Annotated in this window: 49 protein-coding genes and 2 tRNA genes (1 of these 51 only partly in view); 46 read left to right on the plus strand and 5 right to left on the minus strand. The window is 65.3% G+C overall.

The window, feature by feature from the left end; genetic code table 11:
• Window positions 1–545: 545 nt before the first annotated feature.
• Both ACE3P2_RS07305 and ACE3P2_RS07310 read right to left on the minus strand, forming a co-directional pair.
• Window positions 546–1,148, minus strand: coding sequence for a response regulator transcription factor (locus tag ACE3P2_RS07305; RefSeq protein WP_374262784.1), 603 nt, complete (start codon window positions 1,146–1,148; stop codon window positions 546–548).
• A complete protein-coding gene (locus tag ACE3P2_RS07310; protein WP_374262786.1) occupies window positions 1,145–3,121 on the minus strand; it encodes a sensor histidine kinase in 1,977 nt (658 codons plus the stop codon). Before ACE3P2_RS07310 ends, ACE3P2_RS07305 begins: the two co-directional genes overlap by 4 nt.
• A gap of 178 nt (window positions 3,122–3,299) precedes the next feature.
• Here ACE3P2_RS07310 and ACE3P2_RS07315 point away from each other — a divergent pair, with 178 nt between their 5' ends.
• The 21 genes from ACE3P2_RS07315 to ACE3P2_RS07415 all read left to right on the plus strand — a co-directional run bounded on the left by ACE3P2_RS07315 (window position 3,300) and on the right by ACE3P2_RS07415 (window position 25,053).
• Window positions 3,300–4,313 (plus strand): TRAP transporter substrate-binding protein, encoded by a 1,014-nt coding sequence (locus ACE3P2_RS07315; RefSeq protein ID WP_374262789.1) that lies wholly within the window; start codon window positions 3,300–3,302, stop codon window positions 4,311–4,313.
• A gap of 88 nt (window positions 4,314–4,401) precedes the next feature.
• Complete coding sequence (locus ACE3P2_RS07320; RefSeq protein WP_374262792.1) at window positions 4,402–5,088, plus strand: TRAP transporter small permease; 687 nt, start codon at window positions 4,402–4,404, stop codon at window positions 5,086–5,088.
• Window positions 5,085–6,368 carry a TRAP transporter large permease gene (locus tag ACE3P2_RS07325; RefSeq protein WP_374262795.1) on the plus strand — a complete coding sequence of 428 codons (1,284 nt, stop codon included), beginning with the start codon at window positions 5,085–5,087 and terminating at the stop codon, window positions 6,366–6,368. The genes ACE3P2_RS07320 and ACE3P2_RS07325 overlap by 4 nt, the downstream gene beginning before the upstream one ends.
• Before the next feature lie 160 nt (window positions 6,369–6,528).
• Window positions 6,529–9,009, plus strand: a complete 2,481-nt coding sequence (locus ACE3P2_RS07330; protein ID WP_374262797.1) for a heavy metal translocating P-type ATPase — start codon at window positions 6,529–6,531, stop codon at window positions 9,007–9,009.
• A gap of 9 nt (window positions 9,010–9,018) precedes the next feature.
• The gene (gene ccoS, locus ACE3P2_RS07335; protein ID WP_374262800.1) at window positions 9,019–9,204 is read left to right on the plus strand and encodes a cbb3-type cytochrome oxidase assembly protein CcoS; all 186 of its coding nucleotides are present in this window, start codon (window positions 9,019–9,021) and stop codon (window positions 9,202–9,204) included.
• Between the two features lie 412 nt (window positions 9,205–9,616).
• Entirely contained in the window at window positions 9,617–10,042 is a 426-nt protein-coding gene (gene ndk, locus ACE3P2_RS07340; protein ID WP_153160961.1) for a nucleoside-diphosphate kinase, read from the plus strand.
• A gap of 45 nt (window positions 10,043–10,087) precedes the next feature.
• Window positions 10,088–11,182, plus strand: coding sequence for a 23S rRNA (adenine(2503)-C(2))-methyltransferase RlmN (gene rlmN / locus ACE3P2_RS07345; RefSeq protein ID WP_374262803.1), 1,095 nt, complete (start codon window positions 10,088–10,090; stop codon window positions 11,180–11,182).
• A 2-nt stretch (window positions 11,183–11,184) separates the two neighbouring features.
• Complete coding sequence (gene pilW / locus ACE3P2_RS07350) at window positions 11,185–11,985, plus strand: type IV pilus biogenesis/stability protein PilW (RefSeq protein WP_374262806.1); 801 nt, start codon at window positions 11,185–11,187, stop codon at window positions 11,983–11,985.
• Between the two features lie 23 nt (window positions 11,986–12,008).
• A complete protein-coding gene (locus ACE3P2_RS07355; protein WP_374262809.1) occupies window positions 12,009–12,905 on the plus strand; it encodes a helix-turn-helix domain-containing protein in 897 nt (298 codons plus the stop codon).
• 11 nt (window positions 12,906–12,916) lie between these two features.
• Window positions 12,917–14,167 carry a flavodoxin-dependent (E)-4-hydroxy-3-methylbut-2-enyl-diphosphate synthase gene (gene ispG / locus ACE3P2_RS07360; RefSeq protein WP_374262811.1) on the plus strand — a complete coding sequence of 417 codons (1,251 nt, stop codon included), beginning with the start codon at window positions 12,917–12,919 and terminating at the stop codon, window positions 14,165–14,167.
• Window positions 14,168–14,200: 33 nt separating this feature from the next.
• Complete coding sequence (gene hisS / locus ACE3P2_RS07365) at window positions 14,201–15,496, plus strand: histidine--tRNA ligase (RefSeq protein ID WP_374262814.1); 1,296 nt, start codon at window positions 14,201–14,203, stop codon at window positions 15,494–15,496.
• The gene (locus ACE3P2_RS07370) at window positions 15,483–16,136 is read left to right on the plus strand and encodes a YfgM family protein (protein WP_374262817.1); all 654 of its coding nucleotides are present in this window, start codon (window positions 15,483–15,485) and stop codon (window positions 16,134–16,136) included. Before hisS ends, ACE3P2_RS07370 begins: the two co-directional genes overlap by 14 nt.
• A complete protein-coding gene (bamB, locus tag ACE3P2_RS07375) occupies window positions 16,133–17,263 on the plus strand; it encodes an outer membrane protein assembly factor BamB (RefSeq protein ID WP_374262819.1) in 1,131 nt (376 codons plus the stop codon). Before ACE3P2_RS07370 ends, bamB begins: the two co-directional genes overlap by 4 nt.
• Before the next feature lie 15 nt (window positions 17,264–17,278).
• Entirely contained in the window at window positions 17,279–18,607 is a 1,329-nt protein-coding gene (gene der / locus ACE3P2_RS07380) for a ribosome biogenesis GTPase Der (protein WP_374262822.1), read from the plus strand.
• A 103-nt stretch (window positions 18,608–18,710) separates the two neighbouring features.
• Entirely contained in the window at window positions 18,711–18,953 is a 243-nt protein-coding gene (gene hfq / locus ACE3P2_RS07385; RefSeq protein ID WP_079434940.1) for an RNA chaperone Hfq, read from the plus strand.
• Between the two features lie 51 nt (window positions 18,954–19,004).
• Window positions 19,005–20,138: a GTPase HflX gene (gene hflX, locus ACE3P2_RS07390; RefSeq protein WP_374262825.1), complete on the plus strand. Its 1,134-nt coding sequence runs from the start codon at window positions 19,005–19,007 to the stop codon at window positions 20,136–20,138.
• A 57-nt stretch (window positions 20,139–20,195) separates the two neighbouring features.
• Complete coding sequence (gene hflK, locus ACE3P2_RS07395) at window positions 20,196–21,464, plus strand: FtsH protease activity modulator HflK (protein ID WP_374262828.1); 1,269 nt, start codon at window positions 20,196–20,198, stop codon at window positions 21,462–21,464.
• Entirely contained in the window at window positions 21,464–22,384 is a 921-nt protein-coding gene (hflC, locus tag ACE3P2_RS07400; protein WP_374262830.1) for a protease modulator HflC, read from the plus strand. The genes hflK and hflC overlap by 1 nt, the downstream gene beginning before the upstream one ends.
• On the plus strand, window positions 22,384–22,569 hold the full coding sequence (locus tag ACE3P2_RS07405; RefSeq protein ID WP_374262832.1) for a DUF2065 domain-containing protein: 186 nt from the start codon (window positions 22,384–22,386) through the stop codon (window positions 22,567–22,569). The genes hflC and ACE3P2_RS07405 overlap by 1 nt, the downstream gene beginning before the upstream one ends.
• A gap of 12 nt (window positions 22,570–22,581) precedes the next feature.
• Window positions 22,582–23,739: an ATP phosphoribosyltransferase regulatory subunit gene (locus ACE3P2_RS07410; protein WP_374262835.1), complete on the plus strand. Its 1,158-nt coding sequence runs from the start codon at window positions 22,582–22,584 to the stop codon at window positions 23,737–23,739.
• A 3-nt stretch (window positions 23,740–23,742) separates the two neighbouring features.
• Window positions 23,743–25,053 (plus strand): adenylosuccinate synthase, encoded by a 1,311-nt coding sequence (locus ACE3P2_RS07415; protein WP_374262837.1) that lies wholly within the window; start codon window positions 23,743–23,745, stop codon window positions 25,051–25,053.
• A gap of 153 nt (window positions 25,054–25,206) precedes the next feature.
• Here the strand turns inward: ACE3P2_RS07415 and ACE3P2_RS07420 are convergent.
• Together ACE3P2_RS07420 and ACE3P2_RS07425 are read right to left on the minus strand one after the other, a co-directional pair.
• Window positions 25,207–25,291: transfer RNA gene (locus ACE3P2_RS07420), tRNA-Leu, on the minus strand.
• 205 nt (window positions 25,292–25,496) lie between these two features.
• Window positions 25,497–25,581 (minus strand) — tRNA-Leu (locus ACE3P2_RS07425).
• A gap of 150 nt (window positions 25,582–25,731) precedes the next feature.
• Here ACE3P2_RS07425 and rnr point away from each other — a divergent pair.
• The 3 genes from rnr to ACE3P2_RS07440 are packed head-to-tail and all read left to right on the plus strand — an operon-like array spanning window position 25,732 to window position 29,523.
• A complete protein-coding gene (rnr, locus tag ACE3P2_RS07430; RefSeq protein ID WP_374262840.1) occupies window positions 25,732–28,107 on the plus strand; it encodes a ribonuclease R in 2,376 nt (791 codons plus the stop codon).
• Window positions 28,100–28,846, plus strand: a complete 747-nt coding sequence (gene rlmB, locus ACE3P2_RS07435; protein ID WP_374262842.1) for a 23S rRNA (guanosine(2251)-2'-O)-methyltransferase RlmB — start codon at window positions 28,100–28,102, stop codon at window positions 28,844–28,846. The genes rnr and rlmB overlap by 8 nt, the downstream gene beginning before the upstream one ends.
• Complete coding sequence (locus tag ACE3P2_RS07440) at window positions 28,843–29,523, plus strand: HugZ family protein (RefSeq protein WP_374262844.1); 681 nt, start codon at window positions 28,843–28,845, stop codon at window positions 29,521–29,523. Before rlmB ends, ACE3P2_RS07440 begins: the two co-directional genes overlap by 4 nt.
• 2 nt (window positions 29,524–29,525) lie before the next feature.
• Here the strand turns inward: ACE3P2_RS07440 and ACE3P2_RS07445 are convergent, their stop codons facing one another.
• A complete protein-coding gene (locus ACE3P2_RS07445; protein ID WP_374262847.1) occupies window positions 29,526–30,311 on the minus strand; it encodes an outer membrane lipoprotein-sorting protein in 786 nt (261 codons plus the stop codon).
• Window positions 30,312–30,353: 42 nt separating this feature from the next.
• Between ACE3P2_RS07445 and ACE3P2_RS07450 the strand changes: the two genes are divergently transcribed.
• The 22 genes from ACE3P2_RS07450 to ACE3P2_RS07555 all read left to right on the plus strand — a co-directional run.
• Entirely contained in the window at window positions 30,354–31,130 is a 777-nt protein-coding gene (locus tag ACE3P2_RS07450) for an ABC transporter ATP-binding protein (protein WP_374262850.1), read from the plus strand.
• Between the two features lie 60 nt (window positions 31,131–31,190).
• Window positions 31,191–32,498, plus strand: a complete 1,308-nt coding sequence (locus ACE3P2_RS07455; RefSeq protein ID WP_374262853.1) for a DUF1302 family protein — start codon at window positions 31,191–31,193, stop codon at window positions 32,496–32,498.
• 194 nt (window positions 32,499–32,692) lie between these two features.
• On the plus strand, window positions 32,693–33,301 hold the full coding sequence (locus tag ACE3P2_RS07460; protein ID WP_374262856.1) for an XrtA/PEP-CTERM system exopolysaccharide export protein: 609 nt from the start codon (window positions 32,693–32,695) through the stop codon (window positions 33,299–33,301).
• A gap of 57 nt (window positions 33,302–33,358) precedes the next feature.
• Entirely contained in the window at window positions 33,359–34,939 is a 1,581-nt protein-coding gene (locus ACE3P2_RS07465) for an XrtA system polysaccharide chain length determinant (protein ID WP_374262858.1), read from the plus strand.
• Window positions 34,940–34,948: 9 nt separating this feature from the next.
• Window positions 34,949–35,962, plus strand: coding sequence for an XrtA-associated tyrosine autokinase (locus tag ACE3P2_RS07470; RefSeq protein WP_374262861.1), 1,014 nt, complete (start codon window positions 34,949–34,951; stop codon window positions 35,960–35,962).
• Entirely contained in the window at window positions 35,959–37,509 is a 1,551-nt protein-coding gene (locus ACE3P2_RS07475) for a TIGR03016 family PEP-CTERM system-associated outer membrane protein (RefSeq protein ID WP_374262863.1), read from the plus strand. Before ACE3P2_RS07470 ends, ACE3P2_RS07475 begins: the two co-directional genes overlap by 4 nt.
• Before the next feature lie 7 nt (window positions 37,510–37,516).
• Entirely contained in the window at window positions 37,517–38,608 is a 1,092-nt protein-coding gene (locus ACE3P2_RS07480) for an XrtA/PEP-CTERM system-associated ATPase (RefSeq protein ID WP_374262866.1), read from the plus strand.
• Window positions 38,605–39,477: an XrtA system polysaccharide deacetylase gene (locus ACE3P2_RS07485; protein WP_374262869.1), complete on the plus strand. Its 873-nt coding sequence runs from the start codon at window positions 38,605–38,607 to the stop codon at window positions 39,475–39,477. The genes ACE3P2_RS07480 and ACE3P2_RS07485 overlap by 4 nt, the downstream gene beginning before the upstream one ends.
• A 10-nt stretch (window positions 39,478–39,487) precedes the next feature.
• A complete protein-coding gene (locus ACE3P2_RS07490) occupies window positions 39,488–40,525 on the plus strand; it encodes a FemAB family XrtA/PEP-CTERM system-associated protein (protein WP_374262872.1) in 1,038 nt (345 codons plus the stop codon).
• Window positions 40,526–40,528: 3 nt separating this feature from the next.
• On the plus strand, window positions 40,529–41,743 hold the full coding sequence (locus ACE3P2_RS07495; protein ID WP_374262875.1) for a TIGR03087 family PEP-CTERM/XrtA system glycosyltransferase: 1,215 nt from the start codon (window positions 40,529–40,531) through the stop codon (window positions 41,741–41,743).
• A gap of 37 nt (window positions 41,744–41,780) precedes the next feature.
• Window positions 41,781–42,971 carry a TIGR03088 family PEP-CTERM/XrtA system glycosyltransferase gene (locus tag ACE3P2_RS07500; protein WP_374262878.1) on the plus strand — a complete coding sequence of 397 codons (1,191 nt, stop codon included), beginning with the start codon at window positions 41,781–41,783 and terminating at the stop codon, window positions 42,969–42,971.
• 15 nt (window positions 42,972–42,986) lie between these two features.
• Window positions 42,987–44,915, plus strand: a complete 1,929-nt coding sequence (locus ACE3P2_RS07505) for an XrtA/PEP-CTERM system amidotransferase (protein WP_374262880.1) — start codon at window positions 42,987–42,989, stop codon at window positions 44,913–44,915.
• Window positions 44,916–46,121, plus strand: a complete 1,206-nt coding sequence (locus ACE3P2_RS07510) for a TIGR04063 family PEP-CTERM/XrtA system glycosyltransferase (RefSeq protein WP_374262883.1) — start codon at window positions 44,916–44,918, stop codon at window positions 46,119–46,121.
• Window positions 46,118–47,218, plus strand: a complete 1,101-nt coding sequence (locus ACE3P2_RS07515) for a glycosyltransferase family 4 protein (RefSeq protein WP_374262885.1) — start codon at window positions 46,118–46,120, stop codon at window positions 47,216–47,218. The genes ACE3P2_RS07510 and ACE3P2_RS07515 overlap by 4 nt, the downstream gene beginning before the upstream one ends.
• Before the next feature lie 12 nt (window positions 47,219–47,230).
• Entirely contained in the window at window positions 47,231–48,583 is a 1,353-nt protein-coding gene (locus tag ACE3P2_RS07520; protein WP_374262887.1) for a phenylacetate--CoA ligase family protein, read from the plus strand.
• A 48-nt stretch (window positions 48,584–48,631) separates the two neighbouring features.
• Window positions 48,632–49,984, plus strand: a complete 1,353-nt coding sequence (locus ACE3P2_RS07525; RefSeq protein WP_374262890.1) for a putative O-glycosylation ligase, exosortase A system-associated — start codon at window positions 48,632–48,634, stop codon at window positions 49,982–49,984.
• Window positions 49,985–50,038: 54 nt separating this feature from the next.
• The gene (xrtA, locus tag ACE3P2_RS07530; protein ID WP_374262892.1) at window positions 50,039–51,568 is read left to right on the plus strand and encodes an exosortase A; all 1,530 of its coding nucleotides are present in this window, start codon (window positions 50,039–50,041) and stop codon (window positions 51,566–51,568) included.
• A 42-nt stretch (window positions 51,569–51,610) separates the two neighbouring features.
• Window positions 51,611–52,828, plus strand: coding sequence for a glycosyltransferase family 4 protein (locus ACE3P2_RS07535; RefSeq protein WP_374262895.1), 1,218 nt, complete (start codon window positions 51,611–51,613; stop codon window positions 52,826–52,828).
• Window positions 52,821–54,239 (plus strand): glycosyltransferase, encoded by a 1,419-nt coding sequence (locus tag ACE3P2_RS07540; protein WP_374262897.1) that lies wholly within the window; start codon window positions 52,821–52,823, stop codon window positions 54,237–54,239. Before ACE3P2_RS07535 ends, ACE3P2_RS07540 begins: the two co-directional genes overlap by 8 nt.
• Window positions 54,236–55,090 (plus strand): AAC(3) family N-acetyltransferase, encoded by an 855-nt coding sequence (locus ACE3P2_RS07545; protein ID WP_374262899.1) that lies wholly within the window; start codon window positions 54,236–54,238, stop codon window positions 55,088–55,090. Before ACE3P2_RS07540 ends, ACE3P2_RS07545 begins: the two co-directional genes overlap by 4 nt.
• Window positions 55,091–55,108: 18 nt before the next feature.
• Window positions 55,109–56,290: a hypothetical protein gene (locus ACE3P2_RS07550; protein ID WP_374262902.1), complete on the plus strand. Its 1,182-nt coding sequence runs from the start codon at window positions 55,109–55,111 to the stop codon at window positions 56,288–56,290.
• A 257-nt stretch (window positions 56,291–56,547) separates the two neighbouring features.
• Window positions 56,548–57,393, plus strand: partial view of a lipopolysaccharide biosynthesis protein gene (locus ACE3P2_RS07555; RefSeq protein WP_374262904.1) — the 5' portion only. It continues 588 nt past the right edge of the window; the window shows 846 of its 1,434 coding nt (coding positions 1–846); the start codon lies at window positions 56,548–56,550; its stop codon lies beyond the right edge, outside the window.

The following is a 57,393-nucleotide window of genomic DNA, read 5'->3' on the forward strand; positions in this document are numbered from 1 at the left end:
CCGGCCCGCCCGCGCATCGTCGACCCCGAGCGCAACTGGTTCCGCGCCCGCGGCGAAGGCAACGCCTATCTGCCCTGGTGGGGCCTGCGCCGCGACGCGGACTGGTCCCGCTACACCCAGGGGTTCTCGGATTGAAGGGGGCGGGCGCTGGGTGCGGAAACCTGCGCTCGGTGGCGCGATACGGCCTCGATACCTGAACACGCCCCCGCAGGCGCGATCTGGCTGCCGCAACCCGGAATCCGCCGGATACCCGATCAGCGCTCCCGCCTGAGTTGACGCACGCAACGTCTTGTCGCGCTTAAGCGGAATCTGAGTGGTTTCGGGTTGGACTTGCAGCCGTCCAGCAAAAACTTGAAAGGCCGTAGGTTTTTGTCGAACGCCTCCAAACAGGACGTGCGGTGTTTCAAGTCAGACTTGGAAAGTGCCCGCTTTGAGTTGAGCGATCGCAAGTTGGTCCTGGAAAAGTTCAAGTCTGCGATTGAAGGTTTCAGGTTTCGGCTCGGCGCGTCCAGGTTTGTGAGCGAATCGCGCCCGCCAGGGCGTGCTCAGTCCCGAGGGGCGAGGAGCTGGGCCAGTTCGACGGCGGAGCGCACGCCCATTTTCTCGAACACCCGCGAGCGGTGTACCTCGACCGTACGCATCGAGATGTTCAGTTCGTCGGCGATCACCTTGTTGAACTTGCCGGCCAGCACCAGCTGCATGACCTCCTGCTCCCGCGGGGTGAGCTGGGCGAGGCGAGTGGCGACGCTGGCCTGTGTTTCCTGGTTGAGCTGGTGTCGCGCGTTGCTGGCGAGGGCGCGGATCACCACATCCACCAGGGCGTTGTCGTCCACCGGTTTTTCGAGGAAGTCGAAGGCGCCTTTCTTGAGGGCGCCGACGGCCATCGGCACGTCGCCGTGGCCGGTGAGGAAGATCACCGGCAGGGTGTTGCCCCGCTCGAGCAGGGCGTCGAAGCATTCGAGACCGCTCATCTCGCGCATCCGGATGTCGAGCACGATGCAGCCCTGCCAGTCGGGCTGCCAGGCGGCGAGAAAGTCCTCGGCCGAGGGCCAGGCGCGGGCCGCCACGTTGCGGGTGCGGAACAACCAGCCGAGGGCGTCGCGGATGGCTTCGTCGTCGTCGACGATGTGGGCGAGGGGTGGGCTCATGGGGCGTGAACGGGGAGCGAGAAGTTGAAAATCGTACCACCGCCGGGGCGGGCCTCGAAGCTGAGGCGGCCGCGGTGCAACTCGGCGATGGAGCGGCAGATGTTGAGGCCCATGCCCATGCCCTCTTCCTTGGTGGTGAAGAAGGGGGCGAAGAGTTTTTCGGCGACTTCAGGCGGGATGCCCTTGCCCCGGTCGGCCACGCTGAAGACGAGCAGGCCATCCTGCTCGCGGGTGACGAGCTGCAGGCGCCGCTCGCCGCGGGGCGTGTCGGCCATGGCGTCCATGCCGTTGCGAATGAGGTTGACCGCCACCTGCTCGATCATCACCGGGTCGGCGAGCACGCCGGGCAGGGGTTCGGTGAGTTCCAGGTCGATGCTCACCCCGCGCCGCACGGCGTCGGGTTCGACCAGGCCGACGGCCTCGCGAATGATGGCGTCCAGATCCACCGTCTCGAACTTGGGTTCGCTGCGCCGCACGAAGGCGTGCACCCGGCGGATGATCTGGCCGGCGCGCTGGGCCTGCTTGCCGATCTTCTGCAGGATGCCGGTGAGTTCGCCCTCGGCGAGCTGGCCGTGCTCGATGAGGTTGAGGCAGCCGGTGTTGTAGCTGGAGATGGCGGCCAGGGGCTGGTTGAGCTCGTGGGCGAGGGTGGAGGCCATCTCGCCCATGGTGACGAGGCGGGCGGTGGCCTGCAGGCGTTCCTGCTGCTGGCGGGCGAGTTCCTGGGTGCGTTTCTGCTCGGTGACGTCCACCATCGAGCCCATCCAGCCGATCTGCCTGCCGTCGGCGTCGATCAGCGGGGCTTCGATCAGCAGCGCGTCGAAGCGCTCGCCGCTGCGGCGCATCAGGCGGATCTCGACGCCCTGGGGCGGCGCGTTGCCGCCGAGGATCATCTGGTGCACCTCGTAGGTGCGGTCGAGGCTTTCGGGGGCCCAGTAGGGCATCGGCGGCACCAGGCCGACGAGTTCTTCGGCACGCCAGCCCACCATCCGGCAGAAGGCGGGATTGACGTAGGTGATGCGGCCGTTCATGTCGCGGGCGCGCATGCCGGTGTTGAGGGAGTCTTCCATCGCCTTGCGGAAGGCGTGCTCGCTGCGCAGGGCCTGTTCGGCGGCCTGACGGCGCAGCATGTGGCGGCGCAACTGCCACAGGCTCCAGACGATGGCGGCGGCGAGCACGGCGAGCGAGCCCATGAGCAGCAGCGAGATCCAGCGCACCTCGGATTTGTAGGCGGTGATGACCAGGTTGAGGCCGCGCCCGGGGGGCTCGAAGGGAATTTCGTAGGACAAGGTGGACAGCGGCGAAACCTTGGAGCGGGCGGCGATCTCGACGCCCAGATTGTTGGTGACCGAGACCCGGTAGCGCTCGGAGAACCACCAGGGCACCTGCCGGGCGAGCATGTCGTTGACCGAATACACGCCGACCACCGAGCCGAGATGGCGACCGCCCTCGAAGATCGGCACGTGGACTTCGAAGTGGGTCTGGTTGTCAATAACGGCGTAGGCCTCGCTGTAGACCGGGCGGCCCATCGAGGTGGACAGGCGCCAGGCGGCCGAGGAGGGAAAGGTGCCGGCGGCCTCGCCGACCAGGTGCGAGTCGGTGTAGGGCGGCTCGGCGCCGCGCACCTTGCCGTGGGTGTCGAGCCACAGGATGCGGATCATCCCGCTCTCGGGATCGAGCGCGCGTTTGAGGCGGGCTTCGGTGGTGGTGCCGTGGCGCGGCCTGGCCAGCAGTTCGGGTCCGAGCTGGGTAAGCAGGCCGTTGTTGCGCTCGAACTGGAAGGAGAGGTTCTGCTCCATCCACAGCACGTCGTTGATGAGGGTGGCGCGTTCCTCCTCGGCGTCCTGGCGATGGGTGAGCCACAGCAGGGCGGCCATCGTGGCGATGAACAGGGCGACCGCGGCGTAGGGCAGGCTCCAGTACCAGCGGGGCGGCGGGGTGGCGGCGGGGGTGGGCAAGGGGTTGGCGATCATGGTTGCGCAGCCTGTGTTATCGCCCGTCGGCGGGGCTTCGGCCATCCGCGCTTTCCCCACTGGGGATAGCCACAATTGAGACGGCAAAGGGGCTTGCCCGGAAACGGGCACGTTCGCGAGGCCGCCGGGACGGCTTGCGGATGCGTATTATTAGGAGACTTTTATAAAGGAGACAACGATGAAGCGTCGCGCCGCCCTGTTGAGTCTTGCAGCCCTGGGTCTTGCCGGTTTTTCCGGCCTGAGCGCCGCCCAGGGGCCGATCGTCATCAAGTTCAGCCACGTGGTGGCCGCCGACACGCCGAAGGGCAAGGCTTCGGAGTTTTTCAAGAAGCGCGCCGAGGAGCTGACCCGTGGCCGGGTGAAGGTCGAGGTGTTCGCCAACAGCGCGCTGTACAAAGATAAGGAGGAGCTCGAGGCGCTCCAGCTGGGCGCGGTGCAGATGCTGGCGCCTTCGCTCGCCAAGTTCGGGCCGCTGGGGGTGAAGGAGTTCGAAGTGTTCGATCTGCCCTACATCTTCGACGATTACACCGAGCTGCACCGGGTGACCCAGGGGCCGGTGGGCGCGGGCATCCTCAAGAAACTGGAGTCAAAGGGCATCGTCGGGCTGGGCTACTGGGACAACGGCTTCAAGTCGTTCTCGGCCAACACGCCGATCCGCACCCCGGCCGACCTGAAGGGCAAGAAGCTGCGCATCCAGTCGTCGAAAGTGCTCGAGGAGGAGGTGCGTGCCCTGGGCGGTCTGCCGCAGGTGATGGCATTCTCGGAGGTGTACCAGGCGCTGCAGACCGGTGTGGTGGACGGCACCGAGAATCCCCACTCCAACATGTACACCCAGAAGATGCACGAGGTGCAGAAGTACCTCACCCTGACCGACCACGGCTACCTGGGCTACGCGGTGATCGCCAACAAGAAGTTCTGGGACGGCCTGCCGGGCGACGTGCGCGGCCAACTCGAACAGGCGATGAAGGAGGCTACCGCCTACGCCAACAAGATCGCCCAGGAGGAAAACGACAAATCCCTCGAGGCGATCCGGAAGTCCGGCAAGACGCAGGTCTATACCCCGACCAAGGACGAGAAGCTGGCCTTCAAGAAGGCACTGGTGCCGGTGCACCAGAAGATGGAAGGCCGCATCGGCCGCGATCTGATTCAGTCGATCTACAAGGAAACCGGCTTCGATCCCACCAAGCTGTGATGTCCTCGCCCGCCGTCGATCCCGGTGGCGGGCGCCGGTCCGGGTTTCCCGCAGCGCAGGCTGCATGTGTCGGTGAGGTTGGAGCGCCATGAAGATTCTCGATCGTCTGGAGGAGGGGATCATCACGCTGCTGATGGGCGGCGCGACGCTGATCATCTTCCTGTCCGTCATCCACCGCTATCTGGCCGGACTGAGCATTCCCGGCCTGCAGGACTGGTTGCTGTCGCTCAATTTCAGCTGGGCGCAGGAGTTGTGCATCATCCTGTTCGTCTGGATGGCCAAGTTCGGCGCGGCCTACGGCGTGCGCACCGGCATCCACGTGGGCGTCGATGTGCTCATCAATCGCCTGTCGGACCGCAACCGGGCCCGTTTCATCGTGTTCGGCCTGCTGGCCGGCGCGCTGTTCACCGGCGTGGTGGCGACGCTGGGCGCGCACTTCGTGTGGGAGAACGGCGCGCACTACGCGTTGCTGCACGTCACCGGCGCCGACCTCGGCGAGGTGCCGGAAGGTCCGACCACGCCCGATCTCGAATGGCCGACCTGGATGGTCTACAGCGCGATTCCCCTGGGATCGAGCCTGATGTGCTTCCGCTTCCTGCAGGTGGCATGGCGCTTCGTGCGTAGCGGCGAGCTGCCCCATCACGATCACGGCCACGTGGATGGGCTGGACGCGCCGCTGCCGGTGGATGCCGACGTCTACGGCCTCGACGACAACCTGCATCTGCGCGACCTGAAGCACGCTCCGCGCGACGATCGACAGGGAGGCCGGCCATGAACGCGGCGATCATCTTCGGCGTGCTGCTGGTCCTGATGCTGACCGGCATGCCGATCTCCATTTCCCTCGGCCTCACGGTGCTTACCTTCCTCTTCGCGATGACCGAGGTGCCGCTCGAATCGGTGGCGCTCAAACTGTTCACCGGGATCGAGAAGTTCGAGATCATGGCCATCCCGTTCTTCATCCTGGCGGGCAACTTCCTCACCCATGGCGGGGTGGCGCGGCGGATGATCCATTTCGCCACCGCGATGGTCGGCCACTGGCATGGCGGTCTCGGCCTCGCTGGCGTGCTGGCCTGCGCGCTGTTCGCCGCGGTGTCGGGCTCGTCGCCGGCGACGGTGGTGGCGATCGGCTCGATCCTGCTGCCGGCGATGGTGCGTGCGGGCTTTCCGAACCGCTTCGGCGCCGGCATCATCACCACCGCCGGGGCGCTGGGCATCCTGATTCCGCCGTCGATCGTGATGGTGATGTATTCGGTGGCCACCAACACCTCGGTCGGCGCGCTGTTCATGGCCGGCGTGGTGCCCGGGCTGGCGCTGGCCCTGTTGCTCGGCGGGGTCACCTGGTATCGCGCCCGTCACTTCGATTACCCGCGCCAGCCGAGAGCGTCGATGGGGGCGCGGATCAAGGCCTTCCGGGATTCAGTCTGGGGGCTGCTGCTCATCGTGGTGGTGATGGGCGGGATCTACACCGGCATCTTCACCCCCACCGAGGCCGCGGCGATGAGCGCGGTGTACGCCTTCATCGTGGCGGTGTTCGTGTATCGCGACATGCCGCTCTCCGACGTGCCGAAGGTGCTGCTGAACTCCGCCAACATGTCGGCGATGCTGCTCTACATCATCACCAACGCGGTCTTGTTCTCCTTCATCATGACCAACGAGGGCATTCCCCAGGCGCTGGCCGACTGGATGCTGGGCAACGGGCTCGGCCCGATCGCCTTTCTGCTGGCGGTGAATGTGCTGCTGCTGCTCGCCGGCAACTTCATGGAACCCTCGTCGATCGTCCTGATCTTCGCGCCGATCCTGTTCCCGGTGGCGATTAAGCTGGGCATCGATCCGGTTCACTTCGGCATCATCATGGTGGTGAACATGGAAGTGGGCATGTGTCACCCGCCGGTGGGGCTCAACCTGTACGTGGCGTCGGGGATCACCCGGATGGGCATCACCGAGCTCACCGTGGCGGTGTGGCCGTGGTTGCTGTCGATGCTCGCCTTTCTCGGTCTCGTTACCTACTGGCCAGCGTTGTCGCTGTGGTTTCCGCGGATGCTCGGGGTGCTGTGAGCGCCGCCGACGCGGGCGGGCGATGGCGGTGCGAGGGGGCGACGTTTTGTCGCGCTTTCGCACCGAATCGCCCGGGCCGGTTTGGATTGCCGGCGCTTTGTGATAAAACGGCGTGTTTTCCGCGGCCATCCCCGGTCGCGAGTCGTCTGCGAGGCCCGCGTTGTCCCAGTCGTTGCCCCCCTCCACGCCGTCGTCCGCTCCCCCGCCCCCCGAACACGACTGCTATCACTGCGGTCTGCCGATTCCCGCCGACGTCGATCTGCCCGTGGATATCGACGGCGAGCGACATCAGATGTGCTGCACCGGCTGTCAGGCGGTTGCCCAGTCGATCGTCAGCAGCGGCCTGATCGACTACTATCGCCGTCGCGACGCGATGCCCGAGCAGGCGCGCGAAGCGATGCCGGACGAGCTGAAGGACCTCGACCTCTTCGATCACCCGGATTTCCAGCAAGGCTTCGTCAAGCCCATCGGCGAGCACGAGCGCGAAGCGGCGCTGATCCTCGAGGGCATCACCTGCGCCGCGTGCATCTGGCTCAACGAGCAGCACGTGGCCCACCAGCCTGGCGTCACCGCTGTCGACATCAACTACGCCACCCGCCGCGCCCGGGTGCGCTGGGATGAGCGCAAGATCAAGCTCTCCGACATCCTCGCGGCGATCCAGGCCATCGGCTACCGGGCTTATCCCTACGACGCAGCGCGCTCCGAGCAGATTTCCGAGCGCGAACGGCGCTCGGCCCTGTGGCGGCTGTTCGTCGCCGGCTTCGGCATGATGCAGGTAATGATGTACGCCTTCCCGGCCTATATCGCCGACGGCGACATGACCGCCGACATTGAGGCGATGATGCGCTGGGCGAGCCTGATCCTCACCGCGCCGGTGGTGCTCTATTCCGCCGCGCCTTTCTTCAGCCACGCCTGGCGCGACGTCAAGCTGCGTCGGCTGGGCATGGATGTGCCGGTGGCGCTGGGCGTCGGCGCGGCATTCGTCGCGAGCTGCTGGGCCACTTTCATCGGTCACGGCGAGGTCTACTTCGACTCGGTGACGATGTTCGTGTTCTTCCTGCTGTGTGGCCGTTACGTCGAGATGCTGGCGCGCCAGAGGGCCGTGCGTGGCGTTGAGGAGCTCGGCAAGGCCCTGCCGGCGTTCGCCGAGCGGCTGGCCGCCTGGCCCGCGCCGGACGGCGAGAAGGTGCCGGTGTCGCAGCTGCAGGTCGGCGACGTGATCCGTGTCAAGCCCGGCGAGACCCTGCCTGCCGACGGCATCGTCGCCGACGGGGAGAGCGACGCCAACGAGGCGCTGCTCACCGGCGAGAGCCGTCCGGTGCCCAAGCGCCCGGGTTCGCCGGTTACCGGCGGCAGCGTGAACATCGGCAGCCCGCTGTGCGTGCGCGTCACCCGCACCGGCGAGCACACCCGCCTCGCGGCGATCCGTCAGTTGATGGAGCGCGCCTCGGCCGAGAAACCCCGCGTCGTCCAGCAGGCCGACCGGATCGCCGCCTACTTCATCGTCGCGCTGCTGGTGCTGGCGTGCATCACGGCCGTCTGGTGGTGGTGGCACGACCCCGAGCGGGCGCTGTGGGTGTTCGTCTCGGTGCTGGTGGTGAGCTGCCCCTGCGCGCTGTCGCTCGCCACGCCCGTGGCCCTCACCGTGGCCACCGACGCGCTGGCGCGGATGGGCGTGCTCGTCACCCGCGGCCACGCCATCGAAGCCCTGGCCCGGGCCGACCATTTCGTCTTCGACAAGACCGGCACGCTCACCTACGGCGAGATGCGCGTCGAGGCGGTGCGCTTGCTCGGCGGCGCCGACGAGGCCGACGTGCTGCGTCTGGCCGCGGGCCTCGAGCAGGGCTCGGAGCACGCCATCGCCGCAGCCCTGCGTCAGCGTGCCGGCGATGCGCCGGTGGCGGCCTTCGCCGGTCTCGCGGCAACGACCGGGCAGGGCGTCGCCGCGACGCTCGACGGCGTCGCCTACCGGATCGGCCGGCCGGCCTTCGTCGCCGCGCTGGTCGGTACGCCCGAGCCCGAGGCCCTGCGCGCCGACGAGCGTTCCGGGCGCACGGTGATCGCCCTCGGTTCGTCGGCTGGCTGGCTGGCGGGATTCGCCCTGACGGACGGCCTGCGCGAGGATTGCCCGGCGGCGCTGGCGTCGCTGCGCGCGAAAGGCATCGACTTGTCGATCTTCAGCGGCGACACGCCGGCCACGGTCGAGGAACTGGCTCGCCGCCTCGATGTCTCCCACGCCCTCGGCGGCATGACACCGGAGGGCAAGCACGCCGCGCTGTCGGCGCTGCAAAAGGACGGCGCCCTGGTGGCGATGGTCGGCGACGGCGTCAACGACGCACCGGTGCTCGCCCAGGCCCAGGTGTCGGTGGCGATGGGCGGAGGCACCGATCTCGCCCGCAACCAGGCCGACATCGTGCTGCTGTCCGGGCGGTTGGCCTCGCTGGCCGACGGGCTGGACCTGTCGCGTCGGGCGCTCACGATCATCCGCCAGAACCTGTGGTGGTCCTTCGCCTACAATTTCACCGCCGTACCCCTTGCCATGTTCGGGCTCGTGACGCCCTGGATGGCCGGTATCGGCATGTCGGCGAGCTCGCTCCTCGTCGTCCTCAACGCCTTGCGCCTGCAGCGCCGGCTTCGCTGAGATCGGATCATGGAAAGCCTTTACCTGCTCATTCCCCTGTCGGTCGTCCTGGTGTTCCTGATCGGCCTGATTTTCTGGTGGTCGGTCCGCAGCGGACAGTTCGACGATCTCGAAGGGCCGGGCTATCGGGTGGTCATCGACGACGACGACCCGCCCAGCAAGGCGTCTGGCGGCGAGGCACCGAAAAAGCCGTGAGCGCCCTTCGTCGATCCCCCTTCTACTTGAAGGGTTTTTGATTCAAATCAAGTTTTGCCCCCCGATCCTCACGCATACTTCGCGCCAGGTTGAAGACGCGAGTGCGAGCAAGAACGAGCGTCTTCCAGGCAGAAATGCCTGTGACTCAAGTCTCTCTGTTGGGGTTGGGGGTGCGCGATGCGCACCCTTTTTTTTGCCTGATCCCGTCTTCGAGGGCATTCCGCCCGACATCCCGCCGCCTTGCCGTTCCGCGCATAACGCGCCTCTCCGTGCCGTGCCGCGGCCGAATTTTCCCTGCGCCGGCCGTTCGTCGCCGCCATCGAGCCGAAAAACGCCGATGCGACGCCTCAACCTGCTAAAATTCCAAGCTTTCGGTTTTTCGACCATCCTTTGTCTCACGGAGTCCTGACTCATGGCTATTGAACGCACCCTGTCCATCATCAAGCCCGATGCCGTCGCCAAGAACGTGATCGGCCAGATCTACGCCCGCTTCGAAGGCGCCGGCCTGAAGGTCATCGCCGCCAAGATGGCCCACCTCTCCGAGCGTGAAGCCGGCGAGTTCTACGCTGTCCACAAAGAGCGCCCCTTCTTCAAGGATCTGGTTTCCTTCATGACTTCCGGTCCGGTGATGATCCAGTGTCTGGAAGGCGAGAACGCCATCGCCAAGAACCGTGAGCTGATGGGCGCCACCGATCCGAAGAAGGCCGACAAGGGCACCATCCGCGCCGATTTCGCCGAGTCCATCGACGCCAACGCCGTGCACGGCTCCGACGCGCCCGAAACCGCTGCCGTGGAAGTCGCCTTCTTCTTCCCCGGCATGAACGTTTACAGCCGTTGATGATCTCTACCGGCGGGATGAAATCCCTTCTTCCCGCCGGTCTGGATGGAAACAAACGTGGTCAATCTTCTCGATTTCGATGCAGCAGCGCTCACCGACTGGTTCGTCCAGCAGGGTGAGAAACCTTTTCGTGCCAAGCAGGTGCTCCGCTGGGTGCATCGTTTCGGCGCGACCGATTTCGAGCAGATGACCGACGTGGCCAAATCGCTGCGGGCCAAGCTCGCGGCGACGGCCTGCATCACGCCGCCGGTTCCTGTGCGCGACAGCATCTCGACCGACGGCACCCGCAAGTGGTTGCTCGACGTGGGCAACGCCAACGCGGTCGAGACGGTGTTCATTCCCGAGACCAACCGAGGCACCCTGTGCATCTCGTCCCAGGCCGGTTGTGCGCTCGACTGTGCCTTCTGCTCGACGGGCAAACAGGGCTTCAACCGCAACCTCAGTGCCGCCGAGATCATCGGCCAGCTGTGGCTCGCCAACCGCCTTCTGGGCGCCACCGGCGATGGCGAGCGCGTCATCAGCAACGTGGTGATGATGGGCATGGGCGAACCGCTCGCCAATTTCGACAACGTCGTGTCGGCCCTCAATCTGATGCTCGACGACAACGCCTACGGGCTCTCGCGCCGCCGCGTCACGGTTTCCACCTCGGGCATCGTCCCGGCGATGGACCGCCTGCGCGAAGCCTGCCCGACCGCCCTGGCTGTGTCGCTGCACGCCTCCAACGACGCCCTGCGCGACAAGCTGGTGCCGATCAACCAGAAGTACCCGCTCCGCGAGCTGATGGCAGCCTGCCAGCGTTACCTCGAGCGTGCGCCGCGCGACTTCATCACCTTCGAGTACGTGATGCTCGACGGCATCAACGATTCCGACGCCCATGCCCGTGAGCTCATCGCGCTCACCCGCGATGTGCCCTGCAAGTTCAACCTCATTCCGTTCAACCCCTTCCCGAACTCCGGCTTCGAGCGTTCGCCGGCGCCGCGCATCAAGCGCTTCGCCGAGATCCTCATCAATGCCGGCATCGTCACCACCACCCGCAAGACCCGCGGCGACGACGTGGATGCCGCCTGTGGCCAGCTCGCCGGCCAGGTGAAGGACAAGACCCGCCGCACGACCCGTATCGTGCCGATCGCCGGAGCCTGAACGTGAAACGAATCCTCACCGCCTTCGCCGCGGGCGCGCTGATCGCCGGTCTGTCGGGTTGCGCCGGCTCCCAGTTCGGCACGCCGGTGGCTTCGATCGAGCGTCCGGTTTCCGACCGGCCCACTGTCAATGACGCCCAGCGCAAGGCGCGGGTGCACGTCGAGCTGGGGCAGGCCTATCTTCAGGTCGCCCGCTACGGCGTCGCCCTCGACGAAGCGAAGGCCGCCGCCTACTACGATCCGGGTTACGCGCCGGCTTATCAGCTGATGGCGCTGGTTCACATGTATCTCGAAGAGAACACCGTGGCCGCTGCCAACTTCGAGCGGGCCCTGCAACTGGCGCCGGGCGACCCCGAAATCATGAACAGCTACGGCTGGTTCCTGTGCTCGACGGGCAAGGAGCAAGCCGGCATCGAGCAACTCAACACCGCCGCCCGCAATCCGTATTACCAGACGCCGACCCGTGCCCTGGCCAATGCCGGGCTGTGCTATCTGCGCCTGAAGAACGACACCGCAGCCGAAGCCAGCTTCCTGCGTGCGGCCGAGGCCGACAACGGCAACGTCCAGGCGATCTATCACCTGGCAGCCATCGCCTACCGGCGTGGCGCCTACGACGCGGCGAAACGTTATCTCGCCGCGCTTCATCAGGCCGGCGAGCCGTCCGCAGAGAGCCTCTGGCTGGCGGCGCGCACCGAACGCAAGCTCGGTGACCGCACGGCGGAGGCTTCCTTCGTCCAGCAACTGCGGCGCCGTTTCCCCGGCTCTCCCGAGTATCAGGCTTTCTTGCAAGGGCAGTATCAGTGACCGATCCCCAAGTCCAGCCGCAAATGTCCACCAGTGTCCCGTCGGATTCGTCCATCGCCGACACCCTGCGGCGCACCCGCGAGTCCCAGGGCCTCAGCATCGCCGAAGTGGCGAACTCCCTGAAGCTCAATTCCCGTCAGATCGAAGCGCTCGAATCCGGCCGGTTCGACGTGCTGCCCGGTGCCGCGTTCACCCGTGGCTTCCTGCGCAACTATGCGCGCCTGCTCAAGATTGATCCGGAGCCCCTGCTGGCCGGGCTGCAGTCGCCGGCGCGTAGCGAGACGGTCGAGCTGTCGCCGGCCTCGAACGCCCACGGCGACATGCCCCAGGTCGGGCGCGGCCGTTTCCGGCGCTCGGTGATTCCGGGCATGATCGCCGCCCTCGCGTTGTTCGGTCTGGTCGTCGCGGGGTGGTATTACGATACCCAGCGCAAGAAACCCACCGAAGACCTGGTCGCCGAAACGGCCCAGGCGCAGGCCGACAGCCAGGCGGCAGCCGCCGAGGCGGCCGCGGTTCCGCCCGCCGCTGGCGCTGATGCCGTGGCCCGACCCGACGCCGCGCCCGCATCGCAGGGGACCGAAGTCTCCCCGACGCCGGTAGTCGTGCCCGCCGAGTCCCAGCCCGCTCCGGCGCAGCCTGCGGCGCCCACCGCCCCCGAAGCAGTCGCGCCCGCGGCCACCGGTAACGACAAGCTCGTCTTCGAGTTCGCCGAGGATGCGTGGGTCGAGGTAAAGGACAAGAGCGGCAAGGCGATCTTCAGCAAGCTCGGCAAGGCCGGCTCCCGACAGGAAATCGAAGCAGCTGCGCCGTTGTCGGTGGTTGTCGGAAACGCCCGCGCAGTCAAGCTCGAGCGTAACGGCAAGGCGGTCGATTTCGGCCTCACGGGCAAGGCGACCATCGCCCGCCTCAAGTTCGAATGACAGGACGCATCATGGACCTTCTTCTTTCCGGGCGCGCCGCCGCCCGCCGCACGACGCGCCAGGTTAAAGTCGGTCGCGTGCTGATCGGCTCTGACGGCCCGGTCGTCGTGCAGTCGATGACCAATACCGACACCGCCGACGATTTCGCCACCACCATGCAGGTGGCGCAGCTGGCTCGGGCCGGCTCCGAGCTGGTGCGGATCACCGTCAACACCGACGAAGCCGCCAAGGCGGTGCCGAAAATCCGCGAAAAGCTGCTCCAGATGAACCTCGACGTTCCGCTGGTCGGCGACTTCCACTACAACGGGCACAAGCTGCTGGCCGATAACCCGGCCTGCGCCGAGGCGCTCGACAAGCTGCGCATCAACCCCGGTAACGTGGGGCAGGGTGCCAAGCGCGATACCCAGTTCGCCGCCATCGTCGAGATGGCCTGCAAGTACGACAAGCCGGTGCGCATCGGCGTGAACTGGGGCAGCCTCGATCAGTCGGTCATGGCCCGCATCATGGACGAGAACGCCAAGCGCGCGGTGCCCCGCGACGCGGGCGCGGTGATGCGCGAGGCGCTGGTCACGTCGGCCCTAGAATCGGCGATCAAGGCCGAGGAATACGGCCTGGCGGGCAACAAGATCATCCTGTCTGCGAAGGTCAGCAGCGTGCAGGATCTGATCGCCGTTTATCGCGATCTGGCCGCCCGCTGCGATTACCCGTTGCATCTCGGCCTGACCGAGGCCGGCATGGGTTCGAAGGGCATCGTCGGCTCCACTGCGGCGTTGGCCGTGCTGCTGCAGGAAGGCATCGGCGACACCATCCGTGTCTCGCTGACGCCCGAACCCAACGGTAGCCGCACCCAGGAAGTCATCGTGGCGCAGGAAATCCTGCAGACCATGGGTTTGCGGGCCTTCACGCCGATGGTGACGGCCTGTCCCGGTTGCGGACGCACGACCAGCACGTTGTTCCAGGAAATGGCGTCCGACGTGCAGAGCTACGTCCGCGACAACATGCCGATCTGGCGCGACCAGTTCGATGGTGTCGAGAACATGACCCTCGCGGTGATGGGCTGCATCGTCAATGGCCCGGGGGAGAGCAAGCATGCCAACATCGGCATCTCGCTGCCGGGTACCGGCGAGTCGCCAGCCGCGCCGGTCTTCGAGGATGGGGTCAAGACCCAGACCTTGCGCGGCGACAACATCACCAACGAGTTCAAGGCCATCATCGAGCGCTACGTGGCCCGCACCTATCCCCGCAAGGGCGTCGTGGCCTGAGCCGCGTTGCCCGTCAGAAGAACAAAAGGAATCATGAGCAAGACCCTCCAGGCCGTGCGCGGGATGAACGACATCCTGCCCGATGAGGCCGAAATCTGGGAGCAGTTCGAGGACATCGTCCGCGACTGGCTGCACAGCTACGGCTACCGCCCGATCCGCATGCCGATCGTCGAACCGACGCCGCTGTTCAAGCGCGCCATCGGCGAGGTGACCGATATCGTCGAGAAGGAGATGTATTCCTTCGAGGATGCCCTGAACGGCGAGCATCTCACCCTGCGCCCCGAAGGCACGGCGTCCTGCGTGCGTGCCGCGATCCAGCACAACCTGCTGTTCAGCCAGCCGCGCCGTCTTTACTATCACGGGCCGATGTTTCGCCACGAGCGTCCGCAGAAGGGGCGCTATCGTCAGTTCCACCAGATCGGCGTCGAGGCCCTCGGGTTCGACGGTCCCGACGTGGATGCCGAGCACATCCTGATGTGCGCGCGGTTGTGGGACGATCTGGGGCTGGAAGACGTCAAGCTCGAGATCAATTCCCTTGGGAGCAGCGAGGAGCGCGCAGCGCACCGCGCCGCGCTGATCACCTATCTCGAAGCGCACAAGGACAGCCTCGACGAGGACGGCCAGCGCCGCCTCTACAGCAATCCGCTGCGCATCCTCGACACCAAGAATCCCGATCTCCAGGGCATCGTCGAGGCAGCGCCGAAGCTGGCCGACTTTCTTGGTGAAGAATCGCTGAAGCACTTCGACGGCGTGCAGACCTTCCTGAAGGACGCCGGTTTGCCGTACCGCATCAACCATCGCTTGGTCCGCGGCCTCGACTACTACAACCGCACCGTGTTCGAATGGGTCACCAGCCGCCTGGGGGCTCAGGGTACGATCTGTGCCGGTGGGCGTTATGACGGCCTGGTGGCACAGCTAGGTGGCAAGCCTGCGCCGGCCGCCGGTTTTGCGATGGGCGTCGAGCGACTCCTCGCGCTGTGGCAGGAGTGCGGCGGCGAAGCCCAGCGGATGGTCCCCGACGTTTATCTCGTACACGCCGGCGAGGCCGCGCAACGCGCCGCCTTCCGGGTTGCCGAGGCGCTGCGCGGCACGGGTTTCGCGGTGACACTGCACTGCGGCGGCGGCAGCTTCAAGTCGCAGATGAAGAAAGCCGATGGCTCCGGCGCACCGTTCGCCGTGGTGATCGGCGACGACGAGGCCGCGGCCGGTGAAGTCAGCCTCAAGCCGCTGCGCGACGGTGGCGAACAGATTCGCGTTCCGATGGACGTGCTCCCCGAAACCCTGGCAGACCGCCTGATTGATGCGGAAGACGACGATGGCAGCATTTGACCTCGAAGAGCAGGAACAGATTTCCCAAATCAAGGGCTGGTGGGAACAGTACGGCAAGCTGGTAACCGGCGTTGCCGTCGCCGCTGCGCTGGCCTCTGTCGGCTGGCAGGGCTGGACCTGGTACAAGGGCAAGCAGACACTCGAGGCGTCGGCACTCTACGACCAGCTCCAGACAGCCGCTGCCGAGCACAACGCCCAGAAAGCCCGCGAAGTGGCCGGTGCGCTTATCGACAAGTATGGCGCTACCGCCTACGCCGATCTTGCCGCGCTGCTGTCGGCCAAGGTTCAGGTCGATGCCGGTGATCTGAAGAACGCCCGCGTGCCCTTGAGCTGGGCGGCCACCAAGGCCAACGACCCGGCGCTGCGCGACATCGCTCGCCTGCGTCTGGCTACCGTGATGTTCGACGAAAAAGCCTACGATGAAGCGCTGGCCCAGTTGCAGGCGCCGGTGGACGACAGCCTCACCGCACGTTTCGCCGATTTGAAGGGTGACGTGCTCGTCGCACAGGGAAAGAAAGACGATGCCCGCGCCGCCTACAAGTCGGTGATCGCGTCCCTCGAAACTGCCACCAAAGCTGAAGCCGTGACCCTGCGCGAGATCGTGCAGGCCAAGCTCGATGCTGTCGGGGGTGCGCAATGAAAGCCCGGCAGCTGGCGCTGACGGCCTTGGGCGCCTTGGCGCTTGGCGCCTGCAGTTCGCTTAATCCCTTCGCCAGCGGCGCGAAGCTGCCGGCACTCAAGCCCATCGCCAGCCCGATCCGCACGGCAGAGGACTGGCGCGTGCGCCTGGGCGATACGGGCGCGTTCGTGCTTCAGCCGGCCATCGTCGGCGGCGTGGTTTTTGCCGCCGGCAGTGACGAAGTGGCGCGGATCGAGAACGGCAAGGTCGTCTGGAGGACGGCGCTCAAGACCAAGATTTCCGGTGGCGTCGGCAGCGACGGCAATCGGGTGGTGGTGGGCACGCCGAAGGGTGAGGTGATCGCCCTCGATGCGACCACCGGGCAGATCGCCTGGCGCGGCAACGTCAACGCCGAGGTGCTTGCTGCGCCCGCCGTGTCAGACAGCCTGATCGTGGTGCGCAGCGCCGACAGCCGGTTGTTTGGTCTGGATCCGTCCGATGGGCGTCAGCGCTGGGTTTACCAGCGCGCCACACCGCCGCTTTCGCTGCGTAACGCGGCGGGTGTAGTGGTCGAGAGCAACGCCATCCTCGCGGGTTTTCCGGGTGGCAAGCTGGCCGCCATCAATCCTGGCAACGGCAGCCTGATGTGGGAAGGCACGGTTGCCGTGCCGCGTGGCGCGACCGAACTCGAGCGCATGGCCGACATTACCAGCTTGCCGGTGCTCGGCAGCCGCGCCACTTGCGCGGTGGCCTACCAGGGCCGTCTCGCGTGCTTCGACATGGCCAACGGCTCGACGCTGTGGACGCGAGACCTGTCGAGCTCGAAGGGGCTCGACCTGGACGAGCAACACGTCTACGTGACCGACGAGAAGGGCGCGGTAATGGCGCTCGACATCAGCAACGGCGCCAGCGCCTGGAAGCAGGATCAATTTGCCGGCCGCGGAACCGGACGACCCCGGGTGATCGGCGACAACGTGGTCGTCGGTGACGTCGAGGGCTACGTGCACGTCCTGCGCAAGGACGACGGCAGCGTCATCGGGCGTCAACGTCCGGCCTCCAGCCCCTTGCTCGCCGACCCGCAGCGCGCGCCGGGTGGCATCATCGTGCAGTCCCGCGACGGCAGCGTTGCGGCCGTCGGCATCCAATAACGGAGTCGCTCCCGCGTGAAACCGACCCTCGTCCTGGTTGGACGCCCCAATGTGGGCAAGTCCACCCTTTTCAACCGCCTCACCAAGACGCGCGATGCCCTCGTCGCCGATTTTCCCGGGCTGACCCGGGATCGGCGCTACGGCCTCGGGCGTGCCGCCGAGCGCGAATTTCTGGTCGTCGATACGGCCGGCTTCGATCCGGTGGCCAAGGAAGGCATCGTCCACGAAATGGCCAAGCAGGCCGAACAGGCGATCGCCGAAGCCGATGCGTTGCTCTTCATGGTCGACGCCCGCGCCGGCCTGACGCCGCACGACGAACAGATCGCGGCCCGTCTGCGCCGCGCCGGCCGTCCGACCTTCCTGGTCGTGAACAAGGCCGAGGGCATGAACCGCGCGATGGTCTCGGCCGAGTTCCATCGACTCGGCCTGGGCGATCCGCTGTGCATTTCTTCGGCTCACGGCGATAACGTCACGGCGCTGATGGAACTGGTGCTCGAGTCCTTTCCCGAAGATCCCGAAGACGACGAGCCGGCCGGGCGCGGCCCGCGGGTGGCCATCGTCGGCCGCCCCAATGTGGGCAAGTCGACCCTGGTCAACACGCTCATCGGCGAAGAGCGCGTCATCGCGTTCGACATGCCCGGCACCACGCGGGACGCCATCGAAGTGCCCTTCGAGCGCAATGGCCAGCATTACACGCTGATCGACACGGCGGGCCTGCGCAAGCGGGGCAAGGTCTTCGAGGCGGTCGAGAAGTTCTCGGTGATCAAGACGCTGCAGGCGGTCGAGCAGGCCAACGTGGTCGTGCTCGTCCTCGACGCCAGCCAGGAAATCTCCGATCAGGATGCCCATATCGCCGGTTTCGTAGTCGAGGCGGGGCGGGCACTGGTGGTGGCGATCAACAAGTGGGACAGTGTCGACGACTATCGCCGCCAGCGGATCAAGGAAGATATCGACCGCAAGCTGCCTTTCCTCGGCTTCGCGCGCTTCCTCTTTGTGTCGGCGCTCAAAGGGCAGGGCATCGTGCCGATGCTGAAGGCCGTCGATGGCGCCTACGCGGCGGCGATGACCAAGCTCGCGACCCCGAAGCTCACCCGCCTGTTGCTCGACGCGGTGCTCAAGCAGCAACCGCCGCGCCACGGGGGCTTCCGTCCGAAGATGCGCTATGCCCACCAGGGCGGCATGAATCCGCCGGTGATCGTGATCCACGGCAGTGCGCTCGATCATGTGCCTGCGTCATATACGCGTTTCCTGGAACGAACGTTCCAGGAGGCGTTCCGGCTGCAGGGAACGCCGCTGCGGATACAATTCAAGTCGTCCCACAATCCCTATGCCGAGCGGGATTGACGAACCGATTTCCACACCAAGACCGGGCGATGCGGTGTTCATGTGGCGCCGCAGCAAATCGCTCTATAATCATTCATAAAACTACAACCATAGAGGTTCTACCATGAGCAACAAGGGGCAACTCCTTCAAGACCCGTTCCTCAACGCCCTGCGGCGCGAACACGTGCCGGTTTCGATCTACCTCGTGAACGGGATCAAATTGCAGGGGCAGGTCGAGTCCTTCGACCAGTACGTCGTCCTGCTGAAGAACACCGTCACCCAGATGGTCTACAAGCATGCCATCTCCACCGTCGTGCCCGCTCGTCCCGTGAACATCCAGCAGGAACAGAACGAGGCCGCAAGCTGAGCTGCATGATTCAGCGGCCGCGATGCGGCCAGAATTTACAGCGGGGACGGCATGTTTGACCGGCCGGCCTCGGGTAATCGCGCGATCCTGGTGCAGGTAGACTTTGGCCAGGGCGGCATCGACGAACGGCTGGCTGAAGTTTCGCTGCTGGCCCAGAGTGCGGGTGCGAGTGTGGTCGGGATTGTCCAGGGGCGCCGGCAGGCGCCCGACCCCGCTCATTTCGTCGGCAAGGGCAAGGCCGAAGAAATCGGTCTCGTCGCGCAGATGAATGAGGCCGACATCGTCATCTTCAACCACGACATCACCGCCGCGCAGCAACGCAATCTCGAGCGCAAGCTCAACTGTCGGGTCATCGACCGTTCGGCGTTGATCCTCGACATTTTCGCCCTGCGCGCCAAGAGTCACGAGGGCAAGCTGCAGGTTGAACTGGCGCAGTTGCAGCATTTGTCCACCCGGCTCGTCCGCGGATGGACTCACCTGGAGCGCCAGAAGGGTGGCATTGGTCTGCGCGGTCCCGGCGAGAAGCAGCTCGAGACCGACCGCCGTCTGCTCGGTGAGCGGGTCAAGCTGCTGAAGGACCGCCTCGTCAAGCTCGAACGGCAGCGATCGGTGCGCCGTCGTGCGCGCGAGCGCCGCGATGTGCTCACGGTCTCGCTGGTGGGCTACACCAACGCCGGCAAGTCGACACTCTTCAATGCCCTGACGAAAGCGGGGGCCTACGCGGCCGATCAGCTGTTTGCCACGCTCGACACCACGTCCCGACGACTTTTTCTTGGCGAAGCGGGGAACATCGTGCTGTCCGACACGGTCGGATTCATTCGTGATCTGCCGCACTCGTTGGTCGCTGCCTTCCATGCGACCCTCGAGGAGACCGTGTCGGCCGATCTGTTGCTGCATGTGGTCGATTCTGCCAGCGAAGACCGCGAAGGTCAGATCGCGGCGGTGAACGGTGTGCTCGAGGAGATCGGGGCTGGTACGCTGCCGCAAATTCAGGTCTGGAACAAGATCGACGCGACCTTGGCGAGCCCGGAGGTCCAGCGGGACGCTTGTGGTAAGATCACGCGCGTTTTGCTCAGCGCCAGAACTGGCGAAGGGCTCGATTTGCTGCGCCAGGTCCTCGCCGACGTGGCGCTGGAACACAAGGCAGCGCTGGCTGCCGCCTCACAAACTCCGGACGCGGATTGACCGGCGTCGGCACGAATCATCCCGGAGCGGAATTTCACTGTGATCTCAGGCATCCTCATGTCTCTTAACGATCCCAAATGGGGCAATCGCGGCAACGGCGACAATCGTGGCGGCGACAACCAAGGTCCGCCCGACCTGGAAGAGCTTTGGCGCGACTTCAATCGTCGCCTCTCCGGCATGTTCGGTCGTAATCCCGGGCGCGGTGGCGGTTCGGGTGGCGACGACGGGGGCAGCCGGATGCCCGAGTTCAACTTCCGCCAGTTCGGTGGCGGTCTGGGGCTCGTGGCGGCGTTCGCCGCGGTGATCTGGCTGGCGAGCGGGTTTTACATCGTCGATGCCAGCCAGCGTGGCGTGGTGCTGCAGTTTGGCCGTTTTGTCGAGGCGACGGAGCCCGGCCTGCGCTGGCGTCTGCCGTACCCGATCCAGACCCATGAGCTGGTCAACCTGACCGGCGTGCGGACGGTAGAGATCGGCTATCGTGGTTCCGAGCGCAACAAGGTTCTCAAAGAGGCCTTGATGCTGACGGACGACGAGAACATCGTGAATATCCAGTTCGCGGTGCAATACATTCTCAAGGATCCGCAGCAGTATCTTTTCAACAACCGGAATGCCGATGATTCGGTGATCCAGGCGGCCGAAACCGCGGTGCGCGAGATTGTCGGCAAGAGCAAGATGGACTTCGTGCTCTACGAGGGGCGCGAGCAGGTGGCGGCGAACGCTCAGAAACTGACCCAGGACATCCTCGATCGCTACGCGACCGGCATTCAGGTCAGCAAGGTGACGATGCAGAATGCTCAGCCGCCCGAGCAGGTGCAAGCCGCGTTCGACGACGCCGTCAAGGCCGGCCAGGACCGCGAACGACAGAAGAACGAAGGTCAGGCCTATGCCAACGACGTGATCCCGCGCGCTCGCGGCGCGGCATCGCGTCTGCTCGAGGAAGCCGAGGCTCACAAGAGCCGCGTCGTCGCGCAGGCCGAAGGCGATGCTTCGCGTTTCAAGCAGATCTATGCCGAATACGCCAAGGCGCCCGAGGTGACGCGCCAGCGCATGTATCTCGACACCATGCAGCAAATTTTCTCGAATACCTCCAAGGTGCTGGTCGATGCCAAGGCGGGCAGCAACCTGCTGTACCTGCCGCTGGACAAGTTGATCCAGAGCACGGCGGTTCAGCCGGCTGCCGTGGCGGCCGAGCCGGCGGCGGTTACCCGTCCGGCCACGTCACCTTCTCCGTCGGACAGCGGTGTTGCGCCGCCTCGGGCGGATGCCTTGTCGGGCGAGACGCGTACGCGCGAATCCATGCGTAATCGTGAGCGGGGAGAGCGCTGATGCGTGAACGTCTACCATTTTTTGCCGGTCTCGGCCTGTTCGTCTTCGCCATCCTGTCGATGAGCTTGTTCACCGTCGATCAGCGGCAGTATGCGCTTGTCTTCCAGCTTGGCGAGGTCAAGGGGCAGATCAGCGAGCCGGGCCTGCATGGCAAGATCCCGCTGATCCAGAACGTCCGCTATTTCGACAAGCGCATCCTGACGCTGGATTCGTCCGAACCTGAGCGCTTCATCACTTCCGAGAAGAAGAACGTGCTCGTGGACCTGTTCGTGAAGTGGCGCATCGTCGATCCGAAGCTTTATTACATTTCGGTCGGTGGCGACGAAACCCGCGCCAAGACGCGTCTCGAGCAGACCGTAAACGCCGGTCTGCGCGAGGAGTTCGGCAAGCGCACGGTCCACGAGGTGGTGTCGGGCGAGCGCGACAAGATCATGGACGACATGCGCGTCAAGGCCGACCTGGATGCGCGCAAGATCGGCGTGCAGATCGTCGATGTGCGTCTCAAGCGGGTCGATCTGCCCACCGAGGTTTCCGAATCGGTCTATCGCCGCATGGAGGCGGAGCGCAAGCGGGTCGCCAACGAACTGCGTTCGCAGGGCGGTGCTGAGGCCGAAAAGATCAAGGCGGACGCCGACAAGCAGCGCGAAGTGATCATGGCCGAAGCCTATCGCGAGGCGCAGATCGCCAAGGGCGAGGGCGACGCGAAGGCGTCGGCGATCTACGCCCAGGCCTTCGGTCAGAGCCCCGAGTTCTTTGCCTTCTACCGCAGCCTCGAGGCCTATCGGAACAGCTTCAAGAACAAGTCCGACGTGCTGGTCGTCGAGCCGAATTCCGAGTTCTTCAAATACCTGAAATCTGCCGGCGGTCGCTCGGCGGCTGTGGCAGCCGAATCGACCAAGAGCGCCAAGAACGGGAAATAATGGGCCGTACGCTGATTCTCGCGTTCGCCTTGATGCTGGTTCTCGAAGGCATCATCCCGTTCGTCGCGCCGGCGACCTGGCGCGAAACCTTTGCCCGTCTGATCCGCCTGGCAGACGGGCAGATTCGTTTCGTCGGCCTGGGGTCGATGGTTCTTGGACTCCTCATCCTGATTGTTTTTTCCTGAGGCGCTTTGCCCATGTTGCGTTGGGTTCTCCCCGAATATATCCAGGACGCGCTGCCCGCCGAGGCGGCCAAGCTGGAAGATCTGCGCCGTCGTCTGCTCGATGCGTTCCGTCTGAATGGTTATCAGCTGGTGGCGCCGCCGCTGCTCGAATATCTCGAGTCGCTGCTCACTGGCGCCGGCCAGGACCTGAATCTCAAGACTCTCAAGCTCGTCGATCAGCTTTCAGGCAGGACGATGGGCGTGCGGGCCGACATCACGCCGCAGGTCGCGCGCATCGATGCCCACCTGCTCAACCGCAAGGGCGTGGCGCGCCTGTGCTACTGCGGGAGTGTCGCCCATGCGGTTCCGTCGTCGCTGACGGCGACCCGGGAGCCCTTGCAGCTCGGTGCCGAACTCTACGGCCACGCCGGTATCGAGGCTGACGCGGAAGTCATTCGACTGCTTGCCGAGACGCTGCAGATCGCCGGAGTCGGCACGTCGCGCATCGATCTGGGACACGTCGGCCTGTTCAAGGCGCTGGCCCAGAAGGCGGGGCTGCTGCCCGGTCGCGAGGAGGCCTTGTTCGATTGCCTGCAGGCGAAGGATCTGCCGGGGCTGCGCGATCTGCTCGGTGATGTCGCCGAGGACGTCCGGACGGCGCTGCTGGCGCTGCCGACCCTTTACGGCGGCACCGAGGTGCTGGCGCGGGCGCGGAAGATTCTCCCCGCGGACGTGGAGATCCAGCGTGCGCTCGACGATCTCGAGCAGCTTGCCACGCGACTTGCCGGTCTGCCGATCAGCTTCGATCTGGCCGATCTGCGCGGCTATCACTACCACAGTGGGGTGGTTTTCGCGGCCTATGGCGGCAAGTCCCCGGTGGCGCTGGCGCTGGGGGGGCGCTACGACAGCGTCGGCCGGGCGTTCGGGCGCGGGCGTCCGGCGACGGGGTTCAGCCTTGATCTGCGCGAGCTGGCCAGCCAGACGCCGGATCCGGCCGTGACCGGCGCGATCCTCGCGGCCGACGCTGGCGAGGACGGTTTTACGGAGGCGGTCGCGAAGCTGCGCGCCGCCGGTGAGAGTGTGATGATCGAATTGCCCGGCCATGATGGCACGTGGCGCGAGGCCGGGTGTGACCGGCGTCTGGTTCTGCGGGGCGGTGCCTGGCAGGTTGAACCGCTTCAGGGAGAGTAAAAAATGGCAAAGAACGTGGTTGTGGTCGGCACCCAATGGGGTGACGAGGGGAAGGGCAAGATCGTCGATTGGCTCACCGATCAGGCGCAGGGTGTTGTTCGCTTTCAGGGCGGTCACAACGCCGGCCACACGCTGGTGGTCGGCACCACCGAGTACAAGCTGAACCTCGTGCCCTCGGGCATCGTTCGTGAAGGCGTCGAATGTTTCATCGGCAACGGCGTGGTGCTCGACATCCATCATCTGCTCGCCGAAGTGCGCGGTCTCGAGGCCGGCGGTATCAAGGTGCGCGAGCGCCTCAAGATCAGCCCGGGCTGTCCGCTGATCCTCGGCTACCATTCCGCTGTCGATCGTGCCCGCGAGGCGAAGAAGAGCGCGGGTGAAAAGATCGGCACGACCGGCAAGGGTATCGGCCCGACCTACGAGGACAAGGTTGCTCGCCGCGCGCTGCGCGTTTATGACCTCTTCGATCCGAAGCGCTTCGCTGAGAAGCTCGCCGAGAACCTCGAATACCATAACTTCGTGCTGACCCAGTATCTGGGCGCCGAGGCCGTCAATTTCCAGACGGTGTTCGATCAGGCCATGACCGATGCGAAGGAAATTCTGCCGATGGTCACCGATGTGTCGGCCGACCTCTACGCCATCAACAAGGCTGGTGGCAACCTGCTGTTCGAAGGTGCTCAGGGCACGCTGCTTGACATCGACCACGGCACCTACCCGTTCGTCACGTCCAGCAACTGTGTGGCGGGTCAGGCCGCGGCGGGTTCCGGTGTCGGTCCGGGCCGCCTGCACTACGTGCTGGGGATCACCAAGGCTTACTGTACGCGCGTGGGGGGTGGTCCTTTCCCCACCGAGCTGGATTTCGAGACCGCCGGTACGCCGGGTTATCAGATGTCCACTGTGGGCCGCGAGTTCGGCACCGTGACGGGGCGCAAGCGTCGCTGCGGCTGGCTGGATCTGGCGGCACTGAAGCGTTCGATCATCATCAACGGCGTTTCCGGCCTGTGCATTACCAAGCTCGACGTGCTCGACGGGTTGCCGGAATTGAAACTTTGCGTCGGCTACATGCTCGACGGCAAGCGCATCGATCTGTTGCCGATGGGTTCCGAGGAAGTCGTACGCTGCGAGCCGATTCTTGAAACCATGCCGGGCTGGAGCGGCACCACCTTCGGTGCCCAGAGCTGGGATGCGCTTCCTCCGGAAGCCCGGGCTTACCTGCACCGCATCGAGGAAATCTGCGAGGTGTCGATCGATGTGATCTCGACGGGCCCCGAGCGTGACGAGACCATCCTCAAGCGTCACCCCTTCGGCGCCTGAGCGGTTTGCCGGACGTCACTGGTTGGTCGCCCTCGTTTCCGCCGCTGTGCTGCGTTGCATGCGGTGGTGGAGAGGAGGGCAGGCCCGCCAGGTGTCGTTGGTCAGTGCATAAAACAAAAAAGCCGGTCGAATGACCGGCTTTCAAGTGAGTTCTGGTGCCCAGAAGAGGACTCGAACCTCCACGCCTCGCGGCACTAGTACCTGAAACTAGCGCGTCTACCAATTTCGCCATCTGGGCAGCGAAGGCGCTATTATAGATCAAACATTCCGCCATGCAAGCACTTCACACGCGTACCGCAGTCATGACTGCCTCGATCCCAGCCGGCCCCGCCGTGGCGGTAACCGCTTGCGTGAGCGTCCTCGATGCGGTCGCCTTATCGTTTGAAGCGCCGACCCTAAAAACAAAAAAGCCGATCGAAAATCGATCGGCTTTTCCTGAAACCTGGTGCCCAGAAGAGGACTCGAACCTCCACGCCTCGCGGCACTAGTACCTGAAACTAGCGCGTCTACCAATTTCGCCATCTGGGCAACGAAGGCGCCATTATAGATTAGAAAGAACCTGTGTCAACCAACAAGTCTAAAAACACCCAAAAACTGAGCGAACTGCGTCGCAGCGATCCGTATTTCGAGCGCGAAAGCCTGAAGTACGATTTTCCCCTTCCGAGTCGCGAATTCATCATGCAGACGCTGGCCGAGCATGGTGTGCCGCTGCCAATCGCCGAGCTCGCCGAAGCGTTGGATATCCGGCCGGTCGAACGCGAATTCTTCGAGCGACGCATGTTCGCGATGGAGCGCGACGGGCAGGTGATGCGAAATCGCCGCGGCGCCTATCTGCTGCCCGCCAAGGCCGATCTGCTCCGGGGCACGGTCCAGGGTCATCCCGACGGCTACGGCTTCGTGGTGACGGACGACGAGGGACCGGACATCTTCCTCGGCCCGAACGAGATGCGCGAAGTGCTGCACGGCGATCGAGTGATGGTCCGCGTCGCTGGAATGGATCGGCGCGGCCGCCCTGAGGGCAAGCTGGTCGAAGTGCTCGAACGCGCCAATTCGCGAATCGTCGGGCGTGTCCTGGTCGAGAACGGCGTTACCTTGGTCGTGCCGGAAAACCGCCGCATCTCACAGGAGATCCTGCTTGCCCCGGGCAAGGCGAAGTTCAAGCCCGTGGCCGGTCAGGTGGTGGTGGTCGAACTCGTGGAGCAGCCGACCCGCTACGCACAGCCGGTTGGACGCATCGTCGAGCTGCTCGGCAACTACGCCGACCCGGGCATGGAGATCGAGATCGCCCTGCGTAAGCATGAACTGCCATTCGAATTCTCGTCGGCGGCCAAGGCGCAGGCCCGTCGTCTGCCGGAAAAAGTCCGCAAGATGGACTGGAAGGGGCGGGAGGATCTGACCGCGCTACCACTCGTCACCATCGATGGCGAGACCGCGCGGGACTTCGACGACGCAGTGTACTGCGAGCGTCAGGGGCGCGGCTTCCGACTGGTGGTGGCGATTGCGGATGTCTCGCATTACGTGACGGTCGGTTCGGCGCTCGATGGCGAGGCCTACGACCGCGGTAACTCTGTTTACTTTCCGCGTCGGGTGATCCCGATGCTGCCGGAGAAGCTGTCCAACGGGCTGTGCTCGCTCAACCCCCAGGTCGAGCGCCTGTGCATGGTCTGTGACATGGCGATTTCGCAGACCGGGGTGATCAAGCAGTACCGTTTCTATCCGGCAGTGATGTTCTCGAAGGCGCGCCTGACCTACAACCAGGTGGCAGCGGCGTTGTATGACAACGATGCGTCGGCGCTCGAGGTGATCGGCGAACTGCTGCCCCACCTGCAGAACCTCGACAAGCTGTTCCGGGTGCTGCTCAAGGCGCGCGCCAAGCGGGGGGCGATCGACTTCGAGACCCAGGAGACGCGGATGATCTTCGACGACAACGGCAAGATTGCCCAGATCGTTCCGGAGAGCCGTAACGACGCGCATCGCCTGATCGAGGAATGCATGCTGGCGGCAAACGTCTGCGCGTCCGAGTTCCTGCAGGCGCACGAACATCCGGCGCTCTACCGCATCCACGAAGGTCCGACGCCCGAAAAGCTCGCCAAGCTGCGAGAGTTCTTCGGTGAGTTCGGGCTGCAGCTCGGCGGCGGCGACGAGCCGAAGGCCGCCGATTACGCGCGTTTGCTCGAGAAGATCCAGGGTCGGCCCGACCTGCAGCTGCTGCAGACGGTGATGCTGCGTTCGCTGCGTCAGGCCCAGTACAGCCCCGACAACGTCGGCCATTTCGGCCTGGCGTATGACGCTTACACCCATTTCACCTCGCCGATCCGGCGCTACCCGGACCTGCTCGTGCATCGCGCAATCAAGGCGGTGCTGCAGGGCGCGCGCTACGTGCCGGCGCAGGACGAAGGCGATTGGGAGGCCATCGGCCTGCATTGTTCGATGACCGAGCGGCGTGCCGACGAGGCCGACCGGGATGTCGAGAACTGGCTCAAGTGCTATTACATGCAGGACCGCATCGGCGAGGAATTCGACGGCAGTGTTTCGGCAGTGGTACCGTTCGGGCTTTTTGTCGCGCTGGACGACGTCTTCGTCGAGGGCCTGGTGCATATTTCCGACCTCGGCAGCGACTACTTCCACTACGACGACGCCCACCACTCGCTGGTCGGCGAACGTGCCGGCGAGCGCTATCGTCTCTCCGATCGCATCCGGGTCCAGCTCGTGCGGGTGAACATGGAAGCCAGCAAGATCGACTTCCGCCTCGTGGCCGGCGCCGCACGACCGACCGAGCGCGTCGGCAAGACTGCGCGTGAGAAGGCTGCGTCCGAGCCCGTTTCTCCTGTGCCTGAAAAGTCGGTCCGCCGGCCGCGGGCGACTGAGGTCGTCGATGCCGGTGAGGCGCCCGTCAGTGCGGCTGCGCCGAAGCGGAAGTCCGTCGCCGGAAAGGGCGCCGGTGACGCCGCCAAGACCGGCAAGACCGTAAAACCCGCAAAAGCCACCAAGTCCGCCAAGCCGCGCAAGCGTGCGGCGAGCGGCGCAAAGAAGAAAGCCAAACCCCGTGTCTGACAACACCGCAAGCTCCCGTCTCATCTACGGCTTCCATGCCGTGCTGGCCAAGTTGCGCCACGATCCCGAAGCCATCTTCGAGATCTACACCGACGCCAAGCGCAACGATCCGCGCGCCAGGGATCTGGTCCGCCACGCCGAGCAGCTTGGCACCCGCTTGATTCCGACCGAGGGGGAGCGCCTCGACAAGATGGTCGGAACGCGTCGTCACCAGGGTGTCGTGGCCCGTATCGACGGACGCCGCAAGGAGCTCAAGCTCGCCGACGTGCTCGACGGCCTGACCGAGCCGGCCTTGCTGCTGGTCCTCGACGGGATCCAGGATCCGCACAACCTCGGCGCCTGCCTGCGGGTGGCGGATGCGGCCGGCGCCCACGCCGTGATCGCCCCCAAGGACAAGGCGGTCGGACTCAACGCAACGGCGGTGAAAGTGGCCAGCGGGGCCGCCGACACGGTGCCCTACGTCACCGTGACCAACCTCGCGCGGGCCCTGCGCGAGATGCAGGACGCAGGGGTGTGGATTCTCGGCGCGGCTGGCGAGGCGGAGAAATCGATCTACACCGTCGATCAGAAGGGGCCCATCGCGTGGGTGCTGGGCGCCGAGGGCGACGGCTTGCGTCGCCTCACCCGAGACACCTGCGACGAACTCGTGCGGATTCCGATGTACGGCACGGTCGAAAGCCTCAACGTGTCGGTGGCGAGCGGGCTGTGCCTGTTCGAGGCACGCCGCCAGCGCGCGTGAAGATCGACTACGCCGAAGTCCGGGCTTTGCTGCGGCGTAGCCGCAGCGGTGCGCTGGGCACGCAGTCGCTCGGGGTGCCCGGCTATCCTTTCGTCAGCGCCTTGCCCTACGTACCCGACGAGGCTGGGTGTCCCGTTTTTTTGCTGAGCGAATTGGCAGAGCATACCCGCAACCTGCGTGCCGATTCGCGCGCCAGCTTGCTGGTGACTGAAGGCCCAGACGGCGATCTGGCGCAGTCCCGGCTCACCCTGGTGGGTGATGTCACGCCGGTCAGCCTCGATGCCGGGCGTCAGGCGCGCTACCTGCGCTATCGACCGGACGCGGCCGAATACCTTGCATTGGGGGATTTCCGTTTCTTCCGTCTGATGCCCTTCAAGGCGCGATTCATCGGAGGATTCGGTCGGATGGGCTGGATCGACGCGGAGACGTTGCCGGCAATGCTGGCGCCGGAGATCGAGATGCGTCTGGTGGAACGGCTTGCGCGACTGGCACCGGTCGGGGTGGGTGTGCTGGGGATCGATTGCGAGGGCGTCGATCTGCGCATCGGTGGCATCTTTCGCCGCCTGGCGCTGCCGCCGACCGACGGCAGCGTGGCTGCGCTCGAGGCGGCGGCAGGCGGTGTGCTGCTGCAGGCGGAGCCGACTCCGCCCGCGGCAGCGGGTTCGGACTACGCCTGAGGTCAGTCCACCCGGTTCAGCTTGTCCATGTACTGCTTGGTGAACACGCGGTCGGGCAGTTCCTTGGCGGTCATCTGCGAGTAGCGCAGCACCGACATGTCTCCCTTTTTGAGGGCGTCTTCCATCACGAGCTGGGTCGGCCGGGTGCGGCCGCCCAGTTCCTTGAATTTCTCGTAACGGCACACCTTGAGCAGCCGGTCGGAGATCGAGTAGAACTCGGCCTTGTAGGGCCAGTTGTTGGATTGGCGCACCCAGTACAGCACCTTGGCGTAGGTCACGCCACGGTCGACGGCGGTGAGTTCGAGGACGTGCATCTTCTCGCCCTCGATGGTGTCGGTGCGCAGGATCTTCGGTTCGTAGTCGCCGGAGAAGTTGGCGCGCGCCAGGTCGCCGTTGGCCACCTGGCCGGTCAGGCGCTGGGCGAGGGAGAGGCGCACCGGCTGCGACACGTTTGGCATGAAGACCCACAGGTCACGGCCACGCATCAACATCGCCTGACCACGGTCGGTGGCCGGTTCGAGCGTCTGGACGATGGTGTTCTCGTTGCCCTTGGACAGGATGCGGTACTTGCGATCTTCCTGCTGCTCGCCGACGCTGGTCGAGGTGATGTCGATCACGACCTGGAAGCCTTCTCGCGGAAAGCGGATTTCGTCGGCCTTGGCGACGATGGCGCGGGCCTGCTCCGGATCATCCGCCCGGGATACCCCGCCGGACACCAGCGCCAGCGCGGCCAGGGCAAGGCCGAGGCAGCGCGCCCGGCAGGTCGAGGGGCTAAACTTGAGGCTCATAGTGTTATCCTTTAAAAGCAAACAACATAGACCGGTGTACCGATGCAAACAATCGACGATGACTACGCAGAAAAGGTCCTGAAGGCGAAGCCGCCGAAGATCATCGAGATCAGTCACGTCAGTAAGGTCTATCGCCTTGGTGATCAAGATGTCAAGGCGTTGAGAAACGTGTCCCTCGATGTTCGCGAGGGCGACTTCATGGCGATCGCCGGGTCATCGGGAAGCGGCAAATCCACGCTGCTTAATATCATGGGGTGCATCGATACGCCAAGCGAGGGGCGCGTGAAGGTGAATGGAAAGGACGTCTCTGGCCAGACGCCCGACGAGCTGGCCGACATCCGTGCCAGAACCATCGGTTTCATTTTCCAGACCTTTAATCTGTTGCCGGTGCTGTCGGCCGAGGAGAACGTGGAGTATCCGCTTCTCCAGATGCCCGAGATCAGCAAGGAAGAGCGTCGCTCGCGGGTCAACGATTACCTCAAACTGGTGGGCCTCGCCCGCTACGCCCACCATCGCCCCAATCAGCTGTCCGGTGGCCAGCGCCAGCGGGTGGCGATTGCCCGCGCGCTGGTGACCCATTCGCGCGTCGTGCTGGCCGACGAGCCGACGGCCAACCTCGACCGCAGCACGGGCAAGAGCATCCTCGAACTGATGCGGCGCATCAACGAGGATTGCAAGACCACTTTCGTTTTCTCCACCCACGACAAGCAGGTCATGAGTATGGCTGCCCAGCAAGTCCGGATGGAGGACGGTCAGCCGACCAAGCTCGGGTCCAAGCAGGAAAACGGCACCTGGCGTTTCGTCGCCTACAAGGTGTGAGGCGGACCATCGGGCGCCGCCAATCGGCACAAGAATTCGATGTAATGAGGAACGCAGGGAATGAACAGCTTTAACCACACGCTCCGCCGCTGCGCGTTTGCGCTCGCGGCGATCACGTGCGCCGGTACCGCCTCGTCGGCCGACGATGATTTGGCGCTTGACGACGAGCCGGTCGCGAAGGGGCCGAAGACCGCGGGCTATCTCCAGTTCGACGTCGCCCGGACCTACGGTGGCAAGGATCACTGGTCCATGGCGCGCTCCCGTGCCGAGGTTGCGGCGACGGGAGGAGACAGCGTGAAATGGAAGATTTCCGGTCGCGCGGATGCCGACGCGGTGTTCGGCATCGATTCCGGCTTCTATCCCGACGCGGTGCGCCGCGATCAGCAGTACCAGTTCGATCTACGGGAAACCTACGCCGACTTTTCGGTGGGCGACGTCGATTTTCGCGTCGGTCGTCAGCATGTGGTGTGGGGTGAAATGGTCGGTTTGTTCTTTGCCGACGTGGTGTCGGCGCGGGATTTGCGCACGTTTTATCTTCCCGATTTCGAGCAGCTGCGGATTCCCCAGTGGGCCGCACGAGCGGAATACTATTTCGGTGAAACGCATGCCGAACTGTTGTGGATTCCCGTCCCGAGTTACGACCGTATCGGCAAGCCGGGTGCGGAGTTCTACCCGCTACCGCGTGATTACCGGGTGTCCGGTGAGGTGAAGCCTGACAATTCGCTTGGCAATACCAACTGGGGCGGTCGCCTGTCGCGCATGGTTGGTGGCTGGGATCTGTCGGGTTTCTACTATCGCAGCATGGATGTCGCCCAGACTTTTTATTTCACTGGCTTCAACGGCATGCAGCCTGAATTCCAGCCGCGTCATGAGCGCATCAGCCAGGCCGGCGGCACGGTGGCGAAGGATCTGGGCGATTTCGTGCTCAAGGGTGAACTGGTCCACACCCGCGGCCGCAAATTCAATGCGGTCGATCCGACGGTCGTTCAGAACGGTCTAATCGACCAAGACACAATTGATTACGTGGTTGGCGTCGATATTCCGGCGTTTCGGGACGGCCGCATCAACCTGCAATATTTCGCCCGCAGGATGCTCGACTATGATCCTCGGACCGGCGCGGAACGGACCGAAGGGGGCGCCAGCGTGCTCCTCAATACGAAGCTCGGCAACGGCCTGGAGGCCGAGGCGCTGTATGTTTCGATGTTGAATCGTAACGATTATATGGTTCGCCCGAAGCTGATCTGGTCGGCCAGCAAGAGCTGGCGAGTGGTGCTGGGCGTGGATGCCTTCGGCGGCAGCTCGACCGGCATGTTCGGCCGTTACGCAGACCGCGACCGGGTGTATACCGAGGCGCGCTGGTCCTTCTAGATTGCCACTCGGATTAGGTATGATCCGCGCCGGACAAATCCCGAGAGGAATATTTTTGTCATGCAGATGGCAAAGCGGGGTGCCCTTTTTGGGGGGGCGTGACGTTTTTCTCCGGGCGTGAAGGCGCGCTGCCGTAATATCCGCCCGTTATCATTCAAAGGCTGAACTTAGGCCGTATCCAGGGGATGTACCTTATGAAACGCGTTTTGACAAAAGGCCTGCTGGCTTGCGCCGTCGTGGCCGGTCTTGCCGGATGTGCGACGACTTACCCGCCGGCCCCGGCGACCGCCGAGAGCGCCGATTACAACTACCAGATCGGCCCCGGTGACAACGTCAATATCGTCGTCTGGCGCAATCCCGAACTGTCGATGACCGTCCCGGTCCGTCCTGACGGCAAGATCACCACGCCGCTGGTCGAGGATCTGCCCGCCTCCGGTCGCGACGCCAGCACCCTGGCCCGCGAGATCGAGCAGGCCCTCGGCAAGTACATCCGAGATCCGGTCGTGACCGTCATCGTCACCACCTTCGTCGGCCCCTACGCCCAGCAGGTCCGTGTCGTGGGCGAAGCCGCTAAACCGCAGACCCTGGCCTTCCGCCAGAAGATGTCGCTGCTCGACGTGATGATCGCCGTGAACGGCCTGACCGATTACGCTGACGGCAACCGGGCCACGCTGCTGCGGACTTCCGAAGGCAACAAGCAATACACCATCCGTCTGAAGGATCTCGTCAAGCGTGGCGATGTCTCGGCCAACGTCGAGATGAAGCCGGGCGACGTCATCATCATCCCCCAGAGCTGGTTCTGATCCTTCTCGTGATTGTCCCCCGGGGTTGTCCTGGGGGAGCGCATTCGGAATTTCCCAATGGAAGACATTTTAAGACAGCTGTCGGTGACCCTCCGCGGCATGTGGCTGTATCGCTGGTGGGGCCTGGCCGCCGCCTGGATTCTCGGTCCCATCGTCGCCGCGGTTGTCTATCTGCTGCCTGACCGCTACGAGTCCTCGGCCCGCGTCTATGTGGACACCCAGTCGATCCTGAAGCCGCTGATGTCCGGGCTGGCCGTCCAGCCCAACGTCGATCAGCAGATCGGCATCCTGAGCCGCACGCTGATCAGCCGTCCGAACGTCGAGAAGCTGATCCGCATGGCCGACCTGGATCTCGCGGCCAAGACCAAGGAAGACCGCGAGACGCTGGTCACCAACGTCACCAAGGCGCTGCAGATCCGCGAGGCGGGCCGCGACAACCTCTACACCCTGGCCTACACCGACACAGATCCCGAGCGGGCCAAGCGTGTTGTGCAATCGATGGTTTCGATCTTCGTCGAGTCGGGTCTCGGCGACAAGCGCAAGGATTCCGATACTGCGCGGCGCTTCATCGAGGAGCAGATCAAGGCCTACGAGCAGAAGCTGATCGAAGCCGAGAACCGCCTCAAGGAATACAAGGTGCGCAACATGGGCGTGATCGGCTCGGGCGGCCAGGATTATTTCCGCAAGATGACCGAGGTGAGCGAGCAGCTCAACCAGGCCAAGCTCGCCCTGCGTGAAGCCGAGAACTCCCGCGATGCCCTCAAGCGCCAGCTCTCTGGCGAGGAGTCGGTGGCCCTGCCCGAGAAGATGTCTAGCGCGACGCTGGCCTCGGTGCCGGTGCCCGAGCTCGATGGTCGCATCGAGACTCTGAAGAAATCCCTCGACGGCCTGCTGCAGAAGTACACCGACAAGCATCCTGACGTGGTCGGCACCCGCAAGGTGATCGCCGAGCTCGAGGCCCAGAAAGCCGAGGAGCTGCAGGCCCGTCGCAAGGCGGCGGCTGCGGCCACCGCATCTGCGGGGGCGGGCGTGGGTTCGTCGGCCAACGTCAATCCGGTGTTCCAGCAGATGCGCCTGTCGCTGGCCGAATCCGAGGCCAACGTGGCGTCCCTGCGGGCGCGGGTGTCCGAGTACGAATCCCGACTGCAGCAGCTCGGCGCGGCGTCCCGCACCCTGCCGCAGCTCGAGACCGAATTCACCCAGCTCAACCGCGACTACGACATCAACAAGAAGAACTACGACGCACTGGTCTCCCGTCGCGAATCCGCCACGATGGCGGTCGAGATGGGTGCGACCTCCGGCGTGGCCGACTTCCGCCTGATCGATCCGCCCACTGTCCCGAGCAAGCCTTCCGCTCCGAATCGTCTGCTGTTGATGCCGGCTGCCGGTCTGGCTGCGTTGCTGTTCGGCGGTCTGGTGTCCTTCCTGATCAGCCAGATCCGGCCGGTCTTCTCGGATACCCAGGTGCTGCGCGAGGTCACGGGCCTGGCCGTGCTCGGCGCGGTCAGCATGATTGGCGATCCCGATCGCCTGCGCAATCAGCGCCGGGGCAAGGTGGTCTTCCTCGGTGGCGTGGGGGCACTGGTCGGACTGTTTGGCGCAATGACTGTCTGGCTGTTGCTGGCCAGAATGGGTTAAGAGGCGAACATGAGCATTATTGAAAAAGCAGTCGAGCGACTCGAGCAGCTCCAGAAAGTCACCGCCGCTCCGGCGGAAAGCGAAGTTGCCGCCGAGGCGTCGCGCGCGGTCGAGCCCGTTCAGTCCGTAACCCCCGCCGCGCCGGTAGTGTCGGCCTTCGCCGACCAGCCAGCACGCGTCGAGCCGGTTGTCGTCGAGGCCGCGCCGCAAGCCGCCGAGCCCGCCAGAGCGAAAGCGCCGCAGGCCGCGGGCTCGCCCTCCAAGTCCATCGAGATCGATCTCGACCGCCTCCAGTCGATCGGCATCGTCACGCCGAACGCGCCGCGTTCGCTGATCGGCGACGAGTTCCGGATCATCAAACGGCCGTTGCTGCGCAACGTACAGGGCAAGGGGGCGTCGGCGATCGCCAACGCCAACCTGATCATGATCACGAGTTCGCTGCCCGGCGAGGGCAAGAGCTTCAGCTCGATCAACCTGGCCATCAGCATGGCCATGGAACTCGACCACACGGTGCTGCTGATTGACGCCGACGTGTCGCGTCCGTCGGTGCTCAACATTCTCGGCCTGCCGCCGAAGAAGGGCTTGATGGATGTGCTCACCACGCCGGGCACCCAGCTCAGCGACGTGATGCTGAAGACCAACATCGAGAAGCTCAGCCTGCTGCCGGCCGGGACGCCCCACCCCCGGGCGACCGAACTGCTTGCCAGCGACGCGATGAACAACCTGCTCGAAGAGCTGGCCGTGCGGTATTCCGACCGGATCATCGTGTTCGATTCCCCGCCGCTGCTGGTCACCACCGAATCGCGTGTGCTGGCCACCCACATGGGGCAGATCGTGATGGTCGTCGAGTCGAACCGCACGACTCAGGCCGCCGTCAAGCAGGCGCTCTCCACCATCGAGAGCTGCCCGGTCAAGCTCATGTTGCTGAACAAGGCCTTGCAGTCCGGTGCCGGCTCCTATGGCTACGGCTATGGCTATGGTTACGGCTATGGCTACGGCCACGCGCCGAAGGAGAACGCGTGAGTTATCCCGCTTCCCGTATCGTGCTGACCACCCGCCGGCGGCGTCTTGCGCTGGTGTGCGCCGCCCTCGGGCTCGGCGCCACGCCGGCGATCGCCCAGCAGCGCGAGTTCGCCGTTGTTCCCTCCGTTCGTCTGACCGAGACGGTCACCGACAACGCGCGCCTGGGGCAGAGCTCGTCGGGGACGGAATGGATCACCCAGCTCAATCCGTCCGTCCGAGTCGATGCCAAGTCGGCGCGCATCGACGGTCAGATGACCCTCGGCATGAACTCGGCGATGTACGCCAACGGCACCCAGCCGAACACCAACCAGTTGTTGCTCAACGGTAACGGCAAGCTCACGGCCTGGGAAAATCACGGTTTCATCGATCTGTTCGGTTCCATTTCCCGCCAGCCCACCTACGCCTTCCAGCCCCAGGGCACGGGGGGCGTGACCGGTACCAGCAACCTCTCCGAGGTCAAGCTGTTCACCGTCAGCCCCTACCTCAAGGGGCGCTTCGGCAGCACCGGCACGGTGGAGGCGCGTTACTCCATGAGCGACATGGAGTCGAATTCGACCGCGGTGTCGCGCAATCTCACCGACACGTGGTCGCTGACGGCCAGCGATCCGTATGCGCTGGGTCGGCTCGGGTGGGATTTCAATTACCGAGACAGCCACACCGAAAGCACCAACCGGCGCGACATCGACCATACCTCGTTGCGTTTCGGCGGTACCTTCGCGGTCGATCCCCAGCTCATGCTGCGGGTCATCGGTGGTAGCGAAACCAGCAATTACACCTCGGCCGACACGACCACCAAGACCATCTATGGCGGTGGCGGCGACTGGCGGATCAGCCCGTTCACCACCTTCAAGGGTACCGTCGAACACCGCTTCTTCGGCACGGGCTACGATCTGTCCTTCGAGCATCGGGGCCCCCAACTGGCTGTCCAGGCCAGCTACAGCCGCGACGTCAGCTCCCTGGGGCAGAGCCTGCAGGGCGCCACCAGTCAGTTCGATCGGCTGATGGCGCACCCGGCGCTGGTTGCGTCCTTCCCGAATCCGAGTGTCCGTGCGGCGTTCATCACGCAGAACTACGCGACGCTGCTCAGCATGTTCCCTGGCACGACGGACCTGACGAACGGGTTTTACCTCGACCGTCGCCTGCAGCTCAGCGTGACCTTCATCGGTGCCCGCAATTCACTGACCTTCACGGGATTCCGCACCGAGCGCACGCCGCTGACCGAGAGTTCGTTCTCCCTGTCGCCCACCACCTCGACGACCAGCAATTACACCACCACCGGCGGTACCGCCACGGTCCAGCACAAGCTCACGCCGATCACTTCCGCCAATCTGTCGCTGACGGCGATGCGTAGCGAAACCGGCCAGGCCACGGTGTCCGGCACCGCGACGGGCCCGGTCTCGGCGCGCTCGCGCATGATCACCGCCGGTCTGACGACCAACTTCACGCCCAAGACGACGGGCTCGCTGAGCATCCGCAACAGCCACGGCTCCGGTAGCACCTCCTACACCGAGAACGCGCTGTACGGCACCGTCCTCTACCAATTCTGAGCACGTCATGTACGAAGCCTATTTCGGTTTGCGGGGCAAGCCCTTCCAGCTTAATCCGGACCCTTCATTTTTCTACGGCAGCCGTGGCCACCGCCGCGCGATGGCCTACCTCGAGTACGGCCTGCACCAGAACGAAGGCTTCATCGTCATCACCGGTGAAGTCGGCGCGGGCAAGACGCTGCTGGTGCGCAGCCTGCTCGAAAAGCTCGACTCCAAGAAGATCGTTGCCGCCAATCTGGTGAGCACCCAGATCGACGCCGACGACATCCTGCGTCTCGTGGCCGCTTCGTTCGGCATCCCGAGCAAGCATCTGTCCAAGAGCGACCTGCTGCTGGCCATCGAGGCCTTCCTGGTCAGCACCACGGCCGCCGGCAAGCGCGCGCTGCTGATCGTCGACGAAGCCCAGAACCTCACGCCGAAGGCCGTCGAGGAGCTGCGGATGCTCTCCAATTTCCAGCTCGAAGATCACGCGCTGCTGCAGAGCTTCCTGGTCGGCCAGCCGGAATTCCGGGCCATCATGCAGAGCCCGGAGATGGTCCAGTTGCGCCAGCGGGTCATCGCCTCCTATCACCTCGGTCCGCTCGACCTGCAGGAAACCCATGCGTACGTCGAGCACCGCCTCGCCTGCGTCGGCTGGAAGGGCAATCCGACCTTCGACCAGGATGCGATGCGCGAGATCTACAACGTGAGCCAGGGGATTCCGCGCCGCATCAACGCCGTGTGCGATCGCATCATGCTGGCCGCGTTCCTCGGTGAGCAGCGTCGGGTCGGCGCCGAGCTGGTCAATCAGATCGTCTCTGAGATGCGTGAGGAGCAGGTGACACCCACCGGCACCGGCGATGTCGACGCGACGATTGGCGCCGCTCCCGCCGCCAGCCAGGCCGCGGAGAGTCTCGATCTGCAGCGCCTGCTGGCCAACCCCGAGGCCGCCAAGCTGCTGGCCAATGCCGGTCCGTCCTTCGACATGACCCGTTTCGACGAGCGCCTGGCGCTCCTCGAACGCACGCTGTCGACCACCCTGAATACCCTCGGCCAGCTGCTCAAGTCTGCCCAGGAGCAGGGCGGCGCTCAGGCCGAAGGCGGAGCCGCCGCAAAATGACTGCCCCCAAGAAGCGCGATGGCAAAGCCATCGTGAATGCGCTGACCATCGACGTCGAAGACTACTTCCAGGTCTCCGCGTTGGCTCCGCACTTCCCGAAGGAAAGCTGGAACGACACGCCGTGCCGCGTCGAGCGCAACGTTCATCGGATTCTCGAGCTGCTGCATCGCCACGAGGCCAAGGGGACGTTCTTCACCCTCGGCTGGGTGGCCGAGCGCTATCCCAAGCTGATCCGCCTGATCGCGATGGAAGGCCACGAGATCGCCAGCCATGGCTATGGCCACCAGCGCGCCAGCGAGCAGACGCCCGAAGCCTTCCTCGCCGACATCCAACTGGCGAAGGCGGTACTGGAGGACATCTCCGACTGCGAGGTGAAGGGCTACCGGGCGCCGAGCTTTTCGGTGGGCTTGTCCAATCCATGGGCCCACGGCTGCATCGAGTCGGCCGGCTACACGTACAGCTCCAGCGTCTATCCGGTCAAGCACGATCATTATGGGGTGCCGAACGCGCCGCGTTTTCCGTACGCGGTCGGCAAGGCCCTGGTTGAAATCCCGATCACCACGGTACGTCGCTTCGGCCGCAACTGGCCGGTGGGTGGGGGGGGCTATTTCCGTCTGCTGCCCTATCCGGTGTCGGCCTGGGGCATCCGCAAGGTCAACGAAGAAGACCGGCGTCCGGCGATCTTCTATTTTCACCCGTGGGAAATCGACCCCGAGCAGCCGGTCGTCAAGGAAGCGAGCGCCAAGACCCGTTTCCGGCATTACGTCAATCTGGCGCACACCGAGGCGCGTCTGGCCCGTCTTCTTCAGGATTTTTCCTGGGGGCGGATGGACGACGTGTTCCTCCCCGCGCTTCAAACCTCAGTCTAAGGTTCCGGGAATGGTTTCTGTAGTTAAAGTACGCCCGTTTGTGGCGGGGGATTCTGCGCGCTGGAATGAATTCGTTTTCGCCTGCCCGGATGCCACTTTCTTTCACCGTATCGAATGGCGCGGGATCATGGAAACGGTGTTCCGCCACCGCACCCATTACCTGCTGGCCGAGCGTGACGGGCAGATCGTCGCGGTGTTGCCGCTCGTGGAGGTCAAGAGCCGCCTTTTCGGTCATGCGATGACGTCGCTGCCGTTTGCCGTCTATGGCGGCGTGGCGGGCAGCGATGCCGACGCCGTGGCGGCCCTCGAAGCCGAGGCCGACGCCTTGTCGCGCAAGGCCGGCGTGCAGCACCTGGAATACCGCAATCTGCGCGCCCGCCATGCCGACTGGCCGCATCAGGACCTCTACGTCACCTTCCGCAAGGAGATCCTGGCGGACGAAGAGGCCAACATGGCGGCGATTCCCCGCAAGCAGCGGGCGATGGTGCGCAAGGGCATCAAGAACGGGCTGGTGAGCCAGATCGACGCCAATTGCGACCGTTTTTTCGCGCTGTATTCCGACAACGTGCTGCGGCACGGCACCCCGGCGCTGCCGAAACACTTCTTTGAAACGCTGATGAAGGTTTTCGGGCAGGATTGCGAGGTCATGACCGTCTCATCGCCCGAAGGCAAACCCCTCTCCACCGTTCTGACCTTCTACTTCCGCGACGAGGTGCTCCCGTACTATGCCGGCGACGATCTGGCCGCCCGCGAACTCGCCGCCAACGATTTCAAATACTGGGAGCTGATGCGCCGGGCGTGCGCCAAGGGCTACCGCATCTTCGACTACGGCCGCAGCAAGATCGGCACCGGCCCCTACAGCTTCAAGAAGAACTGGGGATTCGAGCCGATGCCCCTGTCGTACGAGTACCGGCTCTACAAGCGCGACGCCATTCCCCAGAACAACCCGATGAACCCCAAGTATCGCGCCTTCATCGCGATGTGGCGGCGTCTGCCCCTCGCTGTCGCCAACACCATCGGGCCGCACATCGTCCGCAACCTGGGGTGACCGGTGGCTGACGATCGCACTCCGCTTCTTTATCTGGTTCATCGCATTCCGTATCCGCCCAACAAGGGCGACAAGGTGCGATCGTTCAATATCCTGCGCCAGCTGGCCAAGCGGCATCGGATCTTTCTCGGCACCTTCGTCGATCACCCCGACGACGTCCAGTACATCGACAAGCTCGCCGAGTGGTGCGAAGAGCACCGTGTGATCCGTCTCGACCCGCGCAAGGCGAAGGTCGCCAGCCTGCGCGGCCTGCTCACCGGCGAAGCGCTGAGCGTGCCGTACTACCGCAGCGCCGAGCTCGCCGGTTGGGTGGCGGACGTGGTGGCGCGCGCGGGCATCCGCGAAGCGGTGGCGTTCTCGGGGCCGATGGCCCAATACCTCGACGTGCCGGGTTTGACGCGCCGGGTCATCGATTTCTGCGACCTCGACTCCGCCAAATGGACCCAGTACGCTGGTGATCACCGCTGGCCGATGTCCTGGCTGTATCGCCGCGAAGGCCGTGCGCTGCTCGCGTTCGAGCGCAAGGCCGCAGCCCGCAGCGACGCCAGCGTCTTCGTGACCGAGGCCGAGGCCGATCTGTTCCGTCACGCGGCACCGGAGCTGGCGCCCAAGGTCAGCGCGATGCAGAACGGCGTCGACGCCGATTTCTTCTCGCCCGACAACGGCGGCACCCGTCCCTATCCGCCCGGCGGGCCGGTGGTGGTCTTCACCGGCGCAATGGACTATTGGCCCAACATCGATGCGGTGGTGTGGTTTGCCGGCGAACTGCTGCCGAAGATCCGGGCCCAGGTGCCCGACGTGCGCTTCTGGATCGTCGGCATGAATCCGGCGCCCGCCGTCCAGGCGCTGGCGGGGGAGGGCGTGGTGGTAACCGGTACGGTGCCGGACGTGCGTCCTTACCTGGCCCACGCCGACGTGATCGTCGCGCCGCTGCGCATTGCCCGCGGCATCCAGAACAAGGTCCTCGAGGCGATGGCGATGGCGCAGCCGGTCGTGATTTCCTCGGCACCTGCCACGGGACTGGAGGCCCGCTCAGGCCATGACTGTGAGATTGCCCACAGTGGTGACGAATTCGTTTCGCGTACTGTCGCGCTGTTGGCTGATGTAACATTGCGCCGCACCATGGGACATGCCGCGCGGGAGACCGTGCTGCGCCGCTACAGCTGGTCGGCCCATCTGGCAGCCCTCGAAAATCTGCTCGGCGAGCCCGTCCGTTGAGCCGTTCGCACGACGCGTACCCGATACCCGAAAGCCCATGAACGATTCCCGCCCCCTGGTGATGCACGTTGTTTACAGCTTTGACGTCGGCGGGCTGGAAAACGGGATCGTGAACCTGGTCAACCGGATGCCGCCCGAGCGCTTCCGCCACATGATCGTGGCGCTGACCCGCTGCGTGCCCAGCTTCTGCGAGCGCATCACGCGCAGCGACGTGCAATTCCTGTCCCTCGAGAAAGGGGCGGGGCACGGCGCGCGGCTCTATCCGCGCCTTTATCGCCTGTTCCGCGAGCATCGCCCGGCCATCGTCCACACCCGCAACCTGGCGGCCCTTGAAATGGTGGTCCCGGCCTGGCTCGCCGGTGTGCCGGTGCGCGTGCACGGCGAGCACGGCTGGGACGCCTCCGACCTCGAGGGCACCAGCCGCAAGTTCCAGCTCGTCCGCAAGGTTTACTCGCCCTTCGTGTCGGCCTACGTGGCCTTGTCACGGCGGATCGAGCACTACCTCACCGGCAAAGTCGGTGTGCGCGCCAGCCGGGTCAAGCGAATCTGCAATGGCGTCGATACCGCCCGGTTCGCGCCGGTGGCGAAGCGTGCCGAGATTCCGGGGTCGCCCTTCAACGATCCGGGGCTCGTGGTCTTCGGCGCGGTCGGACGGCTGCAGGCGGTCAAGGACCACGCCAACCTGATTCGCGCCTTCGGCCAGCTGGTGCACGGCAGTCCCGACGCGGCGCGGCGCGCGCGGCTGATGATCGTCGGCGGCGGGCCGCTCCACGCGAGCCTGCAGGCGCTCGTCTCGGCCGAAGGGCTCGACGACTACGTCTGGCTTGCCGGCGAACAGGCCAACGTGCCGCTGATGAACAGCGGCATGAACGTCTTCGTGCTGCCGTCCCTCGCCGAGGGTATTTCCAATACCTTGCTCGAGGCGATGGCCTCGGGCCTGCCAGTCGTCGCGACCCACGTGGGTGGCAATGCCGAGCTGGTCGTCGAAGGTCAGACCGGCCTGCTCGTGCCCTCGGCCGATCCGGCTGCACTGGCCGGGGCCATGGCGGCGCTGCTGGCTCATCCCCAGCGCGCCGCAGCCTTCGGGCGGGCCGGTCGCGAGCGGGTCTGTGCCCAGTTCAGTCTCGATGCGATGGTTGCTGACTACCTGTCGCTTTACGAATCGCGCCTGCGGGCGTCCGCGCCCGGCACCGGGCCTGCCATCCAATCCAGAAACGCCCTTCGCTGAAAGTAGAGAAATTCCATGTGCGGCATTGCTGGCCTATTTGACACCCGCGGCAAGCGCGACTTCGATCGCGCCCTGATGAAGCGGATGAACGACATCCAGTTCCATCGGGGGCCGGATGAGGGCGATCTTCATTTCGAACCCGGGGTGGCGCTCGGCCATCGTCGCCTGTCCATCATCGACCTCTCGACCGGCCAGCAGCCGCTGTTCAACGAGGATGGCTCGGTGGCGGTGGTGTTCAACGGCGAAATCTACAATTTCCAGGAACTCGTGCCCGAACTCGAAGCCCTCGGCCACCGCTTCCACACGCGCAGCGACACCGAGGTCATCGTGCACGCCTGGGAATCCTGGGGCGAGGACTGCGTGCAGCGATTCCGGGGCATGTTCGCCTTTGCCCTGTGGGACCGCAACCGTCAGACCTTCTTCATGGCCCGTGACCGTCTGGGCGTGAAGCCGTTCTTCTACGCGATCCTTGACGACGGCACGCTGGTCTTCGGCTCGGAGCTCAAGGTGCTGATGCAGCATCCCGGACTCGACCGCCGCATCGACCCCCAGGCGGTCGAGGAATACTTTGCCTTCGGCTACGTGGCCGAACCGCGCACCATCTTCAAGGGCGCCCGCAAGCTGCAGCCAGGCGAGAGCCTGTGCATCCGCCGCGGTCAGCCGATCCCCGCGCCCAAGCGCTACTGGGACGTCCGTTTCACCCTCGACAACCCGCTTTCGCTGGCCGACGCGACCGCCGAGCTTACCGAGCGCCTGCGCGAATCGGTACGCCTGCGCATGATTTCCGACGTGCCGCTGGGCGCCTTCCTGTCAGGCGGCGTCGATTCCAGCGCCGTCGTGGCGACCATGGCGGGCTTGTCGGGCGAGCCGGTGAATACCTGTTCGATCGCCTTCGACGACCCGGCCTTCAACGAGTCCGAATTCGCCCAGATGGTGGCCGACCGCTACCAGACCCGGCACTTCGTCGAAACCGTCAAATCGGACGACTTCGATCTCATCGACACCCTGGCGGCGCTCTACGACGAACCCTACGCCGACAGCTCGGCGATTCCCACCTACCGCGTCTGCCAGCTCGCTCGCAAGCACGTCACCGTGGCCTTGTCCGGCGACGGCGGCGACGAGGCGATGGGCGGCTACCGCCGCTACCGCATGCATCTGATGGAAGAGAAGATGCGCGGCTCGATGCCCGCTGGCATCCGCCGTCCGGTCTTCGGGCTGCTCGGCCGGATGTACCCCAAGGCCGACTGGGCGCCGCGGATGTTCCGCGCCAAGACTACCTTCCAGGCGCTCGCGCGGGATTCGGTGCAGGCCTATTTCCATTCGGTGTCGATCCTGCGCGACGACATGCGGCGCAGCCTGTTCTCGAACACGTTCCGCGCCGAGCTGGCAGGCTACAACGCCATCGAGGTGTTCCGCCGCCACGCCGCTGCCGCCGACACCGACGATCCGCTGGCCCTCATCCAGTACCTCGACACCAAGACGTATCTGGTCGGCGACATCAACACCAAGGTCGACCGCGCCAGCATGGCCCATTCGCTGGAAGTGCGCGATCCGCTGATGGATCACAAGCTGGTCGAATGGCTGGCCACCTTGCCCTCGAGCCTCAAGATCAAGGGCCAGGAAGGCAAGTTCGTCTTCAAGAAGGCGATGGAGCCGCTGCTCCCCCGCGATGTGCTGTACCGCCCCAAGATGGGTTTCGCGGTGCCGCTGGCGCGCTGGTTCCGCGGTCCGCTCAAGGGCCGGGTGCGCGAGGCCATCCTGGGCTCGACGCTGGCCGAGACCGGCATCTTCAACCGCGCTTACCTCCAGCATCTGGTGGACGCCCACCAGTCCGGGGCCCGCGACTACAGCGCCTCGCTGTGGACGACGATGATGTTCGAAGCCTTCCTGCGTAACAGCAACGCCACGGCCGCGGTGCCCGCCGTGGCTGAAATGAGTCAGTAAATGCGCATTCTCCACGTCCTCGATCACTCGATCCCGCTGCACAGCGGTTACACCTTCCGCACTGCTGCGATCCTGCGCGAGCAGCGCGCCCTCGGCTGGGAAACCTTCCACCTCACCTCCCCGAAGCAGGGCCCCACCGCGGCGCCCGTCGAGGACGTGGACGGCCTGCGCTTCCACCGCTCCGAGGTGCCGCCGGCCGGCCCGGCGGGCATCAACGAATGGCGCCTGATCCGCGCTACCGAAACCCGTCTCGAACAGCTGGCCCGCGAACTGCGCCCGGACGTGATCCACGCCCATTCGCCGGTGCTCAATGCCATTCCGGCGATCCGCGTCGGGCGCAAGCTGGGTATCCCGGTCGTCTATGAAATCCGCGCCTTCTGGGAGGACGCCGCCGTCGACCACGGCACGACCGCCGAAGGCAGCCTGCGCTACCGCGCCACCCGCGGCCTCGAGAGCTGGGCGCTGAAGCGCGTCGATCACGCGTTCACCATCTGCGAAGGGCTGCGTCGCGACATCGTTGCCCGTGGCATTCCCGAGACCAAGGTCACGGTCATTCCCAACGCGGTGGATGTGGAAGGCTTCCAGCTCTCCGGCGCGCCGGACGAAGCCCTCAAGGCCAAGCTCGGTCTGCAGGGCAAGACGGTTTTGGGCTTCGTCGGCTCGTTCTATGCGTACGAAGGCCTCGACCTGCTCCTCGACGCCTTCGCCGCGATGCATGCCGGCCAGCCGGACCTGCGGGTGCTGCTGGTGGGCGGCGGGCCGCAGGACGCCAATCTCAAGGCCCAGGCCCAGCGCCTCGGCATCGCCGACAAGGTGGTGTTTACCGGTCGTGTGCCCCATTCCGAAGTCAGCCGCTACTACGATCTCATCGATCTGCTGGCCTATCCGCGCCACTCGATGCGACTGACCGAGCTGGTCACCCCGCTCAAGCCCCTCGAGGCGATGGCCCAGGGGCGAATCTTCGTCGCCTCCGACGTGGGGGGACACAAGGAGCTCATTCGCGACGGAGAAACCGGCCGCCTGTTTGCCGCCGGCCAGGTGCCCGCGCTGGTGGCGACGATCCAGGACATGCTCGCCCACCGCGAGCGTTGGCCCGCGATGCGGACCGCCGGGCGCCATTTCGTCGAAGACGTGCGCAACTGGAAGAACAGCGTCGCCAACTACAAGGCGGTGTACGGTCGGCTGGCGCCGAGATCGGCCGCATGAAATTCTCGGATTTATGTATCGCCCTGGTCGGCCCGCTGCCGCCGCCTGCCGGTGGCATGGCCAACCAGACCCGACAGCTCGGTGAGCTGCTGCGCCAGGAAGGCGCCCAGGTCGAGGTGGTGCAGGTCAACGCACCCTACCGGCCCGGCTGGGCCGAGAAGCTCAAGGGCCTGCGGGCGTTGTTCCGCCTGCTGCCCTACGCCTGTTGCCTGTGGCGCGCCGCCGGGAAGGCCGATCTGCTCCACGTGATGGCCAACTCGGGGTGGTCATGGCACCTTTTTGCGGCGCCGGCGATCTGGATCGGTCGCCTGCGCGGCAAGCCGGTGGTGGTCAATTACCGGGGCGGCGAGGCCGAAAGCTTCCTGCGCGGTGCGTCCGGAACGGTGCGTGCCAGCATGAACCGTGCCGCGATGCTGGTGCTCCCGTCGGGCTTTCTGAAGGACGTCTTCGGGCGCTTCGGAATGGAAGGGCGGATCGTCTCAAACATCATCGATCTGGCGCGCTTCCGTCCCGCCGACGCCAGCCGCAAGCCGGCGGCCCACGTGATGGTGGCGCGCAACCTCGAGCCGATCTACGGCATCGACACCGCGCTGCGGGCCTTTGCCCGTGTCGCCGCCGTGCGGCCGGATGCGCGTCTGTCGGTTGCCGGGACCGGGCCCCAGGCCGATGCGCTGAAGGCGCTCGCCGCGCAGCTGGGCATCGCCGATCGGGTCGTGTTCACCGGCCGCCTCGACCGTGACGAGATGGCCGCCCTGTACCGCGACGCCGATCTGGCGCTGAACCCGAGCCGGGTGGACAACATGCCCAATTCGGTGCTCGAAGCCCTCGCCAGCGGCGTGCCGGTGGTCACCACCAACGTCGGCGGCATTCCTTACATCGTCGAGCAGGAATGCACGGCGATGCTGGTGCCGCCCGACGACCCCGAAGCGATGGCCGATGCGATGCTGCGGGTGCTGGGCGACGACGTTTTCGCCGCCCGACTGCGCGCCGCCGGGATGGAGGACGTCCAGCGCTACAGCTGGTCGGCCGTCAAGAACGAATTGCTCGCTGCCTACACCGACGCTTGCCGTGCCCGGGGCGCTGGCGCGCGGCCATAGGAATCCACGAAAATGTCAGACTTGTACACCCGCTTCATCGCCAACGTCGTCTTTCCCCTCCAGGAGCGCGTCAAGCACCACGACACGGTGGCGGTGCGGCGCCAGATGGAGGAATCCCAGTGGTGGCCGCGGGATCGCATCGACGCGCTGCAGCGGACCCGCCTCAAGGCCTTTCTGACCGACATCGCCACCCACGTGCCGTATTACCGCGAGCTGTTCGCCCGCACCGGCTTCGATCCGGCCAAGGTCAATGGTCCGGCCGACCTGCAGGCGCTGCCGTATCTCACCAAGGCGGTCATCAAGCAGAACGGCGATGCGTTGCGCGCCGACGATGCCCGGGGGCTCGCGCGCTTCAATACGGGCGGCTCGAGCGGCGAGCCGCTGATCTTCTTCATCGGCACCGAGCGTGTCACCCACGACGTGGCCGCCAAGTGGCGTGCCACCCGCTGGTGGGACGTGGATATCGGCGATCCGGAGATCGTGATCTGGGGCTCGCCCATCGAGCTGGGCACCCAGGACCGCGTCCGACTGATCCGTGACAAGCTGATGCGCACCGAGCTGCTGCCGGCCTTCGAGATGTCCGACGCGAAGGTCGAAGGCTTCATTGCGCGCATCCGGGAGATGCGCCCTCGGATGCTGTTCGGCTACCCGTCGGCGATCAGCCATATCGCTGCGCACGCCGAGAAGAAGGGTATTCGCCTCGACGATCTGGGTATCAAGGTGGTGTTCGTCACCTCCGAGCGCCTCTACGACCATCAGCGGGACATCATCAGCCGGCTGTTCAAGGCGCCGGTGGCCAACGGCTACGGCGGTCGGGACGCGGGTTTCATCGCCCACGCCTGCCCATCCGGTTCGATGCACATCACCGCCGAGGACATCATCGTCGAGATCATCGACAGTGATGGCAACGTGCTGCCGCCGGGGCAGTCCGGCGAGATCGTCGTGACACACCTCGCAACAAGAGATTACCCATTCGTGCGCTACCGCACGGGCGATGTCGCTGTCCTGAGCGATCATGCGTGTCCGTGTGGTCGGGGCCTGCCCATCTTGAGCGAGATCCAGGGGAGAAGCACCGATTTCGTGATCGGCGCCGACGGAACGGTGATGCACGGCCTGTCCTTGATCTACGTGCTGCGAGACATTCCCGGCGTCGCGTCGTTCAAGATCGTGCAGGAGACAAAGGCCCTGACGACGGTGTTCGTCGTACGGGGGCCGGCTTTCGAGCCAGGCGATGTGGCGCGCATCGAGAGCGGCCTGAAGCGCCGTCTGGGCGAGTCGGTGACGATCGACGTGAAGCTGGTGGATGCGATTCCGGCCGAGGCTTCGGGCAAGTTCCGCTACGTGATCAGCCGGGTCGCGGCATGAGCTTACGCGGGTAGGTGACGATCCTTCCGGGCAATTGGGGCATAAGAAGTGCGTGACTTACTGGTTCTCTCCGTTTTCCTGTTCGGCGCCCTGAAGGCGCTGAAGTCGCCTTACAACGGCGCACTGCTGTGGGTCTGGATCGGCCTGATGAACCCTCACCGGCTGGGTTGGGGCTTTGCCTATACCATGCCGCTGGCGCTTACCGCGGCGCTGCTCACCGTGGTGGCGATGGCCACCCATCCGAAGCAGGTCCAGTCTCCGGCCAGCGGTCCGGTGACGGTGCTGACGATCTTCGTGATCTGGATGGCCGTCACCACCTACACTGCGATTCACTACGCCGACAGTCTGGTCGCCTACAACGAGGTGCTGAAGGTGCTGGTGATGGTTCTCGTCGTCGCCTCGGTGGTGCGCACCCGCGAGCAGATCCTGGGCCTGGTGGCTACCGCGTCCATGTCGATTGCTTACTTTGGCGCCAAGGGCGGCTTGTTCACCCTGATGACGGGGGGCTCGTTCCGCGTGTGGGGGCCGCCGGCGAGCGTCGTCGAAGGCAACAACGAACTCGCCGTGGCGCTGGTCATCACCATTCCGCTGCTCAATTTCATGGCCCTGCAGGTGGATAAGGTCATGGAGTTTCCGCTGCTGCGGCCGATCGGCAAGCGCTGGGTGACGCGCATTCTTTACCTGATCATGGCCCTGTGCGCGGTGGCAGCGATCGGCAGCCACTCGCGGGGCGCGCTGCTGGCGATCGGCGCGATGTTCGGGATGCTCTGGTGGCGCAGCAAGTCGAAGCTGACGATCGGTCTGCTGCTGCTGCTGCTGGCGCCGGCGATGCTGTTCTTCATGCCCGAAGAATGGACCTCGCGGATGGGTACCATCAAGACCTATGATCAGGACGAATCGGCCCTCGGGCGGATCAACGCCTGGATCATGGCGATCAACATCGCCAACAACCGGATCCTCGGCGCAGGTTTCCTGACCAACTCGCCGCTGGTCTATCAGATGTACGCGCCCAACTCGAACTTCATTCTGGTGGCCCACAGCATCTACTTTCAGGTGCTCGGTCAGCACGGCTACATCGGATTGTTCCTGTACCTGCTGTTCTGGGGGCTGACTTACCGCACCGCGGGCCGACTCGAGAAGGCTGGCAAGCTGGCACCCGATTTCGAGTGGGTCGGGCAACTGGGCTCGATGATCAAGGTAAGCCTGATCGGCTTCGCGGTCGGGGGCGCCTTCCTGAGTCTCGCCTACTGGGACATGCCGTATTACTTCATGGCGCTGGTGGTGGCCAGCGAAAAATGGGTCAAGCGAACCTTGGCCGAACGGGCCGCGAATCCGGCACTTCAGCCGGATGGCAACGCTGGCGCGCCGGGCGGGGTGCAGACCCTGCGTGCCTCCAGCTAACGAGACAGGGCAATGATATCTTTCGGTCGTAAATCGGATTCGATGGTGGGGCGTATGGCGGATGCTCAGGTGCTGTCCGGGCCGCGGCAGGGCGGTGGCCTGCTCGCGCTGGTGGTGGTCGTGGCGGTGTGGGCGGCGATCCTGTTCAGCTTCCGCCAGCAGGTGGCGATGGTGCTCGAGGCATGGGACACCCTGCCGAGCCATGAGCATGGCTACGTGGTGCTGGTGGTCGTAGCCTATCTGCTGTGGACCAAGTTGCCGCTGGTGCGGGGCGAGTCCTGCCAGCCCTCCTGGAAGGGTTTCGTTGCGCTGGCGGCGACCGGATTCCTGGCGATGCTCGGCGACATGGTGTCGGTGGCGGCGGTCGTGCAGTTCGCCATCGTGCTGATGATGATCAGTGCCGTCTGGGCCGTGACCGGCGACCGGATCTTCCGCCGGGTGGTCGGTCCGCTGTGCTTCCTGCTCTTCGCAGTGCCCTTCGGCCAGGAGATCGTCCCGATCCTGATGACCTGGACTGCCGATGCGACGGTGGTCGCGCTGCGCCACAGCGGCGTGCCGGTCTATCAGGAAGGGCGCAACTTCGTGATCCCGAGCGGACGCTGGTCCGTCGTCGAAGCCTGCGGCGGCATCCGCTACCTGCTGACCTCGGTGTTCATTGGCGCGGTCTTCGCCTATCTCACCTACACCCGTTTCTACAAGCGTGTGCTGTTCATGCTGTGGGCGACGGTGATGCCGCTCTTCGCCAACTGGGTGCGCGCCTACGTCATCGTGATGGTCGCCCATTTCACCGCCAACGAGTGGGGCCTTGGCCTGAGCCACATTGCGCTGGGCTGGGTCATCTTCGGCGTGGCGATCTTCGTGAGTTTCGCAGTGGGCACACGCTGGCGCGACCCGGTGCCCGAGGTGCCCGCGCCGGCCTATCACAAGGCCTCGCCGGTTGGCGTGGTACTGGCCGCCACGGTCGCCGCCGCGGCGATCCCGTTTGGCTGGCACGCTTTTGCCCAGTCGATGGAGGCCCGCATCTCCGACCAGAACCCGGTGCTGGAACTCAACTCGCTGGCCGGACTGACCCAGGACCCCGCCGCCACCGCCGACGGCATCCGCCCGAACTTCCCGGGCGCCCGGGTGGTGCATCAGGCCACCTATCTGGTCAACGGCGAGCCGGTGGACGTTTTCGTGGCCTATTATCGCAACCAGACGCAGGGGGCCGAACTGGTCAACGTGCTGAACCAGCTCGAGCCCACCAAGAAGTGGGGCTGGGCGATCTCGACCCTGCCGAGCAAGCCGGCCCAAGGCGTGCCCGACGTGCGTCTCGACGGTTTCGCCAATAACGGCCGCCACGCCGCCGTCTATCACTTCTACTGGGTGAATGGCATGACGACCACCAGCGACTTCACCAGCAAGCTGCTCGAAGCGTTGTCGCGCCTGCGCGGCCGGGGCGACGATGCGGCGGCGATCGCGATGACCGCCTACAGCGCCGACAGCGTCGAGGCGGCGCGGGTCAAGACCGAAGCGTTCGCGGCGCAGCACCTGCCCGGCATCCTGGCCGATCTCGAACGCACCGCAACCGCCGACAGGAAATAATCGCGCATGACTCGCGGGGCGTCGGGAGCCGGCGCATGCCTCATGGTGGCCAGCATCTTCACCCCCATCCAGGGTGGGTCGGCGACCGTTTATGCGAACCTCTGCCGGTACGCGCCTGAGGGCCGGATGATCGCCCTGGCGGCGCGGCGCAACTGCTACGACGGCGCCGAGATCGCCGGCTGGCGGAGGCATGATGCACATTGCGGTTTTCCGGTCCATCGCCTCGACCTGCTGCGCCCGCAGATCGCGCCGCCGGCTCACAAGCTGGTGTCGGCGTGGCGCTTCCTGACCATCGACATCCCGCTGCGGATCAGCATGGTCTGGAAGGTCTGGCGGCTGATCCGGAGATACCGCATCGAGGTCATCTGCATCGGCGAGCTTGCGTCCACGGCCTGGCTCGGCGAGTTCTTCCAGCGCGTCCTGGGCAAACGGATGGTCATCTACGTCCATGGCGAGGAGATCACCACCCGTTTCAACGCCGGCTCTTTCGGCCGCAGCCGCAGCGCCCACCTGCGTGCGGCGGACGCCGTGGTGGCGGTCAGCCGATTCACCCAACGGGTACTGATCGACGAAATGGGGCTGCCGCCCGAAAAGGTGGTGCTGATCGAAAACGGCGTCGACACCCGCCGCTTCACCCCCGGGCCCGACGACCCGGCATTCCGATCCCGTTTCGGGCTCGAAGGCAAGCGTATCGTGGTGGCCGTCGGCCGGCTGGTGGCGCGCAAGGGTTTCGACCAGATGATCCGGGCGTGGTCGCGGATCGTTGCCGCCCATCCCGACAGCCATCTCCTCATCATCGGCAGCGGCCCCGAGCGGGAGACCTTCGAGGCCCTCATCGCGGCGTCGGGCGTCGCCCACAGCATTACCCTGGCCGGTGCCCTCGACGACGCCGACCTCCTCGCCGCCTACCGCAGCGCCACGCTGTTCACGATGCCCAACCGCACCATGCCCGACGGCGACACCGAGGGCTTCGGCCTCACCTTCCTCGAAGCCAATGCCTGCGGCCGCGCGGTGATCGGCGGACGGGCAGGGGGGGCGGTCGAGGCCGTCCGGGACGGCGTCAGTGGCCTGCTGGTCAACGGCGAGGACGTGGACGAGATCGCCGCCGCCGTCGGGCGCATCCTCGGTGACGACGCCCTGCGCCAGCGGCTCGAGGCCGGCGGCCTGGCCCACGCCCGCGCCCACAGCTGGGAGAACGGCTCGAAGCTGTTCCAGGATCTGTGCACCCGCCTACAACTGAAGGGAAACACGCATGGCTGAGCCGCGCACCCTGCTGGTCATCGCGGGGGAGTTTCCGCCGCTCAAGACGATCGGTCGCATCCGCACCGTCAAGTTCGTCGAGCATCTTCGCCAGCACGGCTGGCGCGCCATCGTGCTCACCCTCGCGCCCTCCGGGCGCGAGGGCAATTACGACCCGTCGCTGATGGCGGAGATCGCCGATGGCGTCGAAGTCATCCGCCTTCCGCTGCGCAATCGGGAGGTCGAGATCGCCGATGCCGTGAAGCGCCTGCTCGGCCGTCAGCCGGCACCCGCGCCGGCTGCGGCAACGGCCACGACCCGCGATGCCGCGCCGGTAGCCGCGCCGATCGCCACCGCCCCGTCCGGCGGCGGCCTGCTGGACCGGGCTCACGACGTCCTGCGCTGGGTGCTGCGCACCTTCGTCAATGTGCCGGACGATTTTCGGCCATGGGCGATGGATGCGCTCGAGCGGGCCCGTCAGATCTGCGCGGCGGGGCGCGTCGATGCCATCTACACCACCTTGCCGCCGTTTTCGAGCATGTTCGTCGGCCACGCGCTGCGCTCGGAGACAGGCTTGCCGTGGATCGCCGATTACCGCGATCTCTGGTACGGCGACGTGCTGCGGGAATGGATGCCCACCTGGCGTAAGAACATGGAACTGCGCATGGAGCGCCGCCTGCTCCAGCGGGCCGACGTGGTGATCACGGTGTCGGAGCCGAAGACGGCCTACATGCAGCGCCTGCATCCCCGGCTCAAGGCGCGTTGGGAAACCCTCACCAACGGCTACGACACCGAGCTTTACGGTGAGCGCCGGCGCACCCGGCCGTTCGCCGGCGACACGCTCGAGTTCGTCTACACCGGCCGTCTGTTCAAGAACCGCCGCGGCTACGCCTTCGCCGAGGCGCTGGGGCGAATCCACCGCGCTGATCCGGCGGCGGTGCGTCATGTGCGCGTACGCATCATCGGCGGCGTCGAGCCGGAGATCCGGCGCCGCTACGACCGCATCCTCGCCGACTACGGCATCGCCCACCTGTACGATTTCGCCGGCGACGTGAGCTACGCCGAGGCGATGGACGCTCAGGTCAATTGCGACTACCTGCTGCTCATCGTCGATACCGGCGAGACCTCCGACGGCGTGATCCCCGGCAAGCTGTTCGAATACGTCTCGGTGCGCCGGCCGATCTTCGCCCTCTGCGATCCCGGCTCAACCCAGCAGATCATCGAACGGGCGCGCCTGGGCAAGGCCGTGCCCGCCGAGTCGGTGGATGCCTGCGAGGCGATGCTGCGCGAATGGCTGACCCGGCCGGTGCCCGAAACCGTCGATGCCGACGACGCCTATCTCGCCCAGTTCGACCGCCGCGCCATCACGGCGCGCTTCGCGCGCCTGCTCGATGAAGTGGTCGATGCCCGCCAGGGAGCGCGCGCGTCATGAATCTCGGTGCGCTCAAGCAGCGGATCAAGCAGACCGCCGCCCGAACGGTGTGGGCCTACGGCCGCGAGCAGCTCGTCAAACGCCTGCGCGGCTGCGGAGTCGCCCCGGGTTCGACGCTGATCGTGCACTCGTCCTGGCTGCCGTTCAGCGGCTTCCAGGGCAAGCCCGCCGACGCGGTACGGGCGTTCAAGGAAGCCGTGGGGCCGGAGGGGTTGCTGGTGATGACCTCGATGCCCTATCACAACATGAGCTCCGCCCAGTGGCTGGCCACCGGCAAGCCGATGAACGTGGCGCGCAGCCCGTCGATGATGGGGATCATCTCCGAAGTCTTCCGGCGCAGCGAAAACGTTCGCCGCAGCCTCAGCCTCACCCATCCGCTGCTCGCCTGGGGGCGTGACGCCGAGGCGTTCATCGCCGACCACGAAAAGGCCGAGCGGCCGTTCGGCGCCGGGTCGCCCTTCGAGCGTCTGCTTGCCCGCGATGCGCTGATCCTCGGTTTCGACGCTCCGTTCTCGACCTTCACCTACACCCATTTCGTCGAGGACCAGCTGGCCGCCACGCTGCCCTTCGACCTCTACGAGCCGGCGCTCAAGGCCGGTGTGGTGATCGATCGCACCGGGCAGTCGATTACGTGCGCGGTGAAGGTTCTTTCCGCCCAGGCCAATCGTCTGCGCCGCGAGCCGAGGCTCGTCGCCCATCTGGAGCAATCCGGCGTCCTGCACCGGGGCAAGGTGGGCAACACCCGGCTCACCTGGATCCGCGCCGCCGATCTCAGCCGTGAGGCCGCGCGCTTCGTGGCCGGCGGACGACATTTCTTCGATAGTCCGGCGGACGCGCCGCGGCAGCCCTGAACCCGACCTGGAACGCCCATGAGCATCCGCGAAACCCTCCGTCAGAAAAGCCTCGTCCTGAAAGACACGCTCGGCATTGGCCTCACCACGCCGGCCGACAATCGGCTGCACCTGGACGCCGCCATCGCCTGGCTGAAGCACGCCCAGGACGTCACCGGCAACGGCGGCGTGGCGCAGACCTTCCTCGTCCGCTCACGCCGCTGGGCGCCGTCCTACCCCGAGACCACCGGCTACATCATCCCCACCCTGTACCGCTACGCCACGCTGGCCGGCGACCAGGATGCCCGTGCCCGCGCGCGGCGCATGGCCAACTGGGAAATCGACATCCAGCTCCCCGGCGGCGGCGTGCTCGCCGGCGCCCTCGGCGATTCCGACCAGCCGACGGTGTTCAACACCGGGCAGGTGATCTTCGGCTGGGTGCGCGCCTTCGAGGAAGAACGCGACGACGCCTACCGCGATGCAGCCGTGCGTGCCTCCACCTGGCTCTGCGACATCATGGACGACGACGGTTGCTGGCGGCAGTTCGGTTCGCCGATGACCGGCAAGGCGATCAACACCTACAACACCCGCACGGCGTGGAGCCTCGCCCGGACTCACGAGATCACCGGCGAGCGCCGCTTCCTCGACGCCGCTGTACGGAACGGCGAGTGGGCGCTGACCCAGGCACGGGCCAACGGCTGGCTGGAAACCAACTGCCTGCAGGACAACGCCCAGCCCTTCACCCACACCATTGCCTACGCGATGCGCGGCCTGCTCGAGATCGGTGACTACGCCGGGCGCGAGGACTTCATCGCCGCGGCGCGTCAGATCGGCGACGCGATGGTTGCCGCGCTGCCCGCAGACGGCTTCCTGCCCGGCCGGTTCGATGCGTCCTGGCGCCCGACCGTGAAGTGGTCGTGCCTCACCGGCGACTGCCAGCTCGGCATCAACTGGGGGCGGCTGTTCCAGATCACCGGCGACACCGGTTACCGGGACGCCACCTCCCGCATCCTGGGCTTCGTCAAACGCACCCAGCGACTCGCGGGGGGCGAGCGCGACACCCTCGGCGGCATCAAGGGCGCCCATCCGATCAATGGCAGCTATCACCCCTGGCAATACCCGAACTGGGCGACCAAGTTCTATGCCGACGCGTTGATGATGGATATCGCCAATCGCCAGGGCGGCCACTACGGCCTGAAGGGCCCGGCCGTCAAGGGCTAGTCCTGTCCGCGAGCACTGCGACACCGAGGCGGCGCGCGCGGAAGGCGGCTGGATCAAGACAAGATTTTGCAGTTTGCAACGGGCTTTCGGACGTGTGGCGTTACCGATTTGTGCAATGCTCAATTGTCCGGAGGTTAAAATTGCATCAACCCACCTTTAAACAGCATGAAGAAGGGCCGTGTGCGCGGTCGTCGGCTTCATGCGCTGCGTTCTTTCGGCGTGGCCGCCCGGCCGCTCGGGGGGCATGACCGTCATTCATGGCTAATGTAAAGAAGGCTGTCTTTCTCTCGGTTGGAGAGAAAGTCATCGTGTTCGTCATCCAGTTTGTCTCGTCGGTCGTTCTGGCGCGGCTGCTTTCTCCCCACGAAATCGGCATCTTTTCCATCGGTAGCCTGATCCTGGCGCTGTCCCATGCGCTGCGCGACCTGGGCATCACGAGCTATCTGATCCAGGAGCGGGATCTCTCGCCTGCTCGTCTTCAGACGGCGGCGACCATCGCGGTCATCATGAGCTGGACGCTGGCGCTGGTCGTCCTCGCCCTGAGCGGCCCGGTGTCGAGCTTCTACCGCGAGGAAGGGGTCGGCGAAGTGCTGCGGGTGCTGGCGATCAACTTCTTCTTCCTGCCCTTCGGCTCCGTCTCCATGGCGATCCTGAAGCGCAACATGAACTTCGACAAGGTCGTCCGCATCAATCTCGCCTCCGGCACCCTCCAGTCGGTGGTGTCGATCGCGCTGTGCTCGATGGGCGTGGGCTTCATCGGGCTGGCCTGGGGGGCGGTGGCCGGCACGCTGCTCACGGTGCTGATGACGGTGCTGATGACCAAGCGCGAAGTACCGATGCGCATCGAATTCGGCGAGTGGCGCCACATCCTGCGCACCGGCGGGCGCTTCTGCGGGTCGTCCTTGCTTTGGGAGTTCGGTCTTGCCGCTCCGGAGATGATCGTCGGCAAGGCGATGAGCATCGAGACTGCGGGCTATCTGGCGCGTTCGCTGGGCGTCGTCGGGCTGGCTTTCCGGTCGATCATGGAAGGCCTCACGCCGGTCCTGATGCCGTTTTTTGCCCGCAGCCATCGGGATGGCGAGAGCGTCGGCGACCAGTTCCTG

It is taken from the genome of Zoogloea sp., from assembly GCF_041911615.1.
GTDB lineage: Bacteria > Pseudomonadota > Gammaproteobacteria > Burkholderiales > Rhodocyclaceae > Zoogloea.

Bases quoted from the DNA above. Each gene is read 5' to 3' on its own strand.
- ACE3P2_RS07305 (WP_374262784.1), bottom strand. From the start codon at position 1,148: ATGAGCCCACCCCTCGCCCACATCGTCGACGACGACGAAGCCATCCGC.
- ACE3P2_RS07310 (WP_374262786.1), bottom strand. From the start codon at position 3,121: ATGATCGCCAACCCCTTGCCCACCCCCGCCGCCACCCCGCCGCCCCGC.
- ACE3P2_RS07315 (WP_374262789.1), top strand. From the start codon at position 3,300: ATGAAGCGTCGCGCCGCCCTGTTGAGTCTTGCAGCCCTGGGTCTTGCC.
- ACE3P2_RS07320 (WP_374262792.1), top strand. From the start codon at position 4,402: ATGAAGATTCTCGATCGTCTGGAGGAGGGGATCATCACGCTGCTGATG.
- ACE3P2_RS07325 (WP_374262795.1), top strand. From the start codon at position 5,085: ATGAACGCGGCGATCATCTTCGGCGTGCTGCTGGTCCTGATGCTGACC.
- ccoS (WP_374262800.1), top strand. From the start codon at position 9,019: ATGGAAAGCCTTTACCTGCTCATTCCCCTGTCGGTCGTCCTGGTGTTC.
- ndk (WP_153160961.1), top strand. From the start codon at position 9,617: ATGGCTATTGAACGCACCCTGTCCATCATCAAGCCCGATGCCGTCGCC.
- rlmN (WP_374262803.1), top strand. From the start codon at position 10,088: ATGGAAACAAACGTGGTCAATCTTCTCGATTTCGATGCAGCAGCGCTC.
- ACE3P2_RS07355 (WP_374262809.1), top strand. From the start codon at position 12,009: ATGTCCACCAGTGTCCCGTCGGATTCGTCCATCGCCGACACCCTGCGG.
- ispG (WP_374262811.1), top strand. From the start codon at position 12,917: ATGGACCTTCTTCTTTCCGGGCGCGCCGCCGCCCGCCGCACGACGCGC.
- hisS (WP_374262814.1), top strand. From the start codon at position 14,201: ATGAGCAAGACCCTCCAGGCCGTGCGCGGGATGAACGACATCCTGCCC.
- ACE3P2_RS07370 (WP_374262817.1), top strand. From the start codon at position 15,483: ATGGCAGCATTTGACCTCGAAGAGCAGGAACAGATTTCCCAAATCAAG.
- bamB (WP_374262819.1), top strand. From the start codon at position 16,133: ATGAAAGCCCGGCAGCTGGCGCTGACGGCCTTGGGCGCCTTGGCGCTT.
- hfq (WP_079434940.1), top strand. From the start codon at position 18,711: ATGAGCAACAAGGGGCAACTCCTTCAAGACCCGTTCCTCAACGCCCTG.
- hflX (WP_374262825.1), top strand. From the start codon at position 19,005: ATGTTTGACCGGCCGGCCTCGGGTAATCGCGCGATCCTGGTGCAGGTA.
- hflK (WP_374262828.1), top strand. From the start codon at position 20,196: ATGTCTCTTAACGATCCCAAATGGGGCAATCGCGGCAACGGCGACAAT.
- hflC (WP_374262830.1), top strand. From the start codon at position 21,464: ATGCGTGAACGTCTACCATTTTTTGCCGGTCTCGGCCTGTTCGTCTTC.
- ACE3P2_RS07405 (WP_374262832.1), top strand. From the start codon at position 22,384: ATGGGCCGTACGCTGATTCTCGCGTTCGCCTTGATGCTGGTTCTCGAA.
- ACE3P2_RS07410 (WP_374262835.1), top strand. From the start codon at position 22,582: ATGTTGCGTTGGGTTCTCCCCGAATATATCCAGGACGCGCTGCCCGCC.
- ACE3P2_RS07415 (WP_374262837.1), top strand. From the start codon at position 23,743: ATGGCAAAGAACGTGGTTGTGGTCGGCACCCAATGGGGTGACGAGGGG.
- rnr (WP_374262840.1), top strand. From the start codon at position 25,732: ATGCAGACGCTGGCCGAGCATGGTGTGCCGCTGCCAATCGCCGAGCTC.
- ACE3P2_RS07445 (WP_374262847.1), bottom strand. From the start codon at position 30,311: ATGAGCCTCAAGTTTAGCCCCTCGACCTGCCGGGCGCGCTGCCTCGGC.
- ACE3P2_RS07450 (WP_374262850.1), top strand. From the start codon at position 30,354: ATGCAAACAATCGACGATGACTACGCAGAAAAGGTCCTGAAGGCGAAG.
- ACE3P2_RS07455 (WP_374262853.1), top strand. From the start codon at position 31,191: ATGAACAGCTTTAACCACACGCTCCGCCGCTGCGCGTTTGCGCTCGCG.
- ACE3P2_RS07460 (WP_374262856.1), top strand. From the start codon at position 32,693: ATGAAACGCGTTTTGACAAAAGGCCTGCTGGCTTGCGCCGTCGTGGCC.
- ACE3P2_RS07465 (WP_374262858.1), top strand. From the start codon at position 33,359: ATGGAAGACATTTTAAGACAGCTGTCGGTGACCCTCCGCGGCATGTGG.
- ACE3P2_RS07470 (WP_374262861.1), top strand. From the start codon at position 34,949: ATGAGCATTATTGAAAAAGCAGTCGAGCGACTCGAGCAGCTCCAGAAA.
- ACE3P2_RS07480 (WP_374262866.1), top strand. From the start codon at position 37,517: ATGTACGAAGCCTATTTCGGTTTGCGGGGCAAGCCCTTCCAGCTTAAT.
- ACE3P2_RS07485 (WP_374262869.1), top strand. From the start codon at position 38,605: ATGACTGCCCCCAAGAAGCGCGATGGCAAAGCCATCGTGAATGCGCTG.
- ACE3P2_RS07490 (WP_374262872.1), top strand. From the start codon at position 39,488: ATGGTTTCTGTAGTTAAAGTACGCCCGTTTGTGGCGGGGGATTCTGCG.
- ACE3P2_RS07500 (WP_374262878.1), top strand. From the start codon at position 41,781: ATGAACGATTCCCGCCCCCTGGTGATGCACGTTGTTTACAGCTTTGAC.
- ACE3P2_RS07505 (WP_374262880.1), top strand. From the start codon at position 42,987: ATGTGCGGCATTGCTGGCCTATTTGACACCCGCGGCAAGCGCGACTTC.
- ACE3P2_RS07510 (WP_374262883.1), top strand. From the start codon at position 44,916: ATGCGCATTCTCCACGTCCTCGATCACTCGATCCCGCTGCACAGCGGT.
- ACE3P2_RS07515 (WP_374262885.1), top strand. From the start codon at position 46,118: ATGAAATTCTCGGATTTATGTATCGCCCTGGTCGGCCCGCTGCCGCCG.
- ACE3P2_RS07520 (WP_374262887.1), top strand. From the start codon at position 47,231: ATGTCAGACTTGTACACCCGCTTCATCGCCAACGTCGTCTTTCCCCTC.
- xrtA (WP_374262892.1), top strand. From the start codon at position 50,039: ATGGCGGATGCTCAGGTGCTGTCCGGGCCGCGGCAGGGCGGTGGCCTG.
- ACE3P2_RS07535 (WP_374262895.1), top strand. From the start codon at position 51,611: ATGGTGGCCAGCATCTTCACCCCCATCCAGGGTGGGTCGGCGACCGTT.
- ACE3P2_RS07540 (WP_374262897.1), top strand. From the start codon at position 52,821: ATGGCTGAGCCGCGCACCCTGCTGGTCATCGCGGGGGAGTTTCCGCCG.
- ACE3P2_RS07545 (WP_374262899.1), top strand. From the start codon at position 54,236: ATGAATCTCGGTGCGCTCAAGCAGCGGATCAAGCAGACCGCCGCCCGA.
- ACE3P2_RS07550 (WP_374262902.1), top strand. From the start codon at position 55,109: ATGAGCATCCGCGAAACCCTCCGTCAGAAAAGCCTCGTCCTGAAAGAC.